The organism is Enterococcus sp. HMSC061C05 (genome assembly GCF_001814765.1).
Taxonomy (GTDB): domain Bacteria; phylum Bacillota; class Bacilli; order Lactobacillales; family Enterococcaceae; genus Enterococcus_B; species Enterococcus_B lactis.
Window position 1 is genome coordinate 1 of the sequence record NZ_KV817724.1, and the last position, 45,075, is coordinate 45,075.

Below are 45,075 nucleotides of genomic sequence, written 5' to 3' on the forward strand. Positions count from 1 at the left end.
CGAAGGTCAGCTGATTGAACACCGTTTACCCAGCGGTTGTGAGCCTACCCATTTAACTCCGAGTTACAAGAAATAATTTTAAAAACAACTTCTCATGTTTTTGGTTTGGTTGGCTTATTATCGAGAAGTAGCTATTGGGAGTCTATTTATCAAAAAAAGGAGTGCGACATAGGTCACACCCCTTCTTTATTTTCTTTGAAACATCTTTCGGTACTCGACAGCATACAAGACAAAAGATTGTAAAAGACCGTAAGTGATGACGGCAAAAATGACTCTCACCCACAGCGTTGGTAATTCTGGGAAAAGCAGCAAAAGGATCATGCCAACATAGATGACAGCAGTCGCTACTTTGCCATACCACTTCGCACCACTTAATTTGATATTTTTAGATAGCCCGATTAATCCAGCTACAAACATAAAGCCTTCTTTTATCAAGAATAGACCAAACAACAGCCAAAGCCACGGTCGATACCATGCCATAGACAAAATCAGAAAAAGTTGTGTCAATTTATCTGCAAACGGATCAAGCACCTTCCCTAAGTCTGTTACCTGATTATATCTCCGAGCAATGACCCCATCTAGATAATCAGACAAACCTGAGACAACAATGACCGCTCCTGCTACATAAAACGACTGTCTCAGCACAAAATAAAGATAAATCGGCAGCAAAAAAATACGGAATATCGATAAAAGATTCGGAATTGTTTGGATTTCTTTACGCCAGTTTGTGCTTATTTTCATTTGACCGTCCCACCTCCTCAGCACTCTTTTTTTTATTTTAGCTTACATAGAGAATAAAACCAATGATTTTACTGCTGTTATTTTTTTGCAATCACTGTTCATATGCGTTGGTCTGAAATAATCACTTGTTGTTTTCATCTTTTGCTCTTCTTTCTTCCTGTCGTTTACGCATTTCTTTTACTAACGCTTTATGGGCTTTTTTTGATCCTCGCTCTAGGTCACGCTGCTGTTTCCGTGTTTTAAAATCGATAAACAGACTGTCTAAATCGTAACCTGTCGGGTACAGATTTTCTGCTGAACGCACCAGACGAACGCGCTGACGAGGCACACGGCTCATTTCTTTTTCTAAATATACGGCAATCGTATCTTCACCTATATCCTCATAAACTAATGCTTCTTTTTGGTATTCATTCACAAATATTCGATCGCCTTTTGCAAAGAGCTGGCATTCTTTTTTATTGTCCTTCCTATTTATACCTGCTGTCTTAGGAGGAAATTCTTTTTTCTGTGTCCGATAGGCTTTTTCCTCCAGGTAACGCTCTGCTTGCTGGATCAATTTCATAGACATAGCCATTTTATGAGCAATCCATAAAGCTTGGCTTTCTCCTGTTTCTCCAACACGCAATTGATATTTAGGACGAAGTGCTTCCCGATCGAAAGCCATAGCAGCCGGCACAAAATCTTCATGATCCCTAGCAAATTTCTTAATTTCTCCATAATGGGTCGTGGCAATGATCAATGCCCCCTGCTCATACATAGATTCCATGATTGCGATCGCTAATGCAGCTCCTTCATTTGGCTCTGTTCCACTGCCAATCTCATCCAGAAGTACCAATGTATTCCTTTTTATCTTTTTCAAAATAGCAGCAATGTTTTGCATATGACCAGAAAATGTACTCAACGCATTTTCTAAATTTTGGTGGTCACCGACATCGACGAAAACCTCATCAAAGACAGCAAGCTCTGTCCCTTCTTTTGCCGGAACTTGCATGCCGAACATCGCCATCAAAGTCAATAAACCGACCGTCTTCAACACGACTGTTTTGCCGCCGGCATTTGCTCCGGTAATAATCAAGCCTCGATAGTCTTTACCGATTTCAACATCCAATGGTACCGCATGATCAGGTAAAAATGGATGTCTGCCTTGTTTGATGACGATATGTTCTGATTTATTGATTTTAGGCGTGATCCCATTGATTTCTCGACTGAATTTTGCCCGAGCAAAAATGATATCTAATACCGTCATCGTTTCGATCAATAAGTCGATTGCTTCTTCATTTTCTGCAATAGCACCAGTCAATGCAGCCAGAACTTGATATTCTTCACTGATTTCTTCAGCTTTTAACAACTGATAGTGTTCATTCAGTTTAGAAACCACAGTCGGTTCAGTAAAAAACGTCGTTCCTTTGTTCGATTCATCGATGATCGTCCCATCTACTTTATTTTTATAGCTGGCTTTGATAGGAATCGTATAGCATTCACCTTTTTGAACGATTATTGCTTCTTGGATCATTTCTTTGTTTTTCGGATGACGCAAGAATTTCAGCAATTTTGACTGGATTTCTTTTTCTATTATTTGTAATTGTTTGCGTACTTTACGCAAATTACGTGAAGCATCGTCACTGACTTTATTATTTTTTATTTTTTGGTCAATCAACTCTTCTACATTTATCAAATCAGGAAGATGCTTGCTATAAGCAAATAACAAAGGTGCCTGGTATTGATTCTTATCAAAAAACTTTGTGATCATCCGACTGCTTCTTAGAAAATCCGCATATTCGATCAAATCAGCGGGCGACAGAACCAACCCTTTTTTGACTTGTTCTGTCAGTGCATCAATCCTCGGCAATCCCATAAATGGAACATGCTGACTACTTTCTAAGATCAAGCGTGCTTCTCTTGTTTCTTCTTGACGATCCAAGACGGTTTGTAGGTTTGACGAGGTCGTCATCTTACTGATTCGTTTTTTGCTATAGTTTCCGATTGCTCTTGCTTGGACTTCCTTTTTGATCTGATCAAATTGTAATTGACTAATCATTTCGTTGTTCATACTCTCTCCTTTTCTTGAAGAGATACCTGTCCCAAAATAAATAAGGGCCTAGAGATAAATAAAAGGATAGAACACAGCTTAAAAAAGTCATGTCCTATCCTCATTAGAATACAAAGATATTGTTTTCCTGACAGGTACCGTTTCATAAGCACACCAAATAAACCTTGTTTATTGGCTATTCGACTTACTGATTAGATACCAGCTACACTCACAAAACATTCCCCATTCTTCTAGGTCTTATTTATTTTCCACTTAACTATAGCAAGACGCCTTTTGATTGTCAAACCTTAGTATGTTTTATAGATTTACACCATTAATGAATAGACACCTACCGCGATAATTGCTCCGATCATTGGACCTGCGATTGGTACCCATGAATATGCCCAATCTGAAGTTCCTTTATTAGCTATTGGCAATACCGCATGTGCTAATCGAGGACCAAAGTCCCGAGCAGGGTTGATTGCGTATCCTGTTGGTCCTCCTAATGAAAGACCGATGGCTAAGATCAATCCACCTACAGCGAATACGTTCGTTCCAGGTGCAAATTCGTTTTGCCCAAAAGCTAGCAACCCAAGAACTAATACAAATGTACCAATTAATTCTGTGATTACATTTGCTGGATAATTCCGTATAGCAGGACCTGTTGCAAACGTACCTAAAATCGCACTTTCATCTTTCGTTGCATTCCAATGTGGCAAATAAGAAAGCCAAACAAGAATGGCCCCTGCAAAAGCTCCTAAAACTTGCGCAATGATGAAAGGAACGACAAGATTCCAACTAATTGCCCCTGTCATCGCCATAGCTAGAGAGACTGCAGGATTCAAATGAGCTGGGCCCATGAATCCAGAAATATAGACAGCCATTGTTACAGCGAGTCCCCAACCAAACGCGATGACAATCCAGCCAGAAGCTTGTGCTTTACTTTTGTTTAGATTCACAGCCGCACACACACCATCTCCAAGCAAAACTAGGATCAATGTCCCAATAAACTCCCCCATGATTTGAGTCATATCACTGTTCATTTATTTCTCCCCCTTTAGTTCCCGCAGATCTGATTCTGCGATCAATGCTTCTAAACGTTTAGTCTGTTGCGCCTTCTCTTCTTCTGTCCACCCAAAATACTCAGCAATTGCATCGATCACAGGTTGCTTGATCTCATCCAGCTGATCTCGTTCAAACAACAGATGATTCGTCCGACGAATGAGATAATCACCTGGGGCTAAAACCATTTCTTCTTCTAAGCCATAACGTAACCGAGCTGACTCAGCGAGACTCAAACCAGGATAAGGTGTCATTTCTTTTGCTAATTCAAAGATACGTCGAGCATTAGTCCCGTAAAAATCAGCGATATAAGTAGCATCTTCTTCCTCTAAACCGGCTGCTACTCCTTCTTTTGCTAATTCCCTCACTGTTTCTTCTAATTTCGTTGGATCGAAGTTTCCACCTGAAATCTGATATTTTTTAGAGTCGATTTCTTTCGTCTCTATTCCGTATTCTTCTTTTAACAGCTGACGAATCAATCGTAAAGCTCCTTCTGCCATCTTACGGTAATCAGTGATTTTCCCACCTGATAAAGTCAACAAGCCATCTGGTTCTCTTTCTAAAGAACTACCTCTGGAAATCGTAGAAGGTGCTTTTTCGTCGCGGCTGTTTTCCAAATGGTTCAACACATCTTCTACTTCAGCACGAGAAACTTTATTTTCCTTATATTCACTTACTGTATCAACCACTTTATTGAAGCTCTTGTCTGAAATCGATCCGTTATCTCCGCCATTATAATCAGAACCAGAATTACCAATCAATAGTGGACGAAGCCCTGCCCAGCTTGCTTCGATATCTGCCAATGTGATATTTGCTTCTGGATAGCGATGGTTGATTACATCCAATAGATAATCCACGTCTTCTTGTGTGACTTTTGGATCCGTAAAGTCTCCTTGGTAATCCGTATCTGTCGTACCAAAGTAAGTTTTGTTTTCTCTTGGGATAGCAAAAACCATCCGCCCATCTTGTTTTCCTGTATCGAAGTATGTGGGTTGCGGTACAGGCAGTTTTTTCGCATCTACGACTAAATGGATTCCTTTGGTTGGACGCATTTTAGGAGAGACTGGACGCGTAAAATTCAAGTTCCGTACTTTATCTACCCAAGGACCACTCGTATTGATCACTAATTTTGCTTTGATCTCTATCACTTCATCTGTCAGCAGATCACGAGCTTTGACACCAACGATTTGATCGCCCTCATATAAAAAGCCAACCGCTTTCATTTTACTTACTAGATAAGCCCCATCTTCTGCAGCCTTTTTGATATTATCGATCACTAAACGGGCATCATTGTTGCGGAAATCCAGATAAACACCTGCACCTTTTAGCCCTTCTTTTTTCAAAAATGGTTCTCTTTCCAATACTTCTTCTGGTGTCAGGGTATAGTTCTCATATTTAGTTCCTGTCACATTTGCCAGTTTGTCGTAAAGGTCCATTGCTACTTTGACAGAGAACATATTGAAGGTTGTTGCTCCTTCATCTTCATAGATTGGTAAAAGCATTGGATCTGGTTTTGGGATGTGTGGGGCAATACCTTGTACGACTGCACGTTCACCAACTGTGTCAGCTACTACTTCCACATCAAATGTTTTCAGATAACGAATACCGCCATGCACAAGTTTGGTCGAGCGAGAGGACGTCCCTTCTGCAAAATCTTGCATTTCGATCAATCCTGTTTTGATTCCTGATGCTGCTGCCTGGACTGCCACACCGGCACCAGTGATTCCGCCACCGATGATCAACAGATCCAATTCTTCTTGCTGCATTTTTTGAATGCTATCTTGTCTTGTCTTGTTTGAAAACATATGGATTTCCTCCTTATTCAAATGCTTGGGTAGCTTTTACTGCTTTTTTCCAGCCATTGTAAAGTTTTTCTCGGCGCTCTTCCTCCATTTGAACTTCAAATAGCTTGCCAGCTTCATAAAATTCACGAATCTCGTCTGTATCTTTCCAATAGCCGACAGCTAATCCTGCTAAAAATGCTGCCCCTAGTGCTGTTGTTTCCAAGTTTTCTGCTCGTTGGATCGGTACATTCAAGATATCTGTTTGGAATTGCATCAGATATTCATTATTTGCTGCACCGCCATCCACTTTCAATACAGGAATCTTGATTCCAGTGTCATCTTGCATCGTATCGATGATATCTCTCACTTGATAGGCAATCGACTGCAAAGTAGCTTTAATGATATCTTCTTTTGTCGTTCCACGTGTCAAACCAAACATAGCCCCTCGTGCTGCCTGATCCCAATAAGGAGCACCCAGTCCAACAAATGCAGGAACAACATAGACCTCATCTTCGTTTGTGGAGCGTTTTGCCGCGGCTTCCGAATCACTAGCCTTTTGCAACATTTGAAGACCATCTCTCAGCCATTGAATCGAAGAACCAGCCACAAAAATACTTCCTTCTAAAGCATAGTAAACCTTTCCATTTATACCGTAACCAATTGTCGTCAATAAATTATTTTTGGATAATTGCGGTTTTTCACCGGTATTCATGACAATAAATGAACCTGTACCATAAGTATTCTTGACCATACCTGGTTCGAATGCCATTTGTCCGAATAATGCAGCTTGCTGGTCTCCTGCCATCCCTGAAATTGGTGCTTCGCTTCCATAAAAATGATAACCTTGCGTATAACCATAAACTTCTGAGTTAGAAGTAACTTTTGGTAACATCACTCGAGGAATATTCAATAAATCCAAAATTTCCTGATCCCAATCTAGCTGATGGATATTGAACAACATCGTCCGACTGGCATTCGAGTAATCAGTAACATGTGCTTGTCCATCGGTCAGTTTCCATACTAACCACGAATCAATCGTTCCAAACATTAACTCGCCTTTTTCAGCGCGTTCTTGCGCACCTTCTACATGATCAAGAATCCAGCGAATCTTCGTTGCTGAGAAATAGGCATCGATCACTAGTCCTGTTTTTTCGTGGAAAAATTCTTGATATCCTTCATTTTTTAAGTTATCTGCAATTCCAGCTGATTGTCTGGATTGCCAAACAACTGCATGATAGATTGGACGTCCTGTATCTTTTTCCCAGATTACTGTTGTTTCACGCTGGTTCGTTATGCCAATCCCAGCAATCTGGTTTGGTTTGATCCCTGATTCGATGAAAGCTCCGGCAATAACTGACTGTACAGAATTCCAGATTTCATTTGCATCATGTTCAACCCAGCTTTCTTGCGGGAAATATTGCGTGAACTCTTTTTGAGAACTGCCGATATGTCTTCCTTTCTTGTCAAAGATAATTGCTCGTGAGCTAGTTGTACCTTGGTCAATCGCCATGATATACGTTGGTTCTGTCATTGTGATTCCCTCCATTATCTGCAAACGCTTTCTTTAACTGCTTTTATCATACTACTCATTTAAAAAAAGAAACTGTCAAAATTTTATTCTTTTTTTCTTTTTTTTGACAGTTTTTTATTATGATGCTAGTTTTTGATCAATTCTTTTCTTTTTTCAACATTTCTATTCTTCTTTTCAATCGGATAATGTCATAAGGCGACGCAAATTCTGATAGATAATATTCATTCTGTTGCTTGTTTCTCTGACAAAACGTTATGACCAAATCATAGTTTTTTCCTTCTTCATAACTTTCAATCTCAATACCGCTGACTCCTCTCAGTTCTCTGTTCAGATACTGTTGGAAAGCAATACGGTAAATAGGCAAACTTTCTAAATCGATCCCTATCACTACTGGTTTCGCAATATAAAAATCGATCATCAAAAGAACATTGGCATACTGGATCATCAGATAACTAAGTGCACTGTCTTCGGTGCTTTTCCTTGGCAATTGCTGCATCGCTGTTTCCTGTAGTTTCTCCAATAACTGTGTTAAGGAATGCCCAAGCATTTTTTGCTGCTGCTCCAAAAGCCGATCACGCTCGTAGACTTCGATCTTTCCAACAAAGAAAAACCATTCATTGTTGATTTGTGAAATTTGGTAGCCTACTGCTTTTTCCTCTTTGATTTTCAAACGACGAGGACGATAATGCCATAGCATCGTTTCCCGAATATAAGTATCCAAAACAGCGGTGGGTAACTTTTTGCTCCGTGTCAAATCATATTGATAAAATATTTCTTCGTCGACTATCGAAAAAGAAACAAAAAAGCTGTAAAACATCATTGTTTCGTATACATTCAGTTCTGCTGCTGTTCGACTAAGATGCATCACGATGATTGGATCGATTGCTTGATAAAGCCGGTCCGACTGATAGAGTAATTTCTTTTCTTTCAAAGTTTCGTACGTACTTTTTTCATTCAATAGTCTTTTTTTCGTGATCCCGAGCCAGCAAGCAATCTGTGCTTCTGCTGATGCCGTAAACGTCGTTTCTAATACGCGGCCCAATCCTAGAATGAATGGTCTTTTTTCTGGTGTATTTTGCAAAAAAAGCGGTCGTTGATCTTCCGGGATATATTGGAATAATTCATAATAAAAATATCGGATCTGTAGCTCTTCTCCGTATAATTGTCCGTTTTTGATTTGTAATCCAAATTCCTCTAAGAGCTGGTTCAATTCTTTGATCTTTCGAAAAACAGAAGACTCACTGATATTAAACGCTGTCGCTAATCGAACGATGGATACTTGCTGGTGTTCTAATAAATAGACAAGCATTTTAAACTTCAAGCTTTCCTGTAATAAAAACAAAAGAATTTTTTCCAAACTGACATCTTCGTCCAACACAAGCAGCGCCTGATACTCGTTTCGCTGTACTTCTACTTTTTTTCCCATCATCCGTCCAATCAATTCAATATCTTCCAAATATTGATCAAAAGAGGTTTTTGACAGTTGGACATGCTCTCTCAATCCATTGATAGAGGCTGTTCCCCCTTGCAGAACAAGGTTTCGCAAAATCAGGATCTGTAACTGCTCTTTTCTTTCTAATAATGCTTCAATCTTCATAGGCAGTATTCGCCACCTTTGACCACACCATATTAGGTACACGATATTCTGGCTGGAAAAACAGCTCATGTTCTTCTAACTGTTCGAACGTCCAGCCTTCTTCTACTGCGATTGTCAGTTGGTCAAGAAGATGGAACATTTCTTTTCTGCTTTGGAGCTGTGCTCCAAGAATCTTTTTTTCAGAATCAAATAGGAATTTGACTTTGACTTTGCTCTGGTTTATTGCTGCAAGCTTGTATTCCGCGTACCCTGTTTCAATTTTTTGGGGATAAAAAATGCTTTCTTCTTCTGTCATACCTACGCTTCCTAAGAAATAGCCAAACCACTGATTGCCGACTGGTCGATAGGTTCCCTGATCCTTTGTCGCAGAACCACTAATTGTCTTGCTGACATTTCGCGCTGTACGGACAGCGTTGTTTACTAGAGAAACGTACATTTTTTCATTTGTTGGGCGAAAAGTGACTTGGATTGCATCGCCAATTGCATAGACGTCTTTTTGAGACGTTTGCAAATAGTCATCTACCCAGATCGTTCCATCATCATTCAATGTTAATTGTTCTTCCCACATCTGATTGTTGGGGCGAGAATGGTTAGCCAGCAAAACAAGATCATAGTTTTCCCTTCTTCTTTCCGTCTCTACTACAGCGGTTTCATTTTCGGACAAAGATACGACTTGCTCTTCTAAGAAAAGCGATATCCCTTGATTTTTCATTTCCTTTACTAACGGCTCCGTCATTTCAGGGTCTAGGTAACGAAAAAGAATCGACTTTCGGCTTTCATAAAGATGGATTTGTGTTTTTCCTGATGCTAAGCCTTCAGCTATTTCGATCCCTGCTTGACCTGCTCCAATGATGGCAATTTTTTTTGCATCCATGATCTTTTGCTGAAGAGCAGCTATGTTTTGTATCTTTTTAACTGGGTGAATGAACCTTGCTTCTGCAGGAACATTTCGAAAATTTTGATTTGAACCAGTCGCCAAAATCAAACGATCAAAATCCAGTTTGTCTCCGCCTGCTAAAACGACTTTCTTTTCTTCCAATCCTATTACCGTCTTTTCTGTGTAAACATGGATACGATAGCGGTCGATCAGCTCTTCTTTGGTGATCCAAGAAAGTTGTTTTTCACTGGTGACCTTTCCTTTTACTATCAGATTGAACCCGCTGGGAATCCACCCTAACTTCGATTGCTTTTCAATCAAATATATTTCACTTGTTGGTATCAATTGGCGAAGATAAATAGCCGCATGAATCCCTGCAAACGACCCGCCGACAATTACAATGTTCATCTGTATTCCTCTTTCTTATTAAGTGTGCGACTGCCAACATGGGCTGAAATCACAATGTTCTTAAACCATGTTTACTCATTCCTATGATCCATAGCAGCGTAGCAGAACACACTCTGTCCATCCTACCGTGTGACTAGGTCTGCTTCTCAGTAATAAATTAGTTGACCTAATTGAAGAGTATCATTTCTGAAGAGATGTTTCAAAAAATGTACTCTTAGAAAGGCAAAAAACCCGCCTTTTGCGTACCTCTGTCCAAATAGGAAACAGAAAAGAACGAAAAGACGTGTTTTAGCGTGTGTAATGTAATAGTTAGAATAGGCAAAACATTTTTATGCTGACAATTTTTAATGCTTTAATGCTTCAACCACTACTTCGCCCAATTGATGAGCAGATTGAGGGTTTTGCCCTGTAAGAAGACGTCCATCGATTTGAACGACTTCTGAAAAAGCTGGACCTGACTGATAGTCAGCTCCTTTTTCTTTCAAAGCATCTTCTGCTAAGAATGGTACTTCATTCGTTGTACCATTGGCTTCCTCTTCTTCATTACTGAATCCAGTCACTGTGCGTCCAGCTAAAATAGACTTTCCAGATTCATCTGTAACTGGCAACAATCCGACAACACCGTGACAAACAGCTGAGACCAGTCCTTCATTTCGATAGATTTGTGAAGCAACTTTCCCAAGATCTGTTGCTTCTGGAAAATCCCACATTGTTCCGTGGCCACCAGCATAATAAACTGCTGCATAATCTTTTGCATCCACATCATCAGGACGTAAGGTATTTCCCAAGGCCCGATTTCTGAAATCTTCATCTTTATAATAGGCCCAATCGATTTCATCCATATTCAAAACACTTTGCGGTTCTAAAGGTACATATCCGCCTTTAGGACTGACAAAATCTGCATCGATCCCATTTTTTACTAATACATCATAAAAATGAGTCAGTTCACTTAACCACAAACCTGTAGGACGCTCGATCTTTTCGTACTTTTCTACATTTGTTAATACGATCAATACTTTCATTTTTCCATCCTCTTTCTATAAAAATTGAGTTATTGATAACGTGCTTTCAAGAAATTATATAATGGACTTGGCAAATAAAGCTCTTTATATGCTTCTTCAAAAGGTTTCGTTACAAATTCATCCTCACGGTTTTCCAATAATTTCTCTGCCCAGTCAGGATCGACGATCATTTGCTGTCCAATTGCTGCAAGTTCTGCATATTTCAGTACTTGCTCTACGTCTTTGCGAGTACGGATGCCTCCGACACCAATTAAAGGGATCTTTCCTTGGATCGTGTCATGGACAGCTTCAAGAATCGACTGATCGCTGTATTTATCAGAACGGGCTCTTCGATCATACGCATTTAATGAAACATGCAGATAATCTAATTTTGTCTCACGTAATCGTTCAAGAAGCCAGATCGTGTCTTCAAAACGGATACCTGGTGTTTCATATTCTTCTGGCGAGAAACGATACCCTACGATGAATGGTTTTTTTGCATATTTTTCAACCGTTGAGAAAACCGTTGTTAATAATTCGTCAATAAAACGATAGCGATTTTCTAAGCTACCGCCCCATTGATCCTCTCGTCTATTCGAATGCGGAGAGAAAAATTGTTGGATCAAATACGTATTTGCTCCATGCAACTCGATACCATCAAATCCTGATTCAATCGCTCTGCGTGTGGCTTCGCCAAATGCTTGGATTGTTTCTTTGATTTCATTTTCACTTAATGCTCGCGGTGTTTCTGCATCAGGTCGTTCCGCTGCAACTGCACTTGCAGATACAGGCTGTTCTCCGGATAGAGTAGCTCGACTAGTCATTCGTCCACCGTGGAAAATCTGAACAATCGCTTTTGCACCTTCTCCTTGGATTGCTTTAGCTAGTTCACTTAACCGAGGAATCATTTCATCGTGAGCGATGCTCAGTTCACCTGGCCAGCCTTTTCCGATATCTTGGACATTTGCAGCACCAGTAATAACAGCACCAAGTCCTTTAGAACGTTGTTTATAATAAGTGATCTCATCTTCGGTGATCACTCCATTGAAGAAGCTGAGTTGTGTCGTCATAGGCGACAGCATCAATCGGTTCTTCAATTGAACTCCTGAAGGTAAAATAATTGATTGATCAAATTGTGACATTGTCATTCCTCCCATAATTTGCTCTGATTAACCTATCGAGAATCATCTATCATTAAACCACTCGGTTAGTTGTACATGCAACTAATTTGCTTAAAAAAATTTTTATTTTTTTTGTAACTTATCTGTTGCTTCATTCATTATCTCGGCTAATTCTTTACTTGCTTCATTTCCCAAGACTGCTTTGTACGACTGATGGAGTTCTTCCCAGCTACCATCGACTTCCTTAGTAAATTGGCGTCCTTGTTCTGTAAGATAAACTAATGACAAGCGCCCTTCGCTAACTGTTTTGACGTATCCTTTATATTCTAATTTTTCAACAAAACGAGCGATTGTTGAAGGCGCAGAATAGAGCATTTGTGCAATATCTTTTTGCGGTATACCATCTTTTTCTTTTAATATCAATAAAATAAATCCATAAGTTGGTGCCAGACCTGTTTTTCTAAACGCTTCATCAGCTAATTTATTCAATAGGCGATCTAGCTTTTTCACGCTAAAGAAAAGACATTCATCCAACGCTTTTTCAATTGGCTTTTCCATTTCATCCCCTCCATTGGCGTACATATCATAGTATGATTTTTATTTTTTGTCAAAAAACTCGTAATAATGACCGCTTTTGTCGTTTTTTGATCTAATGCCGATGGTCAGCTGATTGTACACCGTTTATTGAGAGGTCGTGAGCCTGCCGTTGAACTCCGAGTCACAAGGAGCAATTTCAAAAAACAGCTTCTCATGTTTTATGACTATGGTGACTTGTAAACGAGGAGTTGGCAGGAAAATACTGTTTATTCGGAAAGAAGGGGCTGTGACAAGACTTTTGTCACAGCCCCTTCTTTCCTTTTATTATAGGATTTCGCCATTTGATTGGATGACTTGTCTGTACCAATCAAATGATTTTTTCTTTAACCGTTTCTTTGTGCCATTCCCTTCGTCATCTTGATCAACATAGATATATCCATAACGTTTTGACATTTGTGAAGTAGAAGCGCTGACGATATCAATGCAGCCCCACGACGTATAACCAAATAAATCTACTCCATCTTCGATAGCTTCCTTCATCTGCTCAATATGTTGCTTCAAATAGTCAATGCGGTAATCGTCTTGAACGGTTCCATCTTCTTCTACTTTGTCTATAGCTCCGAGTCCGTTTTCAGCTATGAACAGTGGTTTTTGATACCTATCATATAATTGATTCAAAGCAATTCTCAAACCCTTAGGATCAATCTGCCAGCCCCATTCACTTGATGGAAGATACGGATTTTTGATCCCTCCAGTTATTAAGTTTCCTTGGACCCCTTCCAAATTTTCTGGATGAGCACTGACTGCACTAGACATGTAGTAGCTAAAAGAAACAAAATCAACAGGGTAGGCTGCTAAGATTTCTTCATCACCTACTTCTATTTTTAAGTTGATACCTTTTTCTTCAAACATTCGTTGCGTATACGCTGGATAATATCCTCTTGCTTGAACATCACTAAAGAACAAAGAAGTTCTTTGCTGCTCAATTGTTTTTTGAATATCATCCGGATCACAAGAATACGGAACAAGAAGCTGATAGCTGATCATACAACCGACTTGCGAGCCTTTGATAATTTCATGACAAGCTTTTGTAGCTAAAGCACTTGCTATAAACTGATGGTGTGCACCTTGGTATTTCGCTTGTTCCAAATGGGGATGGTTTTCTTCAATTACTCCTACGCTAACAAAAGGGTGATGTTTCACACAGTTGATCTCATTGAAAGTCATCCAATATTTTACTTTATTTTTATAGCGTTTGAATACTGTTTCAGCGAAACGAACGTAAAACTGAATAAGCTTTCGATTAGGCCATCCACCATATTCTGTAACCAAATATAACGGCATTTCATAATGGGAAAGAGAAACGACTGGCTCAATCCCATATTTTAGACATTCGTCAAACACTTGATCATAAAAAAATAATCCCGCTTCATTGGGTGCTTCTTCATCACCATGAGGAAAAATTCTTGTCCATGCGATAGACATCCGATAGCATTTAAAACCCATTTCAGCAAATAAACGGATGTCTTCTTTAAAGTGATGATAGAAATCATTTCCGTGTCTTTTAGGATAATAATACTTGCTGTTGGGATCCTGCGCCGCTTTTACTTGCTGATGCGTCATCATATGCCATTGATCTGTCCATTTTTCTTTAGGTAAATCGCTGTCGAATGTATACACATCAGACACAGATAATCCTTTTTCATCTACATCCCATGCACCTTCACATTGATTGGCCGCTGTCGCTCCGCCCCATAAAAATCCTTCTGGAAATTTTTTCATATCGATCCCCCTAAACTTGCTAGTTTTCTCGTTTGATTATTTTTCTTATGACTAGTAATGATATTTCTGAATCTACTACTATTTGTAACAATAACCATTGTGGTTGGATCATATCCCTCTTTGATTAATTCTTGCAAATCTACTTCCATCAATAAATCGCCTTTACGTACTTTTTTTCCATCAGATACTGTACTTTGAAAGTATTTACCATTTAAATTCACTGTATCAATACCGATATGGATCAGTATTTCTGCTCCTTCTTCACTGACTACCCCAATTGCATGTTTCGTTGGAAAAACTGTTGAAACTTCCCCGTTTACAGGACTGTAGATTTTTCCGTCCGTTGGAATGATCGCAAACCCTTCTCCTAAAGATCCACTAGCAAATGTTGGATCGTTTACTTCAGATAAATCAATTATTTCACCTGCTGCAGGAGTACTTAACACTATATCCTTTGAGGATTCTTCTTCGATTTCATCCTTGTAGCCGAAGAGAAAAGTTAGCATACAGGAACTGATCATCGCTAAGAAATAACTAGCAACTAGCCAAACAAATCCTTCACCAATATAAATCGGGAAAGACAAAATACTTCTTGTAGCAACTGCCAAAGCACCGGCTCCTGCGGCACCAGCTACTCCACCAAATATAGCTCCACATATACAAGCAATGTAAAATGGTCGTTTATATTTAAGAGTCACACCATAAACAGCAGGTTCAGTGATTCCAAATAATGCTGTGATAAATGCAGATAAAGATAAACTTTTTACTTTCTTATTTTTCGTTTTCAAAAATACCCCAAGTACGGCTCCTGCTTGCGCAGCTACAGCAGTCATACATGCTGGACCTAGCGTATCACGACCGTAGAAAGAAAGATTGTTGGTCATTACTGGTACAAGTCCCCAATGTAACCCAAAAATCACTAACACTTGCCAAAATCCGCCGATAACAGCACCAGATAAAACAGGGCTAAAGTTATAAACAGCTAAATATCCAGCTGCAATCAGCTGACTTGCATAATCTGCAATTGGACCTACAACTAATAAAGTAATTGGGACCATCACGATGATACAAATGAATGGTGTCAATAAATTTCGAATACTTTCGTGCAAGCTTTTGCGAATCTTAGGCTCAATATAAGAAAGAACCCATACAGCTAAAATTGCTGGAATAACCGTACTTGTATACCTTGCTAGAATCACGGGCATCCCTAGAAATCGCAAGGTTATGCTATCACTATATGCACTGACAATCGTAGGATAAACGAGAGCTGCTGCAATAACCATAGCGATGAAACGATCTGTATTGAACTTTTTTGCAGCAGTATATGCCAAAAATATAGGCAAGAAATAGAAAAATGCATCAGCTGCTGCATTCAAAATGATATAAGTTCCTGATTCAGTAGTTAATAAATTCAAACTCGTACATAAGGCGAGTACTCCTTTGATCAAACCACTTCCTGCCAAGACGCCTAAAGTCGGGGCAAAAACAGCGGCGATCATGTCTATAAAAGAGTTTAAAATGCCTTTTTTCTCAGTTCCTCTCTTTCCACTAGATGCATCATCTTCTAGTTTCATTTGTTTGGATAATACATCATACACCTCATTTACTGCATTTCCTACTACGACTTGAAACATTCCCCCAGCTTCGACTACAGTGATCACACCTTCTAGTTGCTCTACCTTCTCCTTGTCTGCCTTCTTATTATCTTTTAGGGTAAAGCGTAACCTTGTTGCACAATGGTAAACATTGCTGACATTTTCTTCGCCTCCGACAAATCGGACAATATCTTTCGCTAATTGTGAATAGTCCATTTTTCCTTCCCCCTTGTTAATTAATGCCGTAGCAATCCTTCTTACAAGATAAGTATAGTTCTTAGAAAACGGTTTCTCCATTCAATTAGTACCCCTTCTAATAGCGAACGAAACTGTACAATAGTGTGTATGGTTTACTTAGCCGAGCAAATCACTCACTGCTTGAAAGAAAACAAGTATATCGTTTCTCTTATAGTCAAAGGAGACAAAAAAAACACGCTTGACCTTCCTTTGCTGATATATAAGTGGTATCTCAAGCTGATATTCTGTGATTTTTGTTTCTACTTGGCTTTTGATAAGACAGCACAACAAAGTCTCGGCATTTAACGGAAGCATAACTAAGTCAGAACTAGGAGAGATTAGTTGCTGAATGGAATCTATCTTTTTATGGATTTTTATTTGATTTTCTTCGTTGTAGTAATGATCAAGCAGTTTTGTTTTCTTTTTTTCTTCAACTATGGTCAGCTTTTCACGCAAAATCTGATAAATCTCCGAAGATTCAAACTCATCTAGAACACTAGGTAGATAAATCAAATCATCCCACTCAAAAATAAGCTCTTGCTCAGTAGTCAAAATTGCATCATATTCCGTTATTTTGTTTGATTGATTTTTGAAAAGATACACTGGTTCTATCCGGCATTCTTTGATCCACATGTTCATACTTTGTTGAATCTGTTTTTTTAGTGTATTCAAAATACTAATTGGCTGGTTACTAACAATCAGTATCTCCCCTTGTTTTCGAAAAGGATTCAACGCTTCGGCAAGATACAAAACCAAATAAGCGCTTTCAGCTAAGTTGGGACGTAATTGAAAATGTATTGGGAAGAAACGCCGAATTAAATAAATTTCTAAAGGATAACGGGAGATGATCTTTTGTACAAAATGATTCATGGTATTATGTCCGGCATCCATCCTCGTTTTCATTTGTTTGATATGGGTTAGCAAAAATTCTGTTTCATGGAACAATAACGAAACAGGAAGATCTAAAAAACGAATAATCGTTTGCTCAAATGCTCTTAGATTCTTCTCTATCTCTTTGTTTTTTTCATCATTGATCATCAAATAATTTAACTCTAATAGTCGATTTTCAATTGCTTGTTTTTCTTGATTGGAAAAAGAATAGGGTAGTTCTGATGATAATTTTTTTGTGAGGGTCTCTACCATCGGAATAAATAATGTATGCCTGTTTTTTTTTTCTAAAGGTTCTTCTCTTCGAAGAATGGTCAAAACGAGATACCGAGAAAATCGAATGAAGTCCTCTCCTGAGACAATATAATTATATGATATAAGAACCTCTTTTAATGTCTTTTGGACAGTCGGCATGATATTGGAAAAAATTGTACTGATTTGTTGAGGCAACCTTGCGTGTTGGATCACCGTTTCTGTTCCAACAAGAGATAAGAAAATTCTTTTTGAATTTTCTTCAGCAATGATTTTTAGTCCTTTTGTCGACGAAACTTCCAGTTCTAATTTAGGATTGCGCTCGATCCAACGCAAAATCGTTTTTATTTGTAATGATACTGCTGTTTTTGAAAGAAAGAAAATGTCTGCTATCTTTTGCATACTGACATACCCTTTTTGAAACAATAAGTACGTCACAATAGTTGAAGCTCGGAAATCCATGCTGGAATAGATTTTATGTTTCGTCACCTCTTGTATGATTTGCTGTTTAGTTTCAGATTCAATTGATTCTAAAAAATAACCTGTACGTTTATTTGACTGGATAATGATTTTCTTCTCGTAGATAGCAAGCATATTTTTGATTTCAGTTTGGATCGTTTTCTTGTTGGTACCTAAAGCTTCAGCTAATTCTTCGCTTGTTATCCAATGATTCTTATTTCTTAATACTACAAGAATTTGGAGTTGTCGTTTATTTAAGTCCATTTGCTTACACCTCCTCTTTGTTATAAACATACAGGAAAAACCTCTCAAATGACAATAGTCACTTGCAGAGGTTTAAAAATCATTTGAAGAAAGATCTATATTCAAGGTTTTTACCATTAGACTGGATAATTTGTTTATAATATTCAAAACTATCTTTTTTCAATCTCCTAAAGCTTCCGCTCCCATCATTTTGTCTATCCACATAAATAAAGCCATATCGCTTCCTCATTTCCCCTGTTCCTGCCGATACGATATCAATTGGTCCCCACCATAAGTAACCAATGATTTGGCAACCATCTTTTATTGCCTCAGCTATTTCCTGAAGATGTATTTTTAGATACTCACAACGTTTTGGATCGTGTATTCGATTCGATTCATCTGGTGCTTCATCTAGTCCAATGCCGTTTTCAACTATGAATAATGGTAATTCATAACGGTCTGTCAATTCATTCATGACATAACGAAACCCTAGAGGATCAATTGGCCAACTCCAAGGTTCGGGAGATTTTTCCTTCAAAAAGGGATTATCGAAACCATTTGCTCCGCCAGTATCTACGCGCATTTCTGCTTCTTTTTTATAGACAGCGCTACGATAATAACTAAATGCAATATAATCTGCCGTGTTAGCTTGCAAGCACTGTTCGTCCCCATCTAACATTACTGGTGCACAGTCTTCTTCCTTCCATGTCCTGTAAATATAAGCTGGATAATGCCCTCGACACATGACATCGGAAAAAAACCATGAATTGCGTTTGAATTGCAGTGAACCAAATACATTCTCTGGATCACAGTCATATGCATAAGTCGCTAATGCAGAAAAGCTACACATGATACCCATCTCAGCATTTGGATCGATTTTCTTTAATAATTGAGTAGCACGGGCGTTCGCTAGAAACATATGATGACAGGCTTGATAAATCTCTTTTTTTGTTAGTGTAGCAATGGGTTCAAGTTTATCTCTAGCAGGGAATGTAACCAATCCAGCAGCTGCATAAGGCATACGAAAAGCATTATTGATCTCATTAAAGGTCATCCAATATTTCACTTTCCCTTGGTAGCGTTCAAAGACGGTCTGCGCATAAAATTCAAAAAAGTCGATTAATTTTCGATTTTGCCACCCCCCATACTCTCCTACCAATGCTAAGGGGGTTTCATAATGACTAAGGGTAATTACTGGCTCGATATCATATCGATTTAGTGTATTGATTAGTCTGTCATAAAATACGAGACCAGCCTCATTTGGCTTCTGTTCGTCTCCTCTTGGAAATATTCGTGCCCATGAGATGCTTGTTCGAAAAGCTTTTAAACCTAACTCCTTCAGTAAACGAATATCCTCTTCAAATCGATGATAAAAATCAATCGCTTCATGAGAAAGATAATGGAGTGATTCGTCTAAAGCAATCTCCCAAATCTTTTTTTCTTCATTCCACTGAATACTAGGATGCTGGTTCATGATCCCGATAAGCGTATCTGTCACATTAGGTAATTTGCCGTCTTCCAACCATGCACCTTCACATTGATTAGCAGCTACTGCTCCGCCCCATAAAAAATTTTCTGGAAATATTTCCTGATCCATAACTATCTCTCCTCGCTATCAACAATTTCTTACTTGAAGTATAGCTCGATTCATCAAAACAAGATATTCTAACTATTTCGGCAGAAGAGAAGAAAAAAATTGAATGCTATTCTTCATTTTTAATATTTATATATAACAAATACATGAGACGATCCCCGAAAGAAAACACTCGTTAACCATCTAAGCAAACGATTTATTTTACTTCCACCACAAATGCTTCATATGTTCGTAACTCGACTTTGCCGTCTGGCAACTGTTTCAGAGGATAATTTGACACAATAATCCTTAAAGCTTCACGTGGAACAGTGAACACCTGTTTTTCACTGGACATATTGCAAACAACGAGCCATCGCTGGTCTTCATATATGCGAGAATAGGCAAAGACATGCTCTGGCGTCTCTTCTACTAATTCATAGTCACCCCAGACGATGATGTCGTGTTTTCTACGCAAATCAATCAATTTTTTGTACATATAAAAAACAGAGTTTTGATCTGCTAACGCTTCTTCTGCATTGATTTCTTTATAATTTGGGTTGACTCGAAGCCATGGAATTCCCATAGTAAACCCAGCATGTTCACGGGCGTTCCATTGCATAGGCGTCCTAGCATTGTCTCTTCCTTTCGCATTGATTGATTCCAAGATTTCCTCTTTTGTAAATCCAGAAGAAATCCTTTCGTTATACATATTGATTGTCTCAATATCTTTGGCTTCCGCGATATCATCAATTGGGCAATTCGTCATGCCTAATTCTTCTCCTTGATAGATATAAGGAGTGCCTTTCATCATATGAAGCAAGATAGCAAACATCTTGGCACTTTCTTTTCGATACACATCGTCATTTCCCCAACGTGAGACGATTCGAGGCAGATCATGATTATTCCAAAATAAACTATTCCATCCTTCATCACCCAAAGAAGTTTGCCATTTCGATAATACTTTTTTCAGTTCAGAGATACTTAAAGGTTTCAAATCCCATTTGTCTTTGCCTTCTTGCTGATCTAATCCTATATGTTCGAATTGGAAGATCATGGATAATTCATTTCTTTTAGGATTGGAATAAAGTTTAGCAATCTCGGTAGTTGCTCCCCATGTTTCGCCAACGGTCATCAGATTTTTGTCGCCAAAAGTTGCTTGATTCATTTCCTGAAGATACTTATGCAGTTTAGGTCCATTACTTGTGATTTCTTTATCCGGTTCTTTGCCAATCATATCGATCACGTCCATACGAAAGCCACCAATACCTTTGTCGATCCAGAAATTCATCATTTGATAAATCGCTTGGCGAACCTGTTTGTTTTTCCAATTCAAATCAGGTTGACGCTTGCTATACAAGTGCAGAAAATATTGCCCTGTTTGCTCATCCAACTGCCAAGCAGGTCCACTGAATATCGAACGCAATCCATTAGGCTCCTCTCCATTGACTGGATCACGCCAAATATAGTAGTCACGATAAGGATTTTCTTTGTTTTTGCGCGCCTCAATGAACCACGGGTGTTCATCAGAAGTATGATTCACCACCAGATCCATAACGATACGGATGTTTCTTTTCTTTGCTTCTTCAATCAGTTCCTCCATTTCTTCCATCGTACCGAATTCTGCCATGATTGCTTGATAATCGCTGATATCATAGCCATTGTCATCATTTGGAGACTCGTACACCGGCGAAAGCCAAATCACATCAATGCCCAAATATGCCAGATAATCCAATCTGGAAATCATCCCTCGCAAGTCTCCAATCCCATCTTGATTTGAATCTTGAAAACTTCTTGGATAGATTTGATAAACAACTGAATGGTGCCACCATTTTCGTTCCATGATTTCCCTCCTATAAATGGATGTTTCTATTTTTCGCTTAATCATCTAGTTTAGTTTCTTCCACCAAAAATTGTAACGCTTTCAAATAGTCATTGCACCTTGTTATCGGTAACAGAATAAAACAAAAAAACAGCTGAGGAAATTTCCTCAACTGTTTTTTGAAAGGATTGATTGATGCAGGGAATAACGCTGATTTCACAATCTCTTTATAAACGGTGTTCACTCAGCTGTCCCTCGGTATTAGCTCCAAAAACGGTAAAATATGAGGAACTATTTTTTCGTTTTTTTCTCTAATACTCAGGACAGAACGCTGATTTCACAACCTCTTTATTTCACATTCAATATCCACATGAATCCCACGAATACAAAGAACAGACCATACATGATTGGAGATACTTCTTTTCCTCTTTTAGCCGCTAACATCGTAATTGGATAGAAAATAAAACCTAATGCAATCCCATCTGAAATACTATAAGTTAAAGGCATGCCAATCAAGATCAAGAATGAAGGGATCGCAATTTCTAATTTTCCCCATTCGATTTGACGTAATGATTGAGCCATCAAAACACCTACCATGATCAATGCTGGTGCAGTTACTTGTGAAGTAACAACTGACAGTAATGGAGAAAATAACAAACCTAACAAGAAGAAAATCCCTGTAGTAATAGCTGTGATTCCTGAGCGTCCTCCAACAGCAATCCCAGCTGATGATTCTACGAATGCACCAACAGGAGAAGTACCTAATAAGGAGCCCGCAAGCATAGCTGTTGAATCAGAAGCTAAAGCTTTCCCTACACGAGGCATCTTGTTGTCTTTCATAAAGCCTGCTTGATTTGCTAATCCAACTAAAGTTCCTGCTGTATCAAAGAAAGTCACAAGCAAGAATGTTAGTACTACGACCCACATTTGAAGAGAATTGATGTCCCCTACATGTTTTAACGCAACTAAAAATGTTGGTTTCAAACTTGGTGCTGCAGCAACAATTTCAGAAGGCATTGGAATCAAACCTGTAACCAGACCTAAAATCGTTGTAGCTGCCATCCCGATGAAAATGCCCCCTGGTACACGTCGAACAAGCAAGATAGCCGTGACGACTAATCCAAAAATCGTCAACCAAGTAGAACCAACGTTGAGTGATCCTAATCCTACTAATGTAGATTCATTCGAAACAATGATCCCACCTTCGCTCAGACCAAGGAAAGCAATAAATAGACCGATACCACCAGAAATTGCATATTTCAAATCTGCTGGAATCGCATCAATGATCATTTCCCGCAGTTTGAAGATTGTAATCAAAATAAAGATCAAAGAAGCAACGAATACGCCGGACAATGCTGTTTCCCATGCGATTCCCATCCCTAAACAAACAGAATAAGCAAAGAAAGCATTGATCCCAAGAGCAGGTGCCGTTCCAATTGGATAACGGGCTAATACCCCCATCAAAATACAGCCGATCGCACTGGCTAATGCAGTCGCAGTGAACACCGCTCCTTCATCCATTCCAGAAGCGCCTAATACAGTTGGATTTACAAATAAGATATAGGCCATTGAAATAAATGTCGTAAATCCTGCCAGTACCTCACGTTTTACCGTGGTGTTCAATTTTTCTATTTCGAAGTAGGAAAGTATTTTTTCCTTCATCTTCCATCCCCCTAAATCCGAACATTATAAATAAAGTCCGTTAAAATTTCGATTGATTAATAAAACAACGTGTTTTATCATATACTAAAACAAAACATAAGTAAACAAAAAATTCGGATTTCGAGCAAAATCCGAACGTTCTATTTGATTAAAAAATCCATATTTCCACTATTTGAGATTCTTCTTTATAGAGAGAAACATTTCTTTATTGTAAATAAAGAAGACAAACCTAACTTATTTATTAGACTTGTCTTCTTTTATCTACATTACATCATTTAGTGAATGACCACAAACTAAGAGATTCTTTTTGTCTTCTCTTTTTCAATCAACAGTCCTATCATTATTATCGCAGGTACAAAAATCCCCATAGCGTATCTAGGACTAGATTCCCAGATCAATAAAAATGCAAAATAACCAGAAATATATATGTTACTCAAAAAAACTAGTGGATTTATATTCTTGAAAAATTTTATACTGGTAAAAATAATTCCAAGATAAACCAAGTATTGAATCACCATCATTACAGCGTATAAAATCAATCCACTTGTTTTACTTCTGAATACCCACATATTCTTTTCATTTTTTCCTGTACCCAAAAATATTTCAAATGATGATTTTAGATCACCTGAGCTCCAAGTAACTGCAACCTTATTATTGATTGCAGCTAAGAATTGCTTAAAATCCATCGCATTCAATCGTTCTTTTATGATAGATAAGTGCTTTTCTTCCACTTCTTTTTTAGGCATTTTTTTATCCAAGAACATATCCCATGTAAATCTTTGATCGGCGCTAGAATAAGCACCCACTACCCAACGATACTTGTCATCTCCAGATAAATTATCAGGAATAGGCGTATTGTTCAATCCCATCATCAAATAATGTGTATTGGGCTGTCCATAGTGACTATTCGGATAGAGTTTTTGTGCATCGATAAATTGTTTCCACCCAAAATTTCCTAAAACTAAAAAAACTAAAGGAAGGAATGCTAGCAACCGCCATTTTCCAGTATGATAAAAAGCAAAGAATAAGATCATCGCTAAGATCAAGATAAGACCCGTCCCTTTACTTATAAAACCAATCGTGCTAGTTGCTGTTGCAAGCAGTACATAAATAATGTTTCTATTCACATACTGTTTCTTCTTATTTACATATTTAGTTATAAAAAAGAATGTGGCTGAGCCAAAAAACAATGAAAGTATATCAGTATAGGCTACAGGAACATGTAATGTTATCTGGACGGCAAATAACATGATTTGAATAGTAATCAATGTTGTGAAATTACTAACTTTTAAATTTCTCAGAGAAAGAAAAAGAAAGATGATCGTTATTAGATGAATGCCACAAAATACTGCAATGATCGGATAGTAATTCGTACCAAAGAAAAATTGTATTCCCCTAAAGATATACATCAGTAATAGGTTTTGAGGATTGGAATACATATAATTATATCCCCAATTTTCTCCAGCCTTCAATTGCTCTAAAAATTTTAATGTAATAGCAGTATCATCGACTGGTTGATGAAAACCAATAAATCTAATAAAAAGAAATAAGCTGACTGCGTAAATAACTAACTCTAACCCAAATATATAAAAGAGCAGTTTGTCACTTAAATCCCAATCTCTTTTTATTTTCTTTAATAAATTTTTCAAAATAAAAAATAGAAGAAATGCAAAAAACAGACAAAATATATTAATAACTATAGTAACTTTTGGTGAATAACTATCTCTGAATAAAGAGAATATCGCACCTATCCTTGGCGAAAAAATAGTTGATGCCATCGCCCAAATCATAAAAAAAATAACTAGTACTGCAAATAATCTATATATCCCTTTGATACCCTTTTCCATCTGCTACTCCTTTCATAACTACAATAACCACATAGTTATTTTATAAAAAATAAAACTTACTAACAAGTAGCAGTACTTTATTGTTGTTTATTTTATTTATCCGGTTGATAGAAATGAAGCTTCTATCCAAAAATTTCCGTTCATTTTTTTGCGTACCCTTTATTCATCCGTTTCTGCTCTTCTTTGATGAATTCTTTTGTATCGATAGGATTTAGGTTATTTAGTCCGCCAAAACCTGTATCGACCATTTTTCCCCAGCCTTTTGTCTTCTTTTTCCCTGATTTGAGATTCCTTGCTCGAAGCTTCTCACTATGTTTTGCTCGCCGATACTTCAAATAACCTTCTAGCCTTCCCATTAGATCCACTGTTTTTCCTCCTTTTTATTCAATCAGACGACTCAGCTTTTCCTATAACAAAATAATTGCCTTCAGGGTCCGAAAAATTGAAAGTCAAGACGCCATTGTTGTCTGTGATTTCTCCAGGTTCGTCCATGTTCTCGTAAATAGTTTCAAATTCATCCGTAAAAAAGACTAAAGAAGGTGGCGGTCCCAATACTTCTGGTGAAAACTTCTGCACAAATACTTTTGGAAATATACCTAATTCTAATTCTTTTGAGATACTCAATACAATACTCTTAAATTCTTCTGGCAATTCGATCGTTTCTGACATTTCTGCACCAATTTTTTCTACAAAGAATCGGCAAATCATCTCTACGTCATTGACATAAAGCATCACACGTGTTTTTTGTATCATCGTTTGACCCTTCTTTCTAGTTGATTTTCTTTCCTGTCTATAAACTGATTCCATTATATCACGAAAGCGCGAACACCTTGTGTTTGATCCTATTCAAAAAAATAAAGCAATAGTTTCTAGACTTGATGTACTCCATTAATTTTTTTACAAAAAAAGAACGGCAATGAATGCCGCTCTTCTTTTTTCGATTCTTTTATAATTCTGCTTCTGATTCATCTTTGGTTAGTGTGTGTCTGACACTGGACACGCCAAATGTTTGATCGATTTTTTTCTTCAACGCTTCGATTGCCTGTGCGCCGCGTGCCGCTTGTTCAGCATTGATGGATTCAATGACCAGCACCGCTGCTTGCGTTTCTTCCGTCAGCATCGTTCTTTGGGCTTCACGCCAGTTGAGACAGCGACAGATTGCTCCTTGTTCATCATAGTAGATGATTTCTTCCGGAAGTGCCGGAGCATCGGAATCTGCACCTAAAGGCAGGAATGATTCGCCACCTTGGGCTTTTCCTAGATGCAGATTTCCTGAAATCTTTTCGATATCTTCTCCGCCGCAAGGTACGCCAAAAGACAAGGAAATACTATTATAAATATCTACAAGCGGATTGATTGGGAAAAATTCCCGTTCTTGATTTTCACGTTTCAGTAAAGCTTCAATAGAAGAACGTGCACCTTTTTTAGTCTTGAATGTGGTAAAAGCCTGACGCCACTGAGCAATGACTTCGTTTTGGCTGAATGTTTCTTCCGTAAGGTAATTTCTTGCTTCTTTTGCCGCGCTATTCAATAATTGATGATACATTTCTTCATTTTCTTCTGTTACGTGATTATCGATACCACTCACGGATAAGATTTCGATGGTTGCTTCAGGAAATACTTCCCAAAAATTGGCATCCACTATTACTTTTTTCATATGTTCACACCTCTTGATTAGAATAATTGCTTGATGAATAGATAGTCTGTTTGGGGATCATCTCCCATATAAAAAACATGTTCACTGTACTTGGTAAATCCTCTTTTGCGATAGAAAGCGAGCGCAGCATCGTTGTGTTCCCACACACCGAGCCAAATGGCTGTTTTTTGCTTTTCTTTTGCTTTTTTGATAGCTGTATCTAGTAAAAATGTACCAATACCTTGATGTTTAAATTTTTTTCGTACATAGATTCGCTCGATTTCTAAAAAATGATCATCCATTTCCTCAGATTGACTCGTTCCTATATTTAGTTTCAGGTAACCCGCAGGCTCTTGGTCGATACTTACTAGTAAAAAATCAGTTTCTTTCTCTTTTAGCTCTTCTGTAAGTTTTTCTGGCGCATAAGCTTGTCTCAAGTAAGCAGCTAAATGCTCCGGCGAATTATCTTTTCCAAATGTATCTGTAAATGTTTCGATACTGATTTGTTGTAGTAAGTCTACATCTGAAGGCGTCATTTCTCGAATTTCGTATTTATTCACGGCTTCTTCCTTTCAATAGATCCTTTTATTACCTTTTTTGACAAAATTCCAATCTTCGCTAACATTCTTGCATACTTTCTTTAAAAGATATTCCAATTGTTTTGCTTCCTCGTCAGACAGACCATTTAATGCGACTGCATTAGAGTAGTTGTTTTCTCGGATGATGAAAGGATAGATTTCTGCTCCTTTTTTAGTCGGATAAAGTTTCTTGATTTTTTTATTTTCTTTATCTTCCAAACGTTCGATCATCCCATTGGATTCTAATTTCTTGATTGCTCGTGCAGTCGTTGTACGATCTACTTTGATCATTTCTGCTAGTTTTTCTTGGATGATTCCTGGATTTTCGCAAATACGTACTAAATAAAGATACTGCCCTCTTGTTAAATCAACTTCTTTGAATTCGATATTGCTGATAGAATCCAACGCTCGGGCAATCATTCCAATGTCTCGAAGAATTTCAGCCATTTCACCCCACCTTTATTTTGTTTGTAAGACTAGTTTACCTCTTTTTGTTGCAAATGCAACTATTTTTTAATAAAAGAACGAGTTCTTTTTTAGAGAACTCGCAGAGTAAACAGCTTTCTTCTTTTACGAAAAAACTCAATCGCAATAGAGCTGATTTTTGTTTTCTAAAATAAGCAACTGCTTCTTTGTTGTTCGTTTTTCTGATAGCTTTGGCAGCTCTTCTATACTAAAAAATCCCATGTCGGAAGTTTCATTGTTCTCAATAAATTTTGCATCTTCGTCGTGGATCGTACAAGCAAAAACAAGCTTATAATACTGAAAAAGCTGCGGAATATCTTTTTGTTTATTCGTATCAAAAAACGCTTGCAGCTGAGTAGATTCTACTGTTAAACCCGTTTCTTCATAGACTTCTTTCCGCACGTTTTCTTCAGGGGACAAACCTATTTCGGCAAATCCGCCTGGCAGTGACCATTCTCTCGTCCGTTTATCTTCGATTAGTAGGATCTTGCCGTCCTTTCTGATATAGGCACGAACATCGACTTTTGGTGTGGGATGACCTTCTTCAATAACTGTAAGTGCTTTTATTTCTTCGAAAGTTTCTTTTCCTATTTCACTGATCAATTCCAATGAGATCGTCCGAATCTCTTCAAATCGTTCTTTATCGAATACATCTTTTCCATAATACAGACCAGCTTGAGAAAGTGCGAGCAGTCTTTTGTATTGAGCCAACTTGTTATTCATTCTCTTCCCTTCTTTTCAGCAAATGTATGACTATGTAATCAAGTATAGAAAACTGACCTAATTACGGCAAATAAACACAAGGAAATCGGCAATAAATAAAAGAATATGAAAAAACATTTTAGAACAAAAAGACATTTGGCTCCTCTGGGGACCAAATGTCTTTTTTATTACCTGTCACTATCAAACCATTTCTTCGTTACTTATTGTCATTGATTTCTTTTTCTAATTTATCCAATAGTGGAGTGTAATCTACTTGAGTATAGTCTGTTACATCAAATTCATATAGTGTTCCTAACTGAAATTCGTCATATTTTCGGTCAGTGATGATTTTTTTGAATGCTTCTTTCGTAATATGATTCGTCCCTTTCGATCGATCTTCCAATATGTCGCCATAGTGATAATGATCCATGATATAGCTCAAATGACGATCTGGTTCACGATCACGTTTGTACCGACGTTGCCATAACACTTCAAAGTCTGCTGTTAGGCGAATCGTCATTACCTGATATCCGTATCTTTCTGCTAATTCTTGGAGTCGAGTTTTTTGCTTATCACTAAAAGGATACTCTGACACAATCACTTTCTTTCCTGCTTCCATATACAGATCAAGTGCTTTGTAATAGAAAGGATAAACTTTCATCCTTTCTTGTTTCGCCCGTTCTTCCAAGTTGTTAAAACCGATGGATTCTGCATAATATTCCTTGATTTCATCGAGCGTGATGGCATACATATCTGGAAATCGTTCCCGTAGTTTATTCATAAGATATGTTTTTCCTGTACCAGGACTACCAGCTAGAAGAATGAAATACTTTTTCATCTCATTTGTTTCCTAAGTTAATTGGACTTTCCAAGTTCATAAACAGTCCAATCTTATGCTTGACAATTTCTTTTACTGCTTCATTTGCTGGAATCACATTATGGCGAAGAGACTTGTTGATTTCTGTTTCACTAAAGGTTCCTTTAGCCACTTTTGTCCAGTTGACTAAAAGCTCCGTTCCAACATTGAATTTGCGGATCCCGTTATTGATCAATTCGGGATAATCTTCTTCTTTCACACCTGTTCCGCCATGGATAACGAGGGGGACATCGACTACTGCATCGATTTCTTTCAGCAAGGGAATGTTCACTTCTGTTTTTGATTTGAATTGTCCATGATTCGTACCGATAGCAATAGCTAATGCATCCACACCTGTAGCTTCTACAAATTTCACTGCGTCTTCCGGTCTTGTATATACCTTGTCATTTTCAGCGACATGGATTCCTTCTTCTGTACCGCCGATCGTTCCAAGTTCTCCTTCTACGGAAACACCGTGTGCATGGGCATATTCTACCACTGCTTTCGTCTTCAAGATATTTTCTTTGAAAGGCAGATGGGACCCGTCATACATGACAGAAGTATATCCGCTATCGATTGCTTCTTTGATATCATCAAAGTCTCGGGCGTGGTCTAAGTGCAAGACTGCATCAACCATTTCTTCTTCTGCAATAGCTGTCATTACATTGACTAACACATGCATACCGATATATTTTGCGGTGTCGACACTTGTTTGAATAATGATCGGCGAACCCATTTCTTTTGCTACGCCTAGCATGGCAGGAAGCATTTCTAGGTTATGCGTATTAAAAGCTCCAACTGTAAAATTCAATTCTTCTGCTGTTTTTGTTACTTCTTTCAATGTTGTATACATCTTTTATTGCCACCTTATCTTTTTATTTGTTTCCTTTGATCGTTACTTGTTTTGCAATTTGTCGCATCTCATCCATTTTGCCCATGTAGTAATCGATTCCTTGATCATCACCCGCACGAGCAGCATCTGCACGCTTCTGGTTATAGAGGCTCATCAGTTTTTTATACCCATCTCCGATCGTCTGTTTATTTTCCAAGCTCTTTTCTAAATATTGGATGGCTTGATCGTTCTCATACAATTCAGAAAATTTAAGTCCAACTTGTTCGTAAAGTTCCGCTAATTTGGGCTTCTCTTGGGTCGTTGAAATCTCTTGGTTTAATTGTGTAATCTCTGATTGAATCTTTTCGGTCACTTCTGGCGAGAGGATTTTTTCCTCTTTTATCGATCTTTTTTTTGGTTCATTTTCTTTTTTCTTAAAAAATCCGAACATCATTTTCCCTACTTTCAATTAAAATGCTTTCAAAATTGGGCTTAAGATCCAAGCGTATAAGAGTGCGGCGGCTACTGTATCTACATCGGTTGCTGTAGCATTGATGAATCCCATCGAATTAAAGATCGTTACTAGCAAAGCAGGCAATAATGTAATAAAGAAGCCATGAGCAATACCGCCAATGATCGCTCCTCGACGTCCGCCAACTGCGTTGCCAAATATCCCCGCTGTTCCTCCGGCAAAGAAATTCGTTAGCATACCTGGTAAAATCATCGCTAAGCCGAACATCGGCAAAGTGAACATGGCAATAATCGTACCGATTGTTGTTGTAATGAAACCTAAAATAACAGCATTTGGGCTATAGGGAAAGAAAACTGGACAATCTAAGGCAGGAATCGCATCAGGAACTAATTTCATAGCTATCCCTCGAAATGCCGGCACGATTTCACCTAACAGTAGACGTACACCAGCTAGCAATACATACACACCTACTACGAATTGGATGGCTTGCAAAAAGGCAAACATGATATAGTTTTGATCTCCTGATAATTCAGAAGCGAATGGTTCACCGGCAAACAAAACAGTGATGATATATAGTGGGACCATCACGACCATGACAGACAAATAAGTATCTTGCAGAAACTCGAAATGCGTGGGCAATTTGATATCTTCAATCGATTTTTTATTTTCACCTTTCTCACCAAAAAGCTTAGCTACACCAGCTTCAAATAAGTATCCAATCGTACAAAAATGCCCTAAAGCAATATCATTCGATCCTGTAATCTTACGTATAATTGGTTGCGCTACTGCTGGCATAGCGATGGCGAAACAAGCTCCGATAAAACCACCGACTAAGATCAATACGATCCCTCGCAGACCGGCGAAATAACCAAAGACCGTCGTCATCGTCGCCATCCATAAAATGGCTTGACCAGTTAGAAAAATGTACTTCCATTTTGTGAAACGAGCCAAAATAATATTGAATACAAAAATCGCTAAGAACGTCAATGCAATATCTCTACCTAAACCTAAATCATTCATTGCTTGACCATTGATAGATTCAATCGAAGGGATGATTCCTTGCATATGAAATCCTTCAGTAAAAATTTTCCCGAAATAAGTTAAACTTCCAACGATGATACTCGAACCGGCACTCAACACTTGGAATCCTAGGAGTGTCTTTAACGTGCCAGAAATGACTTGTCCTGCTGATTTCTTCTGTAGCAGTAGACCCAACATAGCAATCAATGCAATGGTGATCGATGCCTGAGTCAAAATATTTTCGATGATAAAATTGATAACGCCCATGTTTTTATCCTCTTTTCTTTTTTATTTAGATAACTCCCTTATCTTGTAGAACTGGGGTAATTTTTTCTTCAATTTCATTTTTCGAGACAATATTTTTCAAATAGATCATCGCTGTTTTAGGATCGACTGAGAATTTTTCGAACTGCGAGCGAAAATTTTCTGCTGTGATGATCACATCTGGTTTCATGGACACTGCAGAAGAAATATCACAATGGTCCAGTTTGGCTTCTACTCCTAATTTGTTCAAAACATCCTCAGCAGACATCTGTGCTGCAAAACTGCTTCCTAAACCTGCGCCGCATACGAATAAAATGTTCAATTTGTTCATCTTTGTTCTCCCCCGTATCATTTATTATTTTTCAACTACTGAAAAAGCAGTTGTTTGAAATCTTCAACATTTGTGCACTCGATCAATCGATCCAACTTCTCTTCATTGTTGATCAGTTCGATCAGTTCTTTCATGATGTTCAGATGCGAGTAGGAATCTACTGCCGCTAAACAAAAAATAATCTTTACTGGATCCATTTCAGGATTACCGAAATCGATTGGTTGCTCAATCGTAGCTACGCTGACTCCTAACTTATTGACCCCATCTTCTGGTCGAGCATGGGCTAGCGCCATGTGTTTGCCGATCACGATATATGGCCCGTATTCATTCACTGCGCGAATCATCGCTTCGACATAGCGTTCTTCAACAATGTTTTCTTTGACCAATGGTTTAGCAGCTCGTTCAATCGATTCCTCCCAAGTAGCGGCTTTTTCTTTGATCATGATATTGCTGTCCGTCAAAATATCTTTTAACATAGGCTGGATCTCCCTTTTGTTGATTTCTAGATTGTTTATTTCAAATAATTTTTCCAACTTGCCATAGATGATGCGATCTACTCGGCCACCACTTTCTTCCATGACACCGATTATTTGAGTGAATAACTGCGTTGATTCATGACTGTTAGGTTTTAACCGCTGCAGTTCTTCATTTCTTTTCAAAAAATCTTCTATAACTAAAATATTCGTCTCAGTCAGAATTGGATCGACAACTAAAAGTGGCTTGTTTCGATAATTCAATTGAAAGGTGCTGAAAACCAGATCGACATCCAGTTTATCCACTAATTCGATTTCTTTTGAACTTAAAACTGCAGTAATCTCGATCTGAGGAAATTTTTCTTTCAGATTTTCTGCTAACAGATTCCCGGTAGCCATGCCGTGATTACAGACAACAACTGATTGATAAACATAATTCAGGTCTCGCTTGATCACACTGGCAATCGTCGAAAAGTGGATGACAAGAAAAGCTATCTCGTCCTCCAGTATCTTGCCGCCGATTACTTCTTCGATCGTAGGAACAAAATGAGTGACTGCGCGGTGGATTGGAAAATAATTTGTTCGGATGTTTTCTTTCAATGGATTCATGACTTGAATAGCATGCTTGATTCTTATGATCAGTGCAGCCATGTGTTTATAGAGATTTTCGAATAAAGCTTCTTCTTTTAGATGAAAAGGTATGTGTGTCTCGTTCTCTACAAATTGGATTAATTGGATCGTTAGTAGTTGAGCTTGTACCCACTCAATCGAATTGGAGATATCTCTAGCATTGAACGTCTCGATAGTGAAACGAAGATAATTTCTTTCTACTTGTGGAACATTGTCCAATTGAAATTCCGTGATCATGTAGTCAATAAATGCAGAGAAGCTGCTGTCTTTTATTTCTGTATTTTTCCAATTAATGGCAGAGATGAATTCATGTTTCCTGATTCGTTGGATCCAGATCAATGTAAAAAGCAGAATTTGCTTTTTATAAATATCATCCTCTTGTTTTAACAACTTATTGGAATAGATCTCCTCTATTTTTTTGATTTCCGCCAAAGGAAAATAATGGAAAAAGATTTTTTGAGCCGGTGTTAGTTGTGCATCTTGATTCATAAAGAAGTCGGTCATCCCCAGATTCTGATTGATAAAATCATAGATCATCGTACGGATAGATCGTTCTGAACCTTTATAAACCAGTCCCTGCTTTCCATAACTGACGATCTCGATTCCATAACTGACCAGTGTTGCTCGTAATCGTCTCATATCTTCATCTAACGTACTTTTAGAGATTTGAAATTCTTCTTCTTTTTTGTTTAGATGGATCGGGTTTCGGCTGTAAGCAATGGCTAAAACTAAATCAAAAATACGTTCCCGCCGATTCAAAAAGCCGTCTTTCACCTCTTTTATTTCAGTTTCTAATCGAACTTGCTTGTCATTCTCCAGTTTCAACGAAAAACCTTTGTTGCGAATTGTTCTGATTTCCGGAAGCTTTTTACTACTCAACCAGATATTCGCTTCAAGAACTTCCTGACGGATCGTCCGCTGACTGACATTGAATTCAGCTGCTAGACGTTCCGCTTTTACTGGATATTGGGCTGTCATGATTCTGTGAAGTATTTCAATTGTTCTTGTTTTCATAGAAATGATCTCCTTCTGATTTCAAGTATATGGTTCCGCTTACATAATAAAAAGTAGATATTTCTGCCACTTGAAGTGGAAAGAAAGTAAGCCTAGCAAACAAAAAATAAGCCGTATGCTTTTTCAACTTCTCAATGAAAAAGACATACGCCTATTATTACAAAAATTTTGCCCATCTATACAAAAAAGAGGTCATGAAAAAGCTGTCCTGCATCAAGTAAGAAGAACAGCCAAACAAAAATAGTGCTTCCTATTTTTCGTTTGGTTGAGTTTATTACCGTAAATGTAAGCTTTTGAACACCATTTAGTGGAGAGGTTGTGACAGAGAGGTTCAGCCTTGAGCGATAAGAAGCGATTTTGAAAAATAGCTTCCCATATTTTACAAAATCGTGCCTTATTGCCGATAGGCTATCTCTGGAACACCGTTTATTCGAAAAAGGAGCTGCGACAAAATTTTTGTCACAGCTCCATTCATAAATATTTCCTGTCAATCCAACATAATCGGCTGAATAAAATCGGCCTGCCATCTTTTTCACTAGTCAGATACGACGAGAATGTTTGTTTTCTCATCCCTTTTGAAATGTCCCCCCAAGAGTTAAATTTGGGTGTCATTGCTATTTAGATGCTATTTTTTATTGTCACTTTTCTTTTTAAATGTCAAAAAATTTTGTTAAGTTTAGCATATAAAAATATTGTAGAGTTTAGTTACAACGCTTAAAACATATATTGTATAATCTGATCAATTTTAGCCATGTCTTGCAATGGCAGGTTTTCTATTTTTTTGAGTCTTCGTTCCTTAAAATCAAGTGATTTTAATTGAGAAATAAGTACTTGTCCTTTTATATCTAGCTCTTCTGGTAATGAGTAACGTGTCGGTAAATTCTTTATCGTGGAAGTAATCGGACATATGACCGAAAACATTGTTTTACGATTAAACTCATAACGAGAGACGACTAGTCCTGGTCGTCTTTTTTGAATTTCTTTTCCTACCGAAGGATCAAAATCAATCCACACAATATCACCTTTTTTAGGAATATAAATTCTTTCTTCTGACACTATAACCTTTCTCTCCCTTCAGGAGTTAAATCTTCCCATTCGTCTTTTTCATAATATTCGGCCTCTTCTCCACCACTAAATGGATCTTCAATTTTTGGAACTAACGTAATTGTCCCATCGTCAGAATATACAACGATATATTCTTGGTTTTCTGTAGGTTTCTTTCCGTTATCAGAAGGTAAAGTAACCACTACAGAACTTCCTTGTAATCTAGATTTTGTAACAAGCATCATCATCACCTCTTCAGTAAAAGTATACTACACAACACTAAGTAACGCAAAAGTACCCTTTGTAAACTAGATGGAGAAATGATTAAAAGCATTTTGAGAAATGGTGCACTTTGAAAAATTAGCAGCTTAGAAATGGAGACAAATGTTTTCTATTTCTATACAAAAATAGACAAAAGTAACAACCTACACTCTTCGTAAAGAGGCAAGGGATACCTTTGTCTACAGTCTGACAGCTCAACTTTTTAGTGAGCTGTTTTATTTATTTGTCAATCCAGCATAATCGGCTGAATAAAATCGGCCTGCCATCTTTTTTCTTTCTCAGAAAAATCGAAATACCATATCTGAGAGAAATACTGTCGTTGCGTCGTACTTCCTGAGATCAAGCGTCCATCTTTTCGATCAACTAAATAATCACAGCATCTGAAATCAATTCGGATGGCAAAACTATTCTCGTGGATCTGTCGATAATTTCCTACTTCCTGAATAGTTACTTTTTTAGTATGATTTCTTACACCGTCTGCTTTGTTTTTTTGCAGAACTTTCTGATGTTCGGCAAACAGCTTGTCTGTATAACAGCTTCTGGCTTTTTCAGGAGTTTCTTCTTCCCAAGCGGATTGGATCTTCATGAATATCTTTTGGATTTCCAGAAACTGTGCTTTCTTTTCTTTAGCCGTTCCTGACATGCGGGACAATATCTCCGCTTTCAGCCTTTTCTTTTGTCTTTTATTCTTGACGATAGAAAAAGCGGAAACCCCTCCTACTGACAAAACAGCTAATGCAAGAAATCCCGTTTGCTCATAACTAGAAGGACCTGTACTTGGACCATAATACCCATAAGAATCTCTGCCGTAAGAACGACTGCCAAAATAACTGCCCCCATATGAACGACCGCCAAATGAACTTCTGCCCGAACTTCGACCGCTAGATGTTCCGCCGCCATGACCACCTGCGACAGCGAATCCTTGGGTCGGCAAAGCAAACAAACATAACCCCACTAACAAAATGATTGCTAAATAATTGATTTTTTTCATTGTCTTCCTCGTTATCTTTTATTACAAAAAACTATTTTTATCATAGCCTTGCCGAAAAGAAGAGTCAATAACCAGATGCATAAACTGTTTTTTTAGCAGTTTTGTCTTAATTTACTCATTGAGTAACAGCGGACAGACATATGTGTTGGCAGCCCATATTTCCTCTATCTTCAGCATGAACAAGCTGGCAGACAAAAGATCTGCGCTTCCTCCAGGAGAGATTTGGTTTTCCTGACAAAAGTGCAACAGTGCTATAAATGGACGATTTGGTAAAGCACTTTGACTAGCAGCATGAGCAAGTTTTTGCATTTCCACTAACGTTTTCTGATTACTGCGATGCAATACGCAGGTGTCATCTAAGGAACTCATCAAAACTAACAACATATGCATTTGTTTCTGTACATCAGAATCATTATCTAGCTCCTTAGCAGCTTGGATTGCAAGCCTGATATGCGGATAACCCAACACTGCTTCTTCATATGCACCATTTACGCCGTATTTTTGCTTCACCGTATGCCCATGAGTGTTTTTTTTATGACGATATTTTGTATCAGGAAAAGCAGCAAGCTTGCTGACATCACCGAGTATTTCCGTTAAAGAAAAAGGCTGTTCCATACTGATTTTTTGTGCAGTCACACTGGTCAATAGCCCCATTGCCCAAATCGCTCCTTTATGGGTATTGATGCCATCTGTAGCAATCAACATCGCTTTTTCCGCTTTCCGTCCAATCTCAGCAATCTTTTCTCTTAACTCCTGATCGATAGCATGTTGCCATGCTATTTGAGCCATTTCTTCAAAAAAAGGAGTCAGCGTCTTCGCAGACTTAAGAAATAAAGCATAGTCCATATCGGAATGTGCACCCGCATCCAGTGCATCCACTAATCCAGGTTTTGGGCTTAATGTTACTTCTGCGAGCAATGCTTCCTCTACCAACGCAGCGAGTTGCTGAGTCACTGCTTTTTTTCGTTCGTCATTTATCATGACACTCACTCCTTCTTTCTATTACTTGTTGAACCCTTTTTTGATGGCTGCCCAAATGATGTGAAGCAACCAGCTTAAAGCAAATGCACAACTTGCCGTCATTAGATAAGCTACAAGAATCATGACTCCTGAAGGTAACTGCAGCCAACTATCTTTAAACAATAACAACAGTACTTGGAACACAAATACATTGGCTAAATACGTACGGTAAGCATAAACAGACAACCATTTGAACAATGGTAATTTTGGCGAATCGTTTACAATCATTTTTGAAGCGCCCATGAAGACAGCAAAGATGATGACTAAGCTGTACAAACTTTGGATCGTATTCAAGTAAGGCGCATTCGCAAAGCTCAAGTCTCCTGGATGTGCGAGCAATGAACGGACAGAAAAGAACGCGATAACTAAGCCAACAGGTAAGAAAAGATAACGTACTCTGTCCAAATATTGATAGACTTTTTCGTGATAAACAAATGCGGCTACCCCATAAATCCCGTAAATCATGAAACTAGCAACAAACCGATCTAACAAGTACCAGCTGTCATGATAAGGACCAGTCAATACTTGTGTTTGATAGAACAGATACCATGCAACATATAAAATCGTTGAACCAATCAATACTGGCCATACATATTTTTTATTAGCAAATACTTTGTAACCGAGCCAAACAAAAAACGGCATGAACAATTGAATCTGCAGCATCATCACGGTATACCATAAATGAGGCGCTCCATCACCTGTGACATATTTCAGTAAAAAGCTTGCAGTATCCGTATACGGAGTTTGTTGTTGGACTGCTGGAAATAGCCAAAGATAAGCCGTCGTCCATAGAAGATACGGAACGACTAGTTCAAAAAACTTTTCTTTCAAAAATTCCCAATAAGACAAATGCTGACTTGTTTTTACCATATTATAGACAATTGCAAAAATAAACATTGGTGCTGTGTATTTAACGATGACGTAAAAGGTACCAAGAAAAGCTGTATTTGTTGCGCTGTGGCTGTTTGCCAAAGCAAAGCTCAATATCGTTTGCATCATAACAGCCGTTACAGCTGATACTTTCTGGAAGTCACTTACGTTGATTTTGATTTTTTTGTTTTCAAACATCTCTTTCTCTCTCTTTTTCTTTATTACCAAAGTTCTTTGGTTAATTTAGGTCCTTCGACTGTTTTCAATAGAATTTTTTTCTCTGGCTCTCTCAAATACTCTTTTAGTGAAAATCCGCCTTGCCGAGTCACTACTTGGGTATCGAATTGCTCAAAAAAAGCAGGATGCGATCGAATTGCCTGAATTGGCAATTCAATCGGAGAATCTGCGTACAGAAGCAAATCAAAATCACTGGTTTCTTTTACTGCCGGAATCCCAGTTGATAATTCAAATCCTAAGCTGCCGCCGATTCCCCACTTGCATCCTGATAATATGTTTCTAGCAGCATGAAATTGCTGATAAACAGGATAATCCATGATTTTCTCTTGTCTATACGATTCTTGTTCGATGATGTCCCACGGATGAATGACTTGTTTGACAGCATGTTTTGAGATTTTTGTTGCCCATCTCTGATTACGGGCAGGGCCACGTAATCCAATCGGTAGTATTTCGGCGTGATCTGTCGACGCACGACGGACTGTTCCGAACATTTTTTCAGTTAGAACGACCCATTCAGGCAAGGGGAACCTTTCTATTTCATGTTTATCAAAAAGAACAATATCATGTGCTTGAATCATTTTTTATGCATCCCATTCTTCGTCCATTTTGGCACGGACTTTATTTGTTTCGACACGTCCGAATGTTTTGGCTGTTTCGTTCGTGTATCGATTTGTCAGCATCGTGTCATTTGTATTGCGGACATCTTGAATGGCTTCATTGATTGCTTCGATGACTTTGTTGACATTTTGTTCTGAAGCAGCTTGGTCGGTGATATCTTCTAGGAAATGATAGATTGCTCCTAGTTTTGTATAATTATTGATATCGTAAGCGATAGCTGGAACTTTTTCAGCAGCTGCTTCGATTTCAGCAACCGAACGTTTTGTCACACGTGCAGCACTTTCTTTAGACATCGCTTGGACAGTGATTTCTTTATTGTTTAAAGCAATCAAGCGGCTTGATTGTAATCCATGCGCTAAAAATGCACCTGAAATAGCATTTCCTGCAATCAATCCAATAACTGGATGTCCAGCTTGACGGAGTTTTGCATAAGCAGCAGCACTATTAGCCAAAGCCACATGAATACCGATCAATTCTTCGTTATAGCCGTATGCTTGGCTTGGTACATCGATCACAACGACAATTGGCCGTTTCACTTTTTTATCTTTATCTTCTTCGTAAACGTGATCCAAAATTTGTCCCATGCGGAAACCTTCAACTAAACCAACTTCACCGTTTCGTACACGGTACATCGGATTTTTAGGATCAGGTACGATCGAGGTCACGATGGCTTCTTCTATGAATTTACTTGATTTACCATAATACACAGTACTGATAGAAGAAGTTGGATTTTTCATGCCAGTTAGTGCCGCAAACCAATCGTAACCAACACTTGCTGCAGCTGGTTCATTTCCTTCTGCTACTTCTGGTAAGTCCATTGATTTTGCTTGATGGTTAGCAATCGCTTCATTGTAATCGTCAATGCTCATTGGTTTTGAAAGATCCAAAGAATCAAGTAATGATAAATAAAATGCTGAGCTTTCACTGCGATGCGTGTCTTTTCGTTCGTCCATTGCTGCGATGACAGCAGCTTTGATTGCTTCTACACTATCAGTCACTAGTTCATCAATGATTTTTGATTCTACCCGTTGACGAGATCCTAATGTATTCCAAATCAAGTCTTTGTCACTAGAATCAAATTCTCGAACACCTGCTTCTTGCTCAATAACTTCTGGTCCATTCAAACCGACTCTCGCTTTTTTTGTTGCGATCAAATAACTCATCAATGCTGAAGTAATCGACATACCGCCAAATGATCCTACACGTCCTGGAATCAAACCGATGACTGGTACATATTGTTTTAGAGCAATGATTGCATTTCCGATTTCTGAAATAGATAACAGTCCGTAGTTCGCTTCTTGCAGACGAACACCGCCTGTATCTAGTACGATGACTGGAAAAATTTCATTTCCTTTTTTGTTTTCTTCTAATACATGTTCGAGTGCAGCAACGATTTTTGCACCGGAAACTTCACCGATACCGCCACCTTGGAATTTTCCTTCCATAGCGATTACTACTGCTTGTTTACCATTGATCGTGCCACGGCTGACAACGATCCCGTCATCACTTTCAGGGACGATTCCTTGTGCTGGCAAACTTGGTGCGATGATTTGATCGAATGGACCAATCAATTCACGTCCATTGTCAAGTAGAGCGTTCACTCGTTCTCTGGCGTTTAATTCTACAAAACTATTTTTCATCTGAAAGTTCCTCCATTGCTTGCGTCAATCGTAGGTACACAACTCCTGGTGTAGCACCGAAGTCATTGATCACGATATCTGCTGAAATTGGATAACGATCAAAAAATCTCGTTAATACGTTGTTCCATACTTCGCCGAAGCCATCGCTTCCTGTACAGATTTTTACAGTAGATTCTTTTTTTTCTGTTGGAAACATCAAGATTTCCAAATCACCTGAACCGACCACTCCTACATGGATTTTCTTATTGATCGGCTGTTTCGTTGGATATTTATAAGCTAATTGTTCCATGGATCTCTCCCCTTTTTGTAAAACAGAGCATACACGTTCTGCTTATTCGTCTTTCTTCTTCCATCTGAGTAAATGGCGACAAAAGGTTTTCCTCGCCAATTTTATGACCAAGTTCTGAATTTCATTGGTGGTTCATACAGGCCATCTGACCATTCGATCAAATCATCGATGGTTTGTGCAGCTAATAATGAACGTTTCGCTTCACTACGTTTGATGCCTAGATCTTCTGGTAATTTCACGATGCCGGCTGCACGCAAACGGTCTAGTGATTCTTTGTTGCTTGTCATCCCAAGAGGTGTGACACCGCCAATGGCTGCAATTGCTGCTTGTCGTTCTTCTTTTGTTTTTGCTTTGTACAAATAAGCGATTCCTTCTTCTGTCACGATATGCGTGGTATCCTCGCTATAGATCATCACTGGTGCATTGGCTAAGCCTGCCTGTTTTTGAACAGCTAATGCATCTAATTCTTCGACAAAGACTGGCTTTTTATTTGAACCATATGTTTCAACCATTTGAACAACTAATTTTTGGCCTTTCCCTAATGGATCATCATTGTCGCGAAGTGATTGCCATGCTGGTGTAGAATGACGACGACCGCCAGGATTATGTCCCATGTTAGGCGCACCGCCAAAACCAGATAAACGTCCTTTTGTTACGGTAGAAGAGTTTCCTTCGTAATCTAATTGCAAGGTTGAACCGATAAACATATCGATGGCATATTGTCCTGCAGCTTGTGATAATGTTCGGTTACTGCGCATCGTGCCGTCTTTACCGACAAAAAAGACATCGGGGCGAGCAGCAATATATTTTTCCATACCAACTTCGCCACCAAAACTATGGATGCTTTCAACCCAACCTGATTCGATGGCTGGAATCATCGTTGGATGTGGGTTCAATACCCAGTTCTTCGCGATTTTCCCTTTCAACCCTAGTGATTCGCCATAAGTTGGCAGTAACAATTCGATAGCTGCTGTATTGAATCCAATACCGTGATTCAAAGATTGTACGCCGTGTTCTGCGTAGATTCCTTTGATTGCCATCATTGCCATTAGGATTTGCAATTCTGTGATGTTTTGAGGATCTCGTGTGAATAAAGCTTCTAATTGATAAGGTTTATCTGCTTTCACGACAACGTCTACCCAGTCACCAGGGATATCTACACGTGGTAAAGAATCGACAACTTCGTTGACTTGAACGATCACGATACCATCTTTGAAAGCTGCAGCTTCGATGATTGTTGGTGTTTCTTCCGTATTGAAACCTGTGTACAAGTTGCCGTCTTTATCTGCTTTATCTGCAGCTACTAAAACAACATTTGGAATCAAATCGATGAATAAGCGTCCATAAAGTTCCAAATAAGTATGGATATCACCTAATTTCATTGTGCCGTCTTCAATCATTTGGGCGACACGCAAGCTTTGTGCACCAGCATAAGAAAAATCGATCTTGCTTGCGATTCCTTTTTCAAAAATATTCAAATGTTCTGGTCGTGAGATACTAGACATAATCAAATGCAGATCATTCACTTTTTCTGCATCTACTTTTTCAAGACTTTCTGAAAGAAAACTTGCTTGTTTTTGATTGTCGCCTTCTAATACAACTTTATCGCCGGGAGCAATCAGTTTTTCCATTACTTCTACGATTTTTTCAGTTTCTACATACTTGCCATTGAGCAAGTTGCTGATTTTTTCCAATCGCTGCGCTTTTTTTTCGCGTTTAGAAGCCCAGTTGCGGTTTGGTTTTTCCATAATTAGTCATCTCCATTTTTGATATAGAAACGTGGCGTCATCAATACCATGTTGGTCTAGATTGATCGTACGGATCCCTTTATCTACACCAAATTTTGTATGAATCAGCTTTGTCAAAGTATTGCCGGGGGGAAATTCAATCGTCAGATCCATTCCTAATTCTTTTGCCAAGTCCATCATTTGGTTCCATTGCACAGGGAAAGCTAGGTTTTCCAACAAATCTTTACGAATCTCTTCTGCGTCCTGAGTGGCTCTTCCATCCGTATTTTTTATATACAAACATCTAGCATCAGATAGATGGACAGACTGCATATACGGCTTGAATTTCTTGACTGTATCATTCATCAAGAGACAATGAGATGGCACAGGAACTTTCAGCAGCTTCGCTGTTTGCGCTTGGCGCCGTTTGGCTTCTGCCAACGTAACGGATAAACCTTCGATACTCCCAGATAGCGTATGTTGCATCGGACAATTTTCATTTGACAGATAGACTGGGTGGTCAGGATCAAATGTTTTTGCTACAATTTCCTCTGCTTCGCTTCTCGTCACACCTACTACTACGCCCATTGCATAACCGCTTGGATAAGCTTCTTTCATTAAGACTGCGCGGTGATAGACTAGTTCCGCTGCATTCTCAAATGTCAAAGATCGACAAGCAACAGCTGCACAAAAAGCACCGATCGAATGTCCTGCTGCAATATCAGGCTGAATACCGTTTTTTTCCATTTCATCTAAATAAAATACTGCTTTTGTCAGTAATGCTAGCTGGATAAAAACCGTATCTTGATAGTTTTCTTCTTTATCAACTAACCGATACCCCGTCACATTTTCTAAACGTTCCATGTACATTTCAGGAATATCCGCTAACATCCCTAACTTCTGACTGCCTTGCCCAGGAAATAAGAAACCTGTACTCATGAGCCTCGCCTCCTTAGCACTTACTTTTTCCACTGCTATCTTAGTCAATTTCTGCTATAATAAAAAATGCCAAAAAAAGAAAAAACCATAACAAAAAGGTATGGATGGGATGGATAATTATGAAATTGCTTCATCTACAGTATTTTAAAAAAGTGTTCGAAACAAAAAATGTCACCCAAGCAGCCAAAGAATTATTTATTTCTCAACCTGCCTTGAGCCGTGCGATCAAACATTTGGAAAACGAATTAGGAGTCCCTTTGTTTTACCATAGCGGCAGAAATATTGAGACAACTGTTTATGCAGAAGAATTCTATCCATATGCAGTCAAGACATTAGACACATTAGAAGAAGGAATCAAATTATTGTCTTCGGTCAATGAGAAGATCGTTACTTCCGTCATTTTGTATTTAGAGGTAGCTTCTGTTTCTATTCCGAACTTGGTCCGAATTTTTATGGAAAAGCATCCTGATATCCAATTAACGATCATGCAACATCATTTACCAGATGATATTACCGATCCTGTACTATACATCACTTCGGAGATGAAGCCTGGCATGACCAATATTCCTATCATGAAAGAACCTGTTTATGTAGCCATTCCTAAGAAACATCCTCTTGCGAAAAAAGAACATCTGCAATTAGAAGATATTCAACGCACCCCCATCTTGATGCTGTCAAAGAGCAATGCCTTCCGTCATACACTGGATGCAGCACTTGAAGCGAAAAGTATCGAATTGACGATCAGTTCGACGACAGATGATCCTGCGACATTACGTTCTATTGTCAAGCAAGGATTAGCTGTTAGCTTTTTCCCAAAAGTTTCTTGGTCTTACGATAAAAATGATCCTTTCGTCTTGCGGGAAATCAAAGATTTGCCCTTGACACGAACAATTTATTTATCTTCTAGCTTCACAGAAGATCATCCTTTGATCAAAATGATTGCAAAAACGATGCGGGAATTTTATTTAGGAAAATAAAAAGAAAAGAGCTGGGACAAAATTCTTGTCGCAGCTCTTTTTTTGAACAAACGGTGTTCCAGAAGTAACTTCTTCAGAAATAAGCCCAAATTCCCCAAAAATTTGAGAAGCAATTTTCGTAAA

At 38.4% G+C, this 45,075-nt stretch carries 40 protein-coding genes; 1 reads left to right on the forward strand and 39 read right to left on the reverse strand.

Annotation, left to right across the window (positions count from 1 at the left end; genetic code table 11):
- Positions 1-186 precede the first annotated feature (186 nt).
- From HMPREF2988_RS01180 to HMPREF2988_RS01370, 39 genes are all read right to left on the reverse strand, one after another.
- Positions 187-741 carry a CDP-alcohol phosphatidyltransferase family protein gene (locus HMPREF2988_RS01180; protein WP_070769839.1) on the reverse strand — a complete coding sequence of 185 codons (555 nt, stop codon included), beginning with the start codon at positions 739-741 and terminating at the stop codon, positions 187-189.
- A gap of 121 nt (positions 742-862) precedes the next feature.
- Positions 863-2,791: an endonuclease MutS2 gene (locus tag HMPREF2988_RS01185; RefSeq protein WP_070769840.1), complete on the reverse strand. Its 1,929-nt coding sequence runs from the start codon at positions 2,789-2,791 to the stop codon at positions 863-865.
- A 305-nt stretch (positions 2,792-3,096) separates the two neighbouring features.
- Positions 3,097-3,813 carry an MIP/aquaporin family protein gene (locus tag HMPREF2988_RS01190; protein ID WP_002292560.1) on the reverse strand — a complete coding sequence of 239 codons (717 nt, stop codon included), beginning with the start codon at positions 3,811-3,813 and terminating at the stop codon, positions 3,097-3,099.
- Positions 3,814-5,637 carry a type 1 glycerol-3-phosphate oxidase gene (glpO, locus tag HMPREF2988_RS01195; protein WP_002315971.1) on the reverse strand — a complete coding sequence of 608 codons (1,824 nt, stop codon included), beginning with the start codon at positions 5,635-5,637 and terminating at the stop codon, positions 3,814-3,816.
- Between the two features lie 13 nt (positions 5,638-5,650).
- Positions 5,651-7,147 carry a glycerol kinase GlpK gene (gene glpK, locus HMPREF2988_RS01200; RefSeq protein WP_002292557.1) on the reverse strand — a complete coding sequence of 499 codons (1,497 nt, stop codon included), beginning with the start codon at positions 7,145-7,147 and terminating at the stop codon, positions 5,651-5,653.
- 136 nt (positions 7,148-7,283) lie between these two features.
- Entirely contained in the window at positions 7,284-8,744 is a 1,461-nt protein-coding gene (locus tag HMPREF2988_RS01205; protein WP_025477366.1) for an AcpB/EbpR/MafR family transcriptional regulator, read from the reverse strand.
- Complete coding sequence (locus HMPREF2988_RS01210) at positions 8,734-10,029, reverse strand: NAD(P)/FAD-dependent oxidoreductase (RefSeq protein WP_002315973.1); 1,296 nt, start codon at positions 10,027-10,029, stop codon at positions 8,734-8,736. The genes HMPREF2988_RS01205 and HMPREF2988_RS01210 overlap by 11 nt, the downstream gene beginning before the upstream one ends.
- 344 nt (positions 10,030-10,373) lie before the next feature.
- Positions 10,374-11,051, reverse strand: coding sequence for a type 1 glutamine amidotransferase domain-containing protein (locus tag HMPREF2988_RS01215; protein ID WP_002310684.1), 678 nt, complete (start codon positions 11,049-11,051; stop codon positions 10,374-10,376).
- 29 nt (positions 11,052-11,080) lie between these two features.
- Complete coding sequence (locus HMPREF2988_RS01220) at positions 11,081-12,172, reverse strand: NADH-dependent flavin oxidoreductase (RefSeq protein ID WP_002292552.1); 1,092 nt, start codon at positions 12,170-12,172, stop codon at positions 11,081-11,083.
- 102 nt (positions 12,173-12,274) lie between these two features.
- Positions 12,275-12,709, reverse strand: a complete 435-nt coding sequence (locus HMPREF2988_RS01225; protein ID WP_002315975.1) for a MarR family winged helix-turn-helix transcriptional regulator — start codon at positions 12,707-12,709, stop codon at positions 12,275-12,277.
- 303 nt (positions 12,710-13,012) lie between these two features.
- A complete protein-coding gene (locus HMPREF2988_RS01230) occupies positions 13,013-14,470 on the reverse strand; it encodes a glycoside hydrolase family 1 protein (protein WP_070769841.1) in 1,458 nt (485 codons plus the stop codon).
- Positions 14,467-16,362 (reverse strand): beta-glucoside-specific PTS transporter subunit IIABC, encoded by a 1,896-nt coding sequence (locus HMPREF2988_RS01235; protein ID WP_083314586.1) that lies wholly within the window; start codon positions 16,360-16,362, stop codon positions 14,467-14,469. Before HMPREF2988_RS01235 ends, HMPREF2988_RS01230 begins: the two co-directional genes overlap by 4 nt.
- A 57-nt stretch (positions 16,363-16,419) precedes the next feature.
- Positions 16,420-18,195 carry an HTH domain-containing protein gene (locus HMPREF2988_RS01240; protein ID WP_070769843.1) on the reverse strand — a complete coding sequence of 592 codons (1,776 nt, stop codon included), beginning with the start codon at positions 18,193-18,195 and terminating at the stop codon, positions 16,420-16,422.
- A gap of 49 nt (positions 18,196-18,244) precedes the next feature.
- A complete protein-coding gene (locus tag HMPREF2988_RS01245) occupies positions 18,245-19,741 on the reverse strand; it encodes a glycoside hydrolase family 1 protein (RefSeq protein ID WP_070769844.1) in 1,497 nt (498 codons plus the stop codon).
- A gap of 193 nt (positions 19,742-19,934) precedes the next feature.
- Positions 19,935-21,557: a glycoside hydrolase family 13 protein gene (locus HMPREF2988_RS01250; protein ID WP_070769845.1), complete on the reverse strand. Its 1,623-nt coding sequence runs from the start codon at positions 21,555-21,557 to the stop codon at positions 19,935-19,937.
- Between the two features lie 327 nt (positions 21,558-21,884).
- On the reverse strand, positions 21,885-23,198 hold the full coding sequence (locus HMPREF2988_RS01255; protein ID WP_070769846.1) for an NCS2 family permease: 1,314 nt from the start codon (positions 23,196-23,198) through the stop codon (positions 21,885-21,887).
- Between the two features lie 293 nt (positions 23,199-23,491).
- Complete coding sequence (locus tag HMPREF2988_RS01260) at positions 23,492-25,045, reverse strand: glycosyltransferase family protein (protein WP_070769847.1); 1,554 nt, start codon at positions 25,043-25,045, stop codon at positions 23,492-23,494.
- A gap of 140 nt (positions 25,046-25,185) precedes the next feature.
- On the reverse strand, positions 25,186-25,410 hold the full coding sequence (locus HMPREF2988_RS01265; protein ID WP_083314588.1) for a hypothetical protein: 225 nt from the start codon (positions 25,408-25,410) through the stop codon (positions 25,186-25,188).
- 19 nt (positions 25,411-25,429) lie between these two features.
- Positions 25,430-25,852, reverse strand: a complete 423-nt coding sequence (locus HMPREF2988_RS01270; protein ID WP_180363518.1) for a VOC family protein — start codon at positions 25,850-25,852, stop codon at positions 25,430-25,432.
- 139 nt (positions 25,853-25,991) lie between these two features.
- Positions 25,992-26,702: a B3/B4 domain-containing protein gene (locus tag HMPREF2988_RS01275; protein ID WP_070769849.1), complete on the reverse strand. Its 711-nt coding sequence runs from the start codon at positions 26,700-26,702 to the stop codon at positions 25,992-25,994.
- A gap of 17 nt (positions 26,703-26,719) precedes the next feature.
- Positions 26,720-27,217 carry a GNAT family N-acetyltransferase gene (locus HMPREF2988_RS01280; protein WP_180363519.1) on the reverse strand — a complete coding sequence of 166 codons (498 nt, stop codon included), beginning with the start codon at positions 27,215-27,217 and terminating at the stop codon, positions 26,720-26,722.
- Between the two features lie 36 nt (positions 27,218-27,253).
- Positions 27,254-27,706 carry a MarR family winged helix-turn-helix transcriptional regulator gene (locus HMPREF2988_RS01285; RefSeq protein ID WP_002292540.1) on the reverse strand — a complete coding sequence of 151 codons (453 nt, stop codon included), beginning with the start codon at positions 27,704-27,706 and terminating at the stop codon, positions 27,254-27,256.
- Positions 27,707-27,841: 135 nt separating this feature from the next.
- A complete protein-coding gene (locus HMPREF2988_RS01290; RefSeq protein WP_070769850.1) occupies positions 27,842-28,447 on the reverse strand; it encodes an NUDIX hydrolase in 606 nt (201 codons plus the stop codon).
- A 196-nt stretch (positions 28,448-28,643) separates the two neighbouring features.
- Positions 28,644-29,264: a P-loop nucleotide/nucleoside kinase family protein gene (locus tag HMPREF2988_RS01295; RefSeq protein WP_070769851.1), complete on the reverse strand. Its 621-nt coding sequence runs from the start codon at positions 29,262-29,264 to the stop codon at positions 28,644-28,646.
- Position 29,265: 1 nt separating this feature from the next.
- Positions 29,266-30,135 (reverse strand): class II fructose-bisphosphate aldolase, encoded by an 870-nt coding sequence (locus HMPREF2988_RS01300; RefSeq protein ID WP_070769852.1) that lies wholly within the window; start codon positions 30,133-30,135, stop codon positions 29,266-29,268.
- Between the two features lie 22 nt (positions 30,136-30,157).
- Positions 30,158-30,565 carry a hypothetical protein gene (locus HMPREF2988_RS01305; RefSeq protein WP_070769868.1) on the reverse strand — a complete coding sequence of 136 codons (408 nt, stop codon included), beginning with the start codon at positions 30,563-30,565 and terminating at the stop codon, positions 30,158-30,160.
- 18 nt (positions 30,566-30,583) lie between these two features.
- Positions 30,584-31,873, reverse strand: a complete 1,290-nt coding sequence (locus HMPREF2988_RS01310; protein ID WP_002341041.1) for a PTS sugar transporter subunit IIC — start codon at positions 31,871-31,873, stop codon at positions 30,584-30,586.
- Positions 31,874-31,898: 25 nt separating this feature from the next.
- Positions 31,899-32,201, reverse strand: a complete 303-nt coding sequence (locus HMPREF2988_RS01315; protein ID WP_002292534.1) for a PTS sugar transporter subunit IIB — start codon at positions 32,199-32,201, stop codon at positions 31,899-31,901.
- A 35-nt stretch (positions 32,202-32,236) separates the two neighbouring features.
- Positions 32,237-34,318: a BglG family transcription antiterminator gene (locus HMPREF2988_RS01320; protein ID WP_070769853.1), complete on the reverse strand. Its 2,082-nt coding sequence runs from the start codon at positions 34,316-34,318 to the stop codon at positions 32,237-32,239.
- Between the two features lie 714 nt (positions 34,319-35,032).
- Positions 35,033-35,374, reverse strand: coding sequence for a type II toxin-antitoxin system PemK/MazF family toxin (locus HMPREF2988_RS01325; protein ID WP_002341043.1), 342 nt, complete (start codon positions 35,372-35,374; stop codon positions 35,033-35,035).
- Positions 35,374-35,604 carry a type II toxin-antitoxin system PemI/MazE family antitoxin gene (mazE, locus tag HMPREF2988_RS01330; RefSeq protein WP_070769854.1) on the reverse strand — a complete coding sequence of 77 codons (231 nt, stop codon included), beginning with the start codon at positions 35,602-35,604 and terminating at the stop codon, positions 35,374-35,376. The genes HMPREF2988_RS01325 and mazE overlap by 1 nt, the downstream gene beginning before the upstream one ends.
- A 266-nt stretch (positions 35,605-35,870) precedes the next feature.
- Positions 35,871-36,635: a TIM44-like domain-containing protein gene (locus tag HMPREF2988_RS01335; RefSeq protein WP_002292530.1), complete on the reverse strand. Its 765-nt coding sequence runs from the start codon at positions 36,633-36,635 to the stop codon at positions 35,871-35,873.
- Between the two features lie 111 nt (positions 36,636-36,746).
- Complete coding sequence (gene mdcB / locus HMPREF2988_RS01340; RefSeq protein ID WP_070769855.1) at positions 36,747-37,616, reverse strand: triphosphoribosyl-dephospho-CoA synthase MdcB; 870 nt, start codon at positions 37,614-37,616, stop codon at positions 36,747-36,749.
- A 21-nt stretch (positions 37,617-37,637) separates the two neighbouring features.
- The gene (locus HMPREF2988_RS01345) at positions 37,638-38,723 is read right to left on the reverse strand and encodes an acyltransferase family protein (RefSeq protein WP_002329651.1); all 1,086 of its coding nucleotides are present in this window, start codon (positions 38,721-38,723) and stop codon (positions 37,638-37,640) included.
- A 23-nt stretch (positions 38,724-38,746) separates the two neighbouring features.
- Positions 38,747-39,340, reverse strand: a complete 594-nt coding sequence (locus tag HMPREF2988_RS01350) for a malonate decarboxylase holo-ACP synthase (protein ID WP_070769856.1) — start codon at positions 39,338-39,340, stop codon at positions 38,747-38,749.
- Between the two features lie 3 nt (positions 39,341-39,343).
- Entirely contained in the window at positions 39,344-41,020 is a 1,677-nt protein-coding gene (mdcD, locus tag HMPREF2988_RS01355; RefSeq protein ID WP_070769857.1) for a biotin-independent malonate decarboxylase subunit beta, read from the reverse strand.
- Complete coding sequence (locus HMPREF2988_RS01360) at positions 41,010-41,309, reverse strand: malonate decarboxylase subunit delta (RefSeq protein ID WP_002292523.1); 300 nt, start codon at positions 41,307-41,309, stop codon at positions 41,010-41,012. Before HMPREF2988_RS01360 ends, mdcD begins: the two co-directional genes overlap by 11 nt.
- A gap of 101 nt (positions 41,310-41,410) precedes the next feature.
- Positions 41,411-43,057 (reverse strand): malonate decarboxylase subunit alpha, encoded by a 1,647-nt coding sequence (gene mdcA / locus HMPREF2988_RS01365; protein ID WP_070769858.1) that lies wholly within the window; start codon positions 43,055-43,057, stop codon positions 41,411-41,413.
- A 6-nt stretch (positions 43,058-43,063) separates the two neighbouring features.
- Positions 43,064-43,975: an ACP S-malonyltransferase gene (locus tag HMPREF2988_RS01370; RefSeq protein WP_070769859.1), complete on the reverse strand. Its 912-nt coding sequence runs from the start codon at positions 43,973-43,975 to the stop codon at positions 43,064-43,066.
- Positions 43,976-44,094: 119 nt separating this feature from the next.
- On the opposite strand from HMPREF2988_RS01370, the gene HMPREF2988_RS01375 reads away from it, so the two are divergent.
- Complete coding sequence (locus tag HMPREF2988_RS01375) at positions 44,095-44,952, forward strand: LysR family transcriptional regulator (protein WP_002287551.1); 858 nt, start codon at positions 44,095-44,097, stop codon at positions 44,950-44,952.
- The last annotated feature ends 123 nt before the right edge of the window (positions 44,953-45,075 follow it).

Coding starts and splice junctions, on each gene's coding strand:
- HMPREF2988_RS01180 (WP_070769839.1), bottom strand. CDS start 741: ATGAAAATAAGCACAAACTGGCGTAAAGAAATCCAAACAATTCCGAAT.
- HMPREF2988_RS01185 (WP_070769840.1), bottom strand. CDS start 2,791: ATGAACAACGAAATGATTAGTCAATTACAATTTGATCAGATCAAAAAG.
- HMPREF2988_RS01190 (WP_002292560.1), bottom strand. CDS start 3,813: ATGAACAGTGATATGACTCAAATCATGGGGGAGTTTATTGGGACATTG.
- glpO (WP_002315971.1), bottom strand. CDS start 5,637: ATGTTTTCAAACAAGACAAGACAAGATAGCATTCAAAAAATGCAGCAA.
- glpK (WP_002292557.1), bottom strand. CDS start 7,147: ATGACAGAACCAACGTATATCATGGCGATTGACCAAGGTACAACTAGC.
- HMPREF2988_RS01205 (WP_025477366.1), bottom strand. CDS start 8,744: ATGAAGATTGAAGCATTATTAGAAAGAAAAGAGCAGTTACAGATCCTG.
- HMPREF2988_RS01210 (WP_002315973.1), bottom strand. CDS start 10,029: ATGAACATTGTAATTGTCGGCGGGTCGTTTGCAGGGATTCATGCGGCT.
- HMPREF2988_RS01215 (WP_002310684.1), bottom strand. CDS start 11,051: ATGAAAGTATTGATCGTATTAACAAATGTAGAAAAGTACGAAAAGATC.
- HMPREF2988_RS01220 (WP_002292552.1), bottom strand. CDS start 12,172: ATGTCACAATTTGATCAATCAATTATTTTACCTTCAGGAGTTCAATTG.
- HMPREF2988_RS01225 (WP_002315975.1), bottom strand. CDS start 12,709: ATGGAAAAGCCAATTGAAAAAGCGTTGGATGAATGTCTTTTCTTTAGC.
- HMPREF2988_RS01230 (WP_070769841.1), bottom strand. CDS start 14,470: ATGAAAAAATTTCCAGAAGGATTTTTATGGGGCGGAGCGACAGCGGCC.
- HMPREF2988_RS01235 (WP_083314586.1), bottom strand. CDS start 16,362: ATGGAGAAACCGTTTTCTAAGAACTATACTTATCTTGTAAGAAGGATT.
- HMPREF2988_RS01240 (WP_070769843.1), bottom strand. CDS start 18,195: ATGTTTATAACAAAGAGGAGGTGTAAGCAAATGGACTTAAATAAACGA.
- HMPREF2988_RS01245 (WP_070769844.1), bottom strand. CDS start 19,741: ATGGATCAGGAAATATTTCCAGAAAATTTTTTATGGGGCGGAGCAGTA.
- HMPREF2988_RS01250 (WP_070769845.1), bottom strand. CDS start 21,557: ATGGAACGAAAATGGTGGCACCATTCAGTTGTTTATCAAATCTATCCA.
- HMPREF2988_RS01255 (WP_070769846.1), bottom strand. CDS start 23,198: ATGAAGGAAAAAATACTTTCCTACTTCGAAATAGAAAAATTGAACACC.
- HMPREF2988_RS01260 (WP_070769847.1), bottom strand. CDS start 25,045: ATGGAAAAGGGTATCAAAGGGATATATAGATTATTTGCAGTACTAGTT.
- HMPREF2988_RS01270 (WP_180363518.1), bottom strand. CDS start 25,852: ATGGAATCAGTTTATAGACAGGAAAGAAAATCAACTAGAAAGAAGGGT.
- HMPREF2988_RS01275 (WP_070769849.1), bottom strand. CDS start 26,702: ATGAAAAAAGTAATAGTGGATGCCAATTTTTGGGAAGTATTTCCTGAA.
- HMPREF2988_RS01280 (WP_180363519.1), bottom strand. CDS start 27,217: ATGACGCCTTCAGATGTAGACTTACTACAACAAATCAGTATCGAAACA.
- HMPREF2988_RS01285 (WP_002292540.1), bottom strand. CDS start 27,706: ATGGCTGAAATTCTTCGAGACATTGGAATGATTGCCCGAGCGTTGGAT.
- HMPREF2988_RS01290 (WP_070769850.1), bottom strand. CDS start 28,447: ATGAATAACAAGTTGGCTCAATACAAAAGACTGCTCGCACTTTCTCAA.
- HMPREF2988_RS01295 (WP_070769851.1), bottom strand. CDS start 29,264: ATGAAAAAGTATTTCATTCTTCTAGCTGGTAGTCCTGGTACAGGAAAA.
- HMPREF2988_RS01300 (WP_070769852.1), bottom strand. CDS start 30,135: ATGTATACAACATTGAAAGAAGTAACAAAAACAGCAGAAGAATTGAAT.
- HMPREF2988_RS01305 (WP_070769868.1), bottom strand. CDS start 30,565: ATGTTCGGATTTTTTAAGAAAAAAGAAAATGAACCAAAAAAAAGATCG.
- HMPREF2988_RS01310 (WP_002341041.1), bottom strand. CDS start 31,873: ATGGGCGTTATCAATTTTATCATCGAAAATATTTTGACTCAGGCATCG.
- HMPREF2988_RS01315 (WP_002292534.1), bottom strand. CDS start 32,201: ATGAACAAATTGAACATTTTATTCGTATGCGGCGCAGGTTTAGGAAGC.
- HMPREF2988_RS01320 (WP_070769853.1), bottom strand. CDS start 34,318: ATGAAAACAAGAACAATTGAAATACTTCACAGAATCATGACAGCCCAA.
- mazE (WP_070769854.1), bottom strand. CDS start 35,604: ATGCTTGTTACAAAATCTAGATTACAAGGAAGTTCTGTAGTGGTTACT.
- HMPREF2988_RS01335 (WP_002292530.1), bottom strand. CDS start 36,635: ATGAAAAAAATCAATTATTTAGCAATCATTTTGTTAGTGGGGTTATGT.
- mdcB (WP_070769855.1), bottom strand. CDS start 37,616: ATGATAAATGACGAACGAAAAAAAGCAGTGACTCAGCAACTCGCTGCG.
- HMPREF2988_RS01345 (WP_002329651.1), bottom strand. CDS start 38,723: ATGTTTGAAAACAAAAAAATCAAAATCAACGTAAGTGACTTCCAGAAA.
- HMPREF2988_RS01350 (WP_070769856.1), bottom strand. CDS start 39,340: ATGATTCAAGCACATGATATTGTTCTTTTTGATAAACATGAAATAGAA.
- mdcD (WP_070769857.1), bottom strand. CDS start 41,020: ATGAAAAATAGTTTTGTAGAATTAAACGCCAGAGAACGAGTGAACGCT.
- HMPREF2988_RS01360 (WP_002292523.1), bottom strand. CDS start 41,309: ATGGAACAATTAGCTTATAAATATCCAACGAAACAGCCGATCAATAAG.
- mdcA (WP_070769858.1), bottom strand. CDS start 43,057: ATGGAAAAACCAAACCGCAACTGGGCTTCTAAACGCGAAAAAAAAGCG.
- HMPREF2988_RS01370 (WP_070769859.1), bottom strand. CDS start 43,975: ATGAGTACAGGTTTCTTATTTCCTGGGCAAGGCAGTCAGAAGTTAGGG.
- HMPREF2988_RS01375 (WP_002287551.1), top strand. CDS start 44,095: ATGAAATTGCTTCATCTACAGTATTTTAAAAAAGTGTTCGAAACAAAA.